General features: G+C 66.9%; 51 protein-coding genes (1 of these 51 only partly in view). 23 read left to right on the top strand and 28 right to left on the bottom strand.

Features of this window, described 5'->3' with window-relative positions; genetic code table 11:
* The 8 genes from ACFTSA_RS01810 to glgX all read right to left on the bottom strand — a co-directional run bounded on the left by ACFTSA_RS01810 (position 1) and on the right by glgX (position 7,707).
* Positions 1 to 360: a hypothetical protein gene (locus ACFTSA_RS01810; RefSeq protein WP_377949099.1), complete on the bottom strand. Its 360-nt coding sequence runs from the start codon at positions 358 to 360 to the stop codon at positions 1 to 3.
* Positions 361 to 1,095: 735 nt separating this feature from the next.
* Entirely contained in the window at positions 1,096 to 1,635 is a 540-nt protein-coding gene (locus tag ACFTSA_RS01815; RefSeq protein ID WP_377949102.1) for a signal peptidase I, read from the bottom strand.
* A 14-nt stretch (positions 1,636 to 1,649) separates the two neighbouring features.
* Positions 1,650 to 2,273: a SipW-dependent-type signal peptide-containing protein gene (locus tag ACFTSA_RS01820; protein WP_377949104.1), complete on the bottom strand. Its 624-nt coding sequence runs from the start codon at positions 2,271 to 2,273 to the stop codon at positions 1,650 to 1,652.
* Position 2,274: 1 nt separating this feature from the next.
* Positions 2,275 to 2,925: a SipW-dependent-type signal peptide-containing protein gene (locus ACFTSA_RS01825; RefSeq protein WP_377949107.1), complete on the bottom strand. Its 651-nt coding sequence runs from the start codon at positions 2,923 to 2,925 to the stop codon at positions 2,275 to 2,277.
* A 274-nt stretch (positions 2,926 to 3,199) separates the two neighbouring features.
* A complete protein-coding gene (locus tag ACFTSA_RS01830; protein ID WP_377949110.1) occupies positions 3,200 to 3,862 on the bottom strand; it encodes a class F sortase in 663 nt (220 codons plus the stop codon).
* 3 nt (positions 3,863 to 3,865) lie between these two features.
* The gene (locus ACFTSA_RS01835; protein ID WP_377949111.1) at positions 3,866 to 4,771 is read right to left on the bottom strand and encodes a hypothetical protein; all 906 of its coding nucleotides are present in this window, start codon (positions 4,769 to 4,771) and stop codon (positions 3,866 to 3,868) included.
* Between the two features lie 231 nt (positions 4,772 to 5,002).
* Entirely contained in the window at positions 5,003 to 5,281 is a 279-nt protein-coding gene (locus ACFTSA_RS01840; RefSeq protein ID WP_377949113.1) for a hypothetical protein, read from the bottom strand.
* A gap of 260 nt (positions 5,282 to 5,541) precedes the next feature.
* A complete protein-coding gene (gene glgX / locus ACFTSA_RS01845; RefSeq protein WP_377949116.1) occupies positions 5,542 to 7,707 on the bottom strand; it encodes a glycogen debranching protein GlgX in 2,166 nt (721 codons plus the stop codon).
* 213 nt (positions 7,708 to 7,920) lie between these two features.
* On the opposite strand from glgX, the gene ACFTSA_RS01850 reads away from it, so the two are divergent.
* Complete coding sequence (locus ACFTSA_RS01850) at positions 7,921 to 9,138, top strand: MFS transporter (RefSeq protein ID WP_377949118.1); 1,218 nt, start codon at positions 7,921 to 7,923, stop codon at positions 9,136 to 9,138.
* A gap of 26 nt (positions 9,139 to 9,164) precedes the next feature.
* On the opposite strand, the gene ACFTSA_RS01855 is transcribed toward ACFTSA_RS01850, so the two are convergent.
* From ACFTSA_RS01855 to ACFTSA_RS01890, 8 genes are all read right to left on the bottom strand, one after another.
* Positions 9,165 to 9,845: a hypothetical protein gene (locus ACFTSA_RS01855; RefSeq protein WP_377949120.1), complete on the bottom strand. Its 681-nt coding sequence runs from the start codon at positions 9,843 to 9,845 to the stop codon at positions 9,165 to 9,167.
* A 366-nt stretch (positions 9,846 to 10,211) separates the two neighbouring features.
* Positions 10,212 to 10,772, bottom strand: a complete 561-nt coding sequence (locus ACFTSA_RS01860) for a hypothetical protein (protein WP_377949121.1) — start codon at positions 10,770 to 10,772, stop codon at positions 10,212 to 10,214.
* Complete coding sequence (locus ACFTSA_RS01865) at positions 10,769 to 11,092, bottom strand: hypothetical protein (protein WP_377949123.1); 324 nt, start codon at positions 11,090 to 11,092, stop codon at positions 10,769 to 10,771. Before ACFTSA_RS01865 ends, ACFTSA_RS01860 begins: the two co-directional genes overlap by 4 nt.
* A 441-nt stretch (positions 11,093 to 11,533) precedes the next feature.
* Positions 11,534 to 12,643, bottom strand: a complete 1,110-nt coding sequence (locus ACFTSA_RS01870; RefSeq protein WP_377949126.1) for a serine hydrolase — start codon at positions 12,641 to 12,643, stop codon at positions 11,534 to 11,536.
* Positions 12,644 to 12,837: 194 nt separating this feature from the next.
* Positions 12,838 to 14,109, bottom strand: a complete 1,272-nt coding sequence (locus ACFTSA_RS01875) for an aminotransferase class I/II-fold pyridoxal phosphate-dependent enzyme (RefSeq protein WP_377949128.1) — start codon at positions 14,107 to 14,109, stop codon at positions 12,838 to 12,840.
* Positions 14,106 to 14,963, bottom strand: coding sequence for a class I SAM-dependent methyltransferase (locus tag ACFTSA_RS01880; protein ID WP_377949130.1), 858 nt, complete (start codon positions 14,961 to 14,963; stop codon positions 14,106 to 14,108). The genes ACFTSA_RS01875 and ACFTSA_RS01880 overlap by 4 nt, the downstream gene beginning before the upstream one ends.
* Positions 14,964 to 15,107: 144 nt before the next feature.
* Positions 15,108 to 16,043 (bottom strand): D-glucuronyl C5-epimerase family protein, encoded by a 936-nt coding sequence (locus ACFTSA_RS01885; RefSeq protein ID WP_377949133.1) that lies wholly within the window; start codon positions 16,041 to 16,043, stop codon positions 15,108 to 15,110.
* A gap of 130 nt (positions 16,044 to 16,173) precedes the next feature.
* On the bottom strand, positions 16,174 to 17,130 hold the full coding sequence (locus ACFTSA_RS01890) for a phosphatase PAP2 family protein (protein ID WP_377949135.1): 957 nt from the start codon (positions 17,128 to 17,130) through the stop codon (positions 16,174 to 16,176).
* A 128-nt stretch (positions 17,131 to 17,258) separates the two neighbouring features.
* On the opposite strand from ACFTSA_RS01890, the gene ACFTSA_RS01895 reads away from it, so the two are divergent.
* Both ACFTSA_RS01895 and ACFTSA_RS01900 read left to right on the top strand, forming a co-directional pair.
* A complete protein-coding gene (locus tag ACFTSA_RS01895; protein ID WP_377949138.1) occupies positions 17,259 to 17,462 on the top strand; it encodes a hypothetical protein in 204 nt (67 codons plus the stop codon).
* 51 nt (positions 17,463 to 17,513) lie between these two features.
* Positions 17,514 to 17,909 (top strand): hypothetical protein, encoded by a 396-nt coding sequence (locus ACFTSA_RS01900; protein ID WP_377949140.1) that lies wholly within the window; start codon positions 17,514 to 17,516, stop codon positions 17,907 to 17,909.
* A 130-nt stretch (positions 17,910 to 18,039) separates the two neighbouring features.
* Here ACFTSA_RS01900 and ACFTSA_RS01905 read toward each other — a convergent pair whose 3' ends face one another.
* The 4 genes from ACFTSA_RS01905 to ACFTSA_RS01920 all read right to left on the bottom strand — a co-directional run bounded on the left by ACFTSA_RS01905 (position 18,040) and on the right by ACFTSA_RS01920 (position 21,405).
* The gene (locus ACFTSA_RS01905; protein WP_377949143.1) at positions 18,040 to 18,357 is read right to left on the bottom strand and encodes a hypothetical protein; all 318 of its coding nucleotides are present in this window, start codon (positions 18,355 to 18,357) and stop codon (positions 18,040 to 18,042) included.
* Between the two features lie 55 nt (positions 18,358 to 18,412).
* Positions 18,413 to 18,826, bottom strand: a complete 414-nt coding sequence (locus ACFTSA_RS01910) for a hypothetical protein (RefSeq protein ID WP_377949146.1) — start codon at positions 18,824 to 18,826, stop codon at positions 18,413 to 18,415.
* 138 nt (positions 18,827 to 18,964) lie between these two features.
* Positions 18,965 to 19,696 carry a response regulator transcription factor gene (locus ACFTSA_RS01915; protein WP_377949149.1) on the bottom strand — a complete coding sequence of 244 codons (732 nt, stop codon included), beginning with the start codon at positions 19,694 to 19,696 and terminating at the stop codon, positions 18,965 to 18,967.
* Positions 19,693 to 21,405 (bottom strand): ATP-binding protein, encoded by a 1,713-nt coding sequence (locus tag ACFTSA_RS01920; RefSeq protein WP_377949152.1) that lies wholly within the window; start codon positions 21,403 to 21,405, stop codon positions 19,693 to 19,695. The genes ACFTSA_RS01915 and ACFTSA_RS01920 overlap by 4 nt, the downstream gene beginning before the upstream one ends.
* Before the next feature lie 560 nt (positions 21,406 to 21,965).
* Between ACFTSA_RS01920 and ACFTSA_RS01925 the strand changes: the two genes are divergently transcribed.
* The 8 genes from ACFTSA_RS01925 (at position 21,966) to ACFTSA_RS01960 (ending at position 33,313) form a co-directional block, all read left to right on the top strand.
* Entirely contained in the window at positions 21,966 to 23,468 is a 1,503-nt protein-coding gene (locus tag ACFTSA_RS01925) for a BTAD domain-containing putative transcriptional regulator (RefSeq protein WP_377949155.1), read from the top strand.
* On the top strand, positions 23,461 to 24,852 hold the full coding sequence (locus ACFTSA_RS01930) for a sensor histidine kinase (protein ID WP_377949157.1): 1,392 nt from the start codon (positions 23,461 to 23,463) through the stop codon (positions 24,850 to 24,852). Before ACFTSA_RS01925 ends, ACFTSA_RS01930 begins: the two co-directional genes overlap by 8 nt.
* 120 nt (positions 24,853 to 24,972) lie before the next feature.
* Positions 24,973 to 25,971, top strand: coding sequence for an o-succinylbenzoate synthase (locus ACFTSA_RS01935; protein ID WP_377949159.1), 999 nt, complete (start codon positions 24,973 to 24,975; stop codon positions 25,969 to 25,971).
* A 257-nt stretch (positions 25,972 to 26,228) separates the two neighbouring features.
* Complete coding sequence (locus ACFTSA_RS01940; RefSeq protein WP_377949161.1) at positions 26,229 to 28,313, top strand: PhoX family protein; 2,085 nt, start codon at positions 26,229 to 26,231, stop codon at positions 28,311 to 28,313.
* Positions 28,314 to 28,586: 273 nt separating this feature from the next.
* Positions 28,587 to 30,008 (top strand): extracellular solute-binding protein, encoded by a 1,422-nt coding sequence (locus ACFTSA_RS01945; RefSeq protein ID WP_377949164.1) that lies wholly within the window; start codon positions 28,587 to 28,589, stop codon positions 30,006 to 30,008.
* Positions 30,005 to 30,976 carry a carbohydrate ABC transporter permease gene (locus tag ACFTSA_RS01950; RefSeq protein ID WP_377949166.1) on the top strand — a complete coding sequence of 324 codons (972 nt, stop codon included), beginning with the start codon at positions 30,005 to 30,007 and terminating at the stop codon, positions 30,974 to 30,976. Before ACFTSA_RS01945 ends, ACFTSA_RS01950 begins: the two co-directional genes overlap by 4 nt.
* Before the next feature lie 8 nt (positions 30,977 to 30,984).
* The gene (locus tag ACFTSA_RS01955; RefSeq protein WP_377949168.1) at positions 30,985 to 31,890 is read left to right on the top strand and encodes a carbohydrate ABC transporter permease; all 906 of its coding nucleotides are present in this window, start codon (positions 30,985 to 30,987) and stop codon (positions 31,888 to 31,890) included.
* A 22-nt stretch (positions 31,891 to 31,912) separates the two neighbouring features.
* A complete protein-coding gene (locus tag ACFTSA_RS01960; RefSeq protein WP_377949171.1) occupies positions 31,913 to 33,313 on the top strand; it encodes a glycoside hydrolase family 32 protein in 1,401 nt (466 codons plus the stop codon).
* Positions 33,314 to 33,434: 121 nt separating this feature from the next.
* Here the strand turns inward: ACFTSA_RS01960 and ACFTSA_RS01965 are convergent, their stop codons facing one another.
* Positions 33,435 to 34,523 carry a LacI family DNA-binding transcriptional regulator gene (locus ACFTSA_RS01965; RefSeq protein ID WP_377949172.1) on the bottom strand — a complete coding sequence of 363 codons (1,089 nt, stop codon included), beginning with the start codon at positions 34,521 to 34,523 and terminating at the stop codon, positions 33,435 to 33,437.
* Positions 34,524 to 34,728: 205 nt separating this feature from the next.
* On the opposite strand from ACFTSA_RS01965, the gene menD reads away from it, so the two are divergent.
* Together menD and ACFTSA_RS01975 are read left to right on the top strand one after the other, a co-directional pair.
* Positions 34,729 to 36,408: a 2-succinyl-5-enolpyruvyl-6-hydroxy-3-cyclohexene-1-carboxylic-acid synthase gene (gene menD / locus ACFTSA_RS01970; protein WP_377949809.1), complete on the top strand. Its 1,680-nt coding sequence runs from the start codon at positions 34,729 to 34,731 to the stop codon at positions 36,406 to 36,408.
* Positions 36,409 to 36,692: 284 nt separating this feature from the next.
* Complete coding sequence (locus tag ACFTSA_RS01975) at positions 36,693 to 37,694, top strand: hypothetical protein (RefSeq protein ID WP_377949175.1); 1,002 nt, start codon at positions 36,693 to 36,695, stop codon at positions 37,692 to 37,694.
* Positions 37,695 to 37,743: 49 nt separating this feature from the next.
* Here ACFTSA_RS01975 and ACFTSA_RS01980 read toward each other — a convergent pair whose 3' ends face one another.
* From ACFTSA_RS01980 to ACFTSA_RS01995, 4 genes are all read right to left on the bottom strand, one after another.
* Positions 37,744 to 38,520: an amino acid ABC transporter ATP-binding protein gene (locus ACFTSA_RS01980; protein ID WP_377949177.1), complete on the bottom strand. Its 777-nt coding sequence runs from the start codon at positions 38,518 to 38,520 to the stop codon at positions 37,744 to 37,746.
* On the bottom strand, positions 38,517 to 39,482 hold the full coding sequence (locus ACFTSA_RS01985) for an amino acid ABC transporter permease (RefSeq protein ID WP_377949179.1): 966 nt from the start codon (positions 39,480 to 39,482) through the stop codon (positions 38,517 to 38,519). The genes ACFTSA_RS01980 and ACFTSA_RS01985 overlap by 4 nt, the downstream gene beginning before the upstream one ends.
* A gap of 35 nt (positions 39,483 to 39,517) precedes the next feature.
* Positions 39,518 to 40,474, bottom strand: a complete 957-nt coding sequence (locus ACFTSA_RS01990; RefSeq protein ID WP_377949182.1) for an ABC transporter substrate-binding protein — start codon at positions 40,472 to 40,474, stop codon at positions 39,518 to 39,520.
* Positions 40,475 to 40,652: 178 nt separating this feature from the next.
* A complete protein-coding gene (locus tag ACFTSA_RS01995; protein WP_377949184.1) occupies positions 40,653 to 42,002 on the bottom strand; it encodes an isochorismate synthase MenF in 1,350 nt (449 codons plus the stop codon).
* Between the two features lie 108 nt (positions 42,003 to 42,110).
* Here ACFTSA_RS01995 and ACFTSA_RS02000 point away from each other — a divergent pair, with 108 nt between their 5' ends.
* From ACFTSA_RS02000 to ACFTSA_RS02010, 3 genes are read left to right on the top strand one after another with little or no spacing between them, the layout of a single operon-like run.
* Positions 42,111 to 42,890, top strand: a complete 780-nt coding sequence (locus ACFTSA_RS02000) for a demethylmenaquinone methyltransferase (RefSeq protein ID WP_377949186.1) — start codon at positions 42,111 to 42,113, stop codon at positions 42,888 to 42,890.
* 4 nt (positions 42,891 to 42,894) lie between these two features.
* Positions 42,895 to 44,229, top strand: coding sequence for a geranylgeranyl reductase family protein (locus tag ACFTSA_RS02005; RefSeq protein WP_377949187.1), 1,335 nt, complete (start codon positions 42,895 to 42,897; stop codon positions 44,227 to 44,229).
* Between the two features lie 9 nt (positions 44,230 to 44,238).
* Positions 44,239 to 45,339, top strand: coding sequence for a polyprenyl synthetase family protein (locus ACFTSA_RS02010; protein WP_377949189.1), 1,101 nt, complete (start codon positions 44,239 to 44,241; stop codon positions 45,337 to 45,339).
* Between the two features lie 100 nt (positions 45,340 to 45,439).
* Here the strand turns inward: ACFTSA_RS02010 and ACFTSA_RS02015 are convergent, their stop codons facing one another.
* The 3 genes from ACFTSA_RS02015 to ACFTSA_RS02025 form a co-directional block, all read right to left on the bottom strand.
* The gene (locus ACFTSA_RS02015; RefSeq protein ID WP_377949810.1) at positions 45,440 to 46,474 is read right to left on the bottom strand and encodes an AAA family ATPase; all 1,035 of its coding nucleotides are present in this window, start codon (positions 46,472 to 46,474) and stop codon (positions 45,440 to 45,442) included.
* 681 nt (positions 46,475 to 47,155) lie between these two features.
* Positions 47,156 to 47,578 carry a hypothetical protein gene (locus ACFTSA_RS02020; RefSeq protein WP_003804161.1) on the bottom strand — a complete coding sequence of 141 codons (423 nt, stop codon included), beginning with the start codon at positions 47,576 to 47,578 and terminating at the stop codon, positions 47,156 to 47,158.
* Positions 47,579 to 47,592: 14 nt separating this feature from the next.
* Positions 47,593 to 48,264, bottom strand: a complete 672-nt coding sequence (locus tag ACFTSA_RS02025; protein ID WP_377949192.1) for a trimeric intracellular cation channel family protein — start codon at positions 48,262 to 48,264, stop codon at positions 47,593 to 47,595.
* Positions 48,265 to 48,324: 60 nt separating this feature from the next.
* On the opposite strand from ACFTSA_RS02025, the gene ACFTSA_RS02030 reads away from it, so the two are divergent.
* The 7 genes from ACFTSA_RS02030 to ACFTSA_RS02060 form a co-directional block, all read left to right on the top strand.
* On the top strand, positions 48,325 to 49,131 hold the full coding sequence (locus tag ACFTSA_RS02030; protein ID WP_377949193.1) for a sirohydrochlorin chelatase: 807 nt from the start codon (positions 48,325 to 48,327) through the stop codon (positions 49,129 to 49,131).
* A gap of 156 nt (positions 49,132 to 49,287) precedes the next feature.
* The gene (locus tag ACFTSA_RS02035; protein ID WP_377949195.1) at positions 49,288 to 51,027 is read left to right on the top strand and encodes a nitrite/sulfite reductase; all 1,740 of its coding nucleotides are present in this window, start codon (positions 49,288 to 49,290) and stop codon (positions 51,025 to 51,027) included.
* Positions 51,024 to 51,737 (top strand): phosphoadenylyl-sulfate reductase, encoded by a 714-nt coding sequence (locus ACFTSA_RS02040; protein ID WP_377949198.1) that lies wholly within the window; start codon positions 51,024 to 51,026, stop codon positions 51,735 to 51,737. Before ACFTSA_RS02035 ends, ACFTSA_RS02040 begins: the two co-directional genes overlap by 4 nt.
* The gene (cysD, locus tag ACFTSA_RS02045) at positions 51,734 to 52,681 is read left to right on the top strand and encodes a sulfate adenylyltransferase subunit CysD (RefSeq protein ID WP_377949199.1); all 948 of its coding nucleotides are present in this window, start codon (positions 51,734 to 51,736) and stop codon (positions 52,679 to 52,681) included. Before ACFTSA_RS02040 ends, cysD begins: the two co-directional genes overlap by 4 nt.
* Entirely contained in the window at positions 52,681 to 54,102 is a 1,422-nt protein-coding gene (locus ACFTSA_RS02050) for a sulfate adenylyltransferase subunit 1 (protein ID WP_377949202.1), read from the top strand. The genes cysD and ACFTSA_RS02050 overlap by 1 nt, the downstream gene beginning before the upstream one ends.
* A gap of 235 nt (positions 54,103 to 54,337) precedes the next feature.
* Complete coding sequence (locus tag ACFTSA_RS02055) at positions 54,338 to 55,504, top strand: RtcB family protein (protein WP_377949203.1); 1,167 nt, start codon at positions 54,338 to 54,340, stop codon at positions 55,502 to 55,504.
* Between the two features lie 147 nt (positions 55,505 to 55,651).
* Positions 55,652 to 56,385, top strand: the 5' portion of a protein-coding gene (locus ACFTSA_RS02060) for an ABC transporter substrate-binding protein (RefSeq protein ID WP_377949812.1). 397 nt of this gene lie beyond the right edge of the window; 734 of the gene's 1,131 nt are visible here — the first part of the coding sequence; the start codon lies at positions 55,652 to 55,654; the stop codon falls past the right edge of the window.

Here is a 56,385-nt window from a genome sequence, read left to right on the forward strand (position 1 = left end):
TTACTGCTCCCGGCCTTCGCCGTCGACGCCCCGCCGTTCGGTAGCCTTCCTGGCCAGCCTCACAGCGGTGGCGCTCATCTCGTCCGAAAGGCGAACGACGTCGTGCATTCCGCCCAGCCTGTGGTCCCTGCTGAAGGCGGTGATGGCTGTTCCCCAATCCGTGGCGCCGAGAAAGAGATGGACCGGCACCCTGCGTTTCATGTGCGGGGCCGCGTCGCGGTGCCACCAGTCCTCGGCGTGCCACTCCTTGCCGAGCTGGACCCAGACAGTCTTGCCGACGACGCGCGCCTCGGTGCCGGGCTGTTGAAATAGCCGGACCAGAGCCTCCTGGCCTGGGTGGGAGACAATCCTGTCTCCCAAGACTCTTCGTTCATGAACCGGGTTACGGCGGTGCTGCGCATGATGCCCAGGGGGAGAGGGGCAGGCTGGTTCAGAACGGCGCCGTTCGTCCAGAGGACCACAAGGAGAGCGCCGCCTCCGTACAGGAAAATGTTGGGAACCAGATGGAGCGGGAGATTCCCCGGCCTGTCGAAGAGGACCTGGAGCAGGAGCCAAACGGCGAAGAATGTGAGACCAGCCCAGAACCTGCGACGGCGCGAGTCCAGAAAGAGCAATGCCTTCTGTTTGACGGTGAGGGGCTCGCCGTCCGGTTCGTTGGTACTCGTCATATGCTGCAGCTCGTTCCGACAAGGAGGATGCTGCTGATGGAGCCGGTCGTGCTGGCTGTCCAACCGCCTAGTTCCACGGCACTTAGCTCAACCGTGCTGTCCCCCAGAGCCAAAAGGTCTGCTACCACGGTCAGTGATGTTGCGTTTGCATCTTCGGAATACGGTCCGCCGACGATTCTTCCCCCTCGGCTCAGCGTCCAGGAGTACTTCTCCCTTTTCAGACCACCGGCTGGTGTCGTCCAAGTGAACTTGAAGCCTAGCCCGTCCCTGGCACAGCCTAACCATGTTGGCCGCATGACCGTCCCGGCCTGGAACGTTCCCTTCGCTTGCTGCGGCACGGTCCATGCCGCCGTCGTCGGTTCCGGGGGAGCCGCCACCAGGGCCGTCGCCAAGGTAAGCAGTCCGACGACGGCGATCCGCTGCCGCTTCACGTTGCCGCTTCCTGGTGCTCGCTTTCCTTCCGACGACGGCCGGGCTCATCCCGTGGCCAGAAAGCCCTCGTCACGACGACGGCCATCACGATAGTAAGGCCGCCCAGCACCAGCGGGTTATTGGCGGCATTGACGGTGTAGGCGAGCTCCGGCGCAGACCACAGTACGATCCGCACCGTCCGGACTTCGTAAGGCAAGGGATCGTCGGTTGGGTTGGCGTCCCCGCGCATCGTGATTTTGGCCGCGCCGCCTTCGGCCGGCGAAATGGATGTGACGCGGTGCGTCACGGGCAGCGCAGACGCCCGGTCTATCGTGACGACGTCACCCACGCGCGCTTCAGACGCCGGGATTCTCTTGACGACGGCGAGTGAACCAGCCGGGATGGTCGGGCTCATGGAGCCGGTCTTGAACATGATCAGCGTGATCTGGAAGAAGAACGCAAGGATCACCAGGATGATGCAGAGGCTGCCCCCGAGCGCTGCGATGTTCAGGAGGGTGTTACCGAACCGGCTCCCTGCGCTGGCCTTTTGGTTCACGATTCCCCTCCTCCCTAATTCGATGTTCCGGTGAACAGCCACGTCACCGTAGCCGACTTGCCTTGGAAGCTGTTGTCCGCGCCTGTCTTGATCCGCATGTCGAAGCAGTAGCGCACTGGGCTGTTGCCGGCAGCTGTGATCGGCGAGCTCACTGGCGGAGCCCCCACGGCGGACGCCGGCAAATAAGCCGACGCCGACCCGGCGATAAACAAAGGCGTGCCGGAAAACGCACTGGCGTCACACGTCGTCGCAGCAGATGTCAGCACGGCCCGGTACTCAAGCTGAGGCGACAGGTCACCGACCGGCGTCGAGCTCGTCAGCACAACTGTTCCACCGACTGTTGATGCCGCGGTCGTGCGGACATTGAGCCATGAGTAGCCGGACGCGCCAGGCGACAACCCCGTTGCGTTCACCGTGAGTGAAGCGTCCGCCGCTGAGGTGCTGTCGCGCCAGTCCGTGGTCTGGGTGCTGGACTCAAGACGGAAAGTGCTGGCGGTGAATGCGCCCGCCGCGTACTCGGAGTCTGTCCATGACGCCAGCGTCACGCTGGCGCCCACGCCAAGGACGAGGGCACCAGCGAGGACGGCGCGCACCCGGGTGAAAGTGCGGCTGCGCATGCGGGCTGCGGCTTGGCTCACGCTAAGAGACTAGGGCTGCTGCGAATTCCCAGGTTGCAACGAGAGTAGTGTCCTGTTTCAAGTTGTTGCTGGCGGTCATTTGAATGCACAGAAATACCGGTGTCCCCGGATCCGTACCGATATTCGTCGACCTATTGAGCGTGAAGGCCGAAGCCTTGCTATCGCCAAACGCGGTATTCGGGCCAACGACGGTCGACTGGCCTGGCGTTGTAGCGTTGCAGGCCGCAGCAGAAGTGACTTTCACAATGCCGTACGAGAACTCATTTGTGCTGGTTCCTGTCAGCGTTGCGGATGATGAAACCGAGACGGTGGCGTCGTAGTCGGTGTCCTTGTCGAGGCGGAGCACGTAAGGCATCGCAACCTTGGCTCCAGGCGTCAAAGACGGGAAATCTCCTTGCGCAACCAATGTCGCAGGGGCCGTCTCAGGGTGGTCATCAAAGGATGAATCCGAACCGTCGACGCTACCTTCAATGTCAAAGTGGCCGCTTCCAAAGATTCCCGTCGCGAATTCGGAGTCATTCCAGGCGGCGAGTGTGACTGCTGCACCGATGCCAAGAACAAGCCCGCCGGCCAGAATTGCTTTTGCCTTCCGTCGCTTCGATTTGTCGGCAGCGGGCTGAGCGGTGGCAGGTGTGATTTCGGTTGTGGACATAGTTCCCCCAGGAAAGTTTTTTGTCGGATTTTTGCAACCGAATTAATAGTGTCATGTGGCTCCTACTTGCATGCCCTATCCGGCCCAGCATTGCCGCAGGATTCGATCAATATTGAATCAAGGCTGCTTTGCCGGTGCGGACGCGTCGGGGACAAGCGACGAAAGCTGAGGAAGGGTACGCCAAAATGCGACGCAAGCTGAGGGAGCGTCGGGCGTTAACGGTACGAAATGAGCGAGTGTCCTGCCAAAGGCGATAGAAGCTGAGAGGGCGCCGCTAAGGGGCAGGGGAGGCCGTCACCACCACGTTCTTGCCCCACGGGTCCTCGGTGTAGCAGCTGATCAGGACCACGCGGTTGGGCACGACGTTCCAGAGGTCACTGTCCTTGAGCGTGTTCTTGTCGTGGGTCGTCACCGAATCCACCACGTACTTCAGCGCCCCCTTCGCCGTGGTGACGGTGACCGCCTTGCCCACGAGCGACTCGTCGCTGAGCCGGTTGAACGGGGCATCCCGGCCGTCCCAGCTGTGCCCCACAATGTACGTCGTATTGCCCGAGCCCGCACCCGGCATGCCGTAGCTCGTCAGCCAGTACGCGTCGAGGGTCAGCGGCGGCACGAGCGATGCCGACGCCAGCTCGTCCGCACTCGGCGTCAGCGGCAGGATCCCCACGTCCAGGCCCGCAGCCGCGATTGACACCGCCGTCGGCGCCGCCGCCAGCGGCCGCACCGCCTTGCGGGCAACGGGGGTGGCACCCTGGGAACGCACGGCTGAAGCGACGGCTGAAGGTACGACGGCGGTGCTGCCGCCGCCGCTCGGGGGAACAGCGTTCGACGGCACCAGGAAAAGCGCGGCCGCCAAACCCGCCGTGGCAACCGCGGGCACGGCGAGCCAGCGCCGGCGGATCGGCCGGCGCTGGCCGGTCGTGGCCTCCGGTTCCACTGCCTACCGCCGGCCACGCTCCAGGCGGCGCATCCTCATGGCAACCGCCGCGGGCACGGCGATACCCGCCGTCAGGAGCCCGGCGAGGAGCGCAAGCCCGGGGTGAACCCCCGGCTCGGCCTTTGCCGCGGTCTGCACGTTGAGCCCCCTGTTCGTGGCGGCCAACGGGGTGCCGCCCACGGCGGGAAGCGCGTCGACCGCATTGGCGATGGCCGGCGTCGTGCTTCCCGGGGCGGCAGTCTCCGGGCCAGCCACAGGTCCGGTCACCGGCGGCGTAACCGGATCAACACCGGGGGAGTCCGGGTTGCAGGCCGCCAGGAAGGCCTCGAAGAGGCCCGCGAGGTCGGCGGCGGAAGCTTCATCGAGGGAGACGGCGGCCAGCGCGTCGTCAAACTCGGCCACCGCGGCGTTGAAGGCGTCGCGGGCAGCGATGATCTCCGGCGTGTTGACGGCTGCCTCGTGCGCCGCGGTCAGGTCCGTCACGGTCTGCCGGGCTTCTTCCTCGGCCGCCTCGGCTGCTTCCGTGGCGTCCTGGGCAGCACTGATGGCGGCCGGATCACCGGAATCCTCGGCTTCTTCCTCGGCCGCTTCGGCTGCGTCGGTCGCCGCGATGGCGTCGTCCAGTGCTGCCTGTGCAGTCGCGAGCTCGGCGGCGGGGACTGCCCCTGCCGCTTCGACCATCGCGAGATACCCCGCCTCGGCGTCCGCCGCGACTGCGGCCTTGGACTCGAGATCGGCAACTGTGGTTTCAGTGATGCCCGCGGCTGAGAGGGCGGCCTCGAACTGGGTTGAAGCCTGCACGCAGGCAGCGTCGCCCGGTGCTGCGGCGGCCATCGGGACTCCAATGAAGAGCCCGCCCGCGAACACGGCTGCTGACGAACCGGCGGCGAGCCATTTGGATGCGGTCATGTGTGTGTCCCCCAAACACGAAGTGGCCGCCGGGACAGCCCCGGCGGTTCAGCGCGCGGCAGAACGGCTCATGGCTGTTGCGCCGAAAAGTCCGGCTGGACCAGTCAGAGGAGAAACGCTCGTACTGCTAATCATCCGGAGTACGACGGCGAGACCCCAGTTTTACCTGAATGCCACCCGGAAGATTGCTGTGAAAGTAAAAATACCCAGCGATGCCGGCCGTGGCAAACGTCACCGGCCCGCGACGGTGGTTGGGCCGCCGGCCGAGCCGTCACCTGTGTCGGCGGCCGGCCGCCGGACCACGTACAGAGCCAGCGGATCAAGGAGTTTCCGGGTCCCGGTACGTGGCTCGAGAATCCAGAACATCCCCAGGGCGGGCACGGTTTCCGTCACCGTTCCCACATAGTAAAGCTGCCCGTTGTAGCTGGCCTCAATCATGTCGCCGGGGGCGAGCGTGCGGCAATCGATGATGCGGCCGGCTGCGCTGCCGGTTGCGGTTGAATCCTGCATGCCGGGCTCCATCCTGGCGCCGTCGGCGCTTTGGTCATGTGGCGCCGTCGGCGCTCTTCTCAGGATGGGGCTGCCACATTGCCGGGTGGTTTCCGCCGGGTGATTTCCGCGTGACCTGGTGACACGCCGGCCTGTTGGGCGGCAGGTGGTGAGAGAGGGTTGGGGGAATGGCGGCAGGTGGTGAGAGAGGGTTGGGGGAAAGGCGGCAGGTGGTGAGAGAGGGTTGGGGGAAAGGTTGCAGGGAGTGAGCGGGCGTTGGGTTAGGCCGGGCCGGGGGACTGCAGGCCTGGGGCGACGGAGAGGTTGGGTTCAGGCTGGCTGAGGTCGCGGGCGCGGAGCACTGCCATTGATTTGGCGGCCACCTTCAGCACCGACCCGGCGTCGATCGGCCCGCGCTCCACGCCGGTCCCGGCCGTGTTGATCACCATGTCCCAGGCCTCGGCGAACTCACCTGCCGGGAGCGTGAACTTGATGTCGTCGTCGTGCGCGTTGAAGTACAGCAGGAAGTTCACGTCCGTGATGCGGCGGCCGCGGTCGTCCCGCCCCTGGATGCCGTCGCCGTTGAGGAACACGCCGATGGTCCGGCCGAAGCCGCGTCCCCAGTCCTCGGGGAGCATTTCCATGCCGTCCTCGTTCAGCCACACGATGTCGGGCAGCTTCTCGCCCTTGCCGCGGCGCACCGGGCGGCCGTCGAAGAACGTGCTGCGGCGGAACGTCGGGTGCTTGGCGCGCAGCCGGTTCACCGCGGCGGTGAAGTCCATCAGCGGCATGTCGATGGCGTCCCAGTTGACCCAGCTGAGCTTGGAATCCTGGCAGTAGACGTTGTTGTTGCCCTGCTGCGTCCGGCCGAGCTCGTCGCCGTGCAGGATCATCGGCACCCCCTGCGAGAGCAGCATCGTGGCGATGAAGTTCCGCTGCTGCCTTGCCCGCAGCGCCAGCACCTTCGGATCCGCCGTCGGACCCTCGACGCCGCAGTTCCACGAGCGGTTATGCGATTCGCCGTCGCGGTTGCCCTCGCCGTTGGCCTCGTTGTGCTTCTCGTTGTAGGAGACCAGGTCCCGCAGCGTGAAGCCGTCGTGCGCCGTGACAAAGTTGATCGAGGCCACCGGCCGCCGCCCCGACCGCTCGTACAGGTCGGCGGAGCCGGTCAGCCGGGACGCGAACTCGCCCAGCGTGGCAGGCTCGCCGCGCCAGAAATCGCGGACCGTGTCGCGGTACTTCCCGTTCCACTCCGTCCACTGCGGCGGGAAGTTGCCCACCTGGTAGCCGCCGGGCCCGACGTCCCACGGCTCCGCGATCAGCTTCACCTGCGACACGATCGGGTCCTGCTGCACCAGTTCAAAGAACGTGGAGAGCCGGTCGACGTCGTAAAACTCCCTGGCCAACGCGGCGGCGAGGTCAAAGCGGAACCCGTCCACGTGCATCTCGGTGACCCAGTAGCGCAGCGAGTCCATGAGCAGTTGCAGGGAGTGCGGCTGGCGGACGTTCAGGGTGTTGCCGGTGCCCGTGTAGTCCATGTAGTACTGCTTGTCGTCCTCCAGCAGGCGGTAGTACGCAGCGTTGTCGATCCCCTTGAAGCTCATGGTGGGTCCGAGGTGGTTGCCTTCTGCGGTGTGGTTATAGACGACGTCGAGGATCACCTCGATCCCCGCACGGTGCAGCGAACGGACCATCGCCTTGAAGTCCTGCACCTGCTGGCCCATCTGGCCGATCGAGCTGTAGGTGTTCTGCGGCGCAAAGAAGCCGATGGTGTTGTAGCCCCAGTAATTGCTCAGGCCCTTCTCCTGCAGCGTCCCGTCGTTGACGAACTGGTGCACCGGCATCAGCTCTATGGCTGTGATCCCCAGCCGCTGCAGGTGCGCGATGACGGCGGGATGGGCGACGCCGGCAAAGGTACCCCGCTGCTCCTTGGGCACCTCCGGGTGCAGTTCGGTGAGCCCCTTGACGTGCGCCTCGTAGATGACCGAACGGTGGTAGGGGACCCGGGGCGGCCGGTCCCCGGCCCAGTCGAAGAACGGGTTGATCACCACGCCCAGCATGGTGTGGGGCGCCGAATCCTGGTTGTTGCGGGAGGAGGGATCGCCGAAGTTGTAGGAGAACATCGCCTGGTGCCAGTGCACCTGCCCGGCGATGGCCTTGGCGTACGGGTCCAGGAGGAGCTTGTTGGGGTTGCAGCGCTGGCCCTTGGCGGGGTCGTACGGCCCGTGGACCCGGTAGCCGTACTTCTGCCCGGGCTGGATCTGGGGCAGGTAGCAGTGCCAGACATACCCGTCGGCCTCGAGGAGCTCCACGCGCGTTTCGGTGCCGTCGTCGGCTATCAAACACAGCTCGACGGCGGTGGCCGCCTCGCTGAACAATGCGAAGTTCGTCCCCATCCCGTCAAAGGTCGCACCCAGTGGATACGCGCTGCCCGGCCAGACTTCCATGATCACTCCTGCGTCTGTTCAATTTTTCCGAACCATACCTGATGTCCGGTTGGGGTCCGCGCGCCTCGCCCTGACTCAAGGCTAAGCATACTTATCAATTTCGCCAAGGTCTGGTTGAAACCGTGACCTTGTAAATCAAATTGTTTGTGATTCTGGCCTCGCGCGGCCAGGGTTTCCGCTGGGCTGATCCTGCCCGCGCCTAGGATGAAGGGGATGACTCCGCCCGACAGCCCGCCGCCCTTCAGCCTCCGCGGTATTGCTGTTCCGGCCTTCGGCCCGGCCCTGCTGTTCAGCATTGGCCAGGGTGCAATATTCCCTGTGGCGGCGCTGTCCGCCGTCCAGCTGGGCGCTTCGGTTGCCGTGGCCGCTTTGATCGTCACCCTGATCGGCCTCGGTTCGTGGTTCTTCAACCTGCCGGCCTCGGTGATCACGCTGAAGTTCGGCGAACGCTGGTCCATTGTGGGCGCGGCCGCCGCCGGGGCGGTGGCCCTGCTGGCCGCGGGCGTGTCGCTGGTGATTGGCAACGGGCTCTGGCTGCTCGCGCTGGCAATGGCCGTCGTCGGGATGGCCGCGGCTGTCTTCAGCCTGGCCCGGCAGAAGTACCTCACCGAGGCGGTGCCGGTGGAGTTCCGCGCCCGCGCCCTGTCTACGCTGGGCGGCGTGAGCCGCATCGGCGTGTTCATTGGGCCGTTCATCGGCGCCGCGGCCATCGCTTTCGTCGGTATCAGCGGCGCTTACTGGGTGGGCGTTGCCGGCATGGCCGCCTCCGCCGTGCTCGCCGTCACCGTTCCCGACCTGGTGTCGGTGGACGGCTCCGATCCCCATGACACGAGGCCCGAGCCCACCCTGCGCGGCGTGGCCGTCTCGCACGCGGGCATTTTTCTGACGGCCGGAATCGGCGTCCTGCTGCTCAGCGCCCTGCGCGCCTCCCGCCAGGTGGTGATCCCGCTGTGGGCCGACCACCTGGGGCTCGACCCCACGCACGCTTCGCTGGTGTACGGGCTCTCCGGCGCGATTGACATGCTGGTCTTCTACCCGGCCGGCAAGGTGATGGACCGGCGCGGGCGGCAGTGGGTGGCCATACCCTCCACGCTGATCATGGGCGTCGCGCTAGTGCTGATCCCGCTCACCGCGGGGTTCACCAGCCTGCTGCTCGTGGCCCTGCTGATCGGCTTCGGCAACGGAATCAGCTCTGGCCTGGTGATGACGCTGGGCGCCGACTTCTCGCCCGGCCGTGGCCGCGGGCAGTTTCTGGGCCTCTGGCGGTTCATGGCCGACGCCGGCTCCACCGGCGGTCCCGTGCTGCTCTCCGCGGTGACGGCGGTGGCCTCCCTCGGTGCCGGCGTGACGGCCACAGGCGTATTGGGGTTCGCGGCGGCAGGTGTGTTCGCCGTCGTGCTTCCCAGGCTCAGGCACCGCCGCAACTACTGATGGGCGGGAGCGCCGTTGGGCCCTGGTTACATCCCGGCCCAGCGGCGGAGGGTGCTGTTCACCAAGCCGATCAGAACGGCCGTCCACCAGCACGCCTGCGAGATGCTCAGCGCGATCAGCAGACGCGTGCGCAGCCGGCGGCCCAGTTCGCTGAAGCTTGTTTCGCGGGGGAGAGCGAACATCTTGTGCATGGCCGGGCCGATGCTCAGGCCGTTCAACATCAGGATGAGCACACAGCTGAGCTTCACGGCGGTCACCGGGTTGGTGATGTCTGGATGAATGAGCGCGCCCGATGCCAGCAGAAGCGCGAGCCCGCCCCAAATCAGCGGCTTTGTTGCGCGTTCAAGCTTGGGAGATGCGTGCATGTGCACTTTGCCCATGAGCCACAGCAGGCCCAGCCAGTCGACAACAAGGATGGTGCCGAAGGCCAGCACGAGGGCGAGGATGTGGCCGGCAAGTCCGATGCAGTGCAGTACCGGACCGAACTCCACGAAGTGCCCCACCAGCAGGGACGCGAGCCAGCCTGCGGTGCAGAGGATGCCCAGCAGGATCAGCCGGACCGTCTGCTTGCGGGGGGTTGCCCTCCTCAGCGCGGCGCGGTTGCGGCGGGCGGGAGCGGCAGGGCGGTGGGGCTGGTACCTGGGTACGGAACTGGTGCCGGTTCGGGTTTCAGGGTGGGTCAAGGTGGTGCGGGTGTCGGCGTACATAATGCCGGCCTTTCATCACTGTTGCGCTCCCCTGAATGGTGCCGGGAGCTGGGCTGACCGGGAGTTCCGGACAGCAGGAATTGCTGGTTTCGGGCGGGGGATTTATTTAGGAGCCGGGAGCGGCTGGCGCGCTGCGGTGCAGGGCGCAGGCTCCTGGAGTTTGCGGCTCCAGGCGGAGTTTCGGTCGACCTAAATGAATACGATACAGGTTGATTTACGCATAAGGCAAAGAAAGAGTTATCTTTTCGTTGCCGTGTCGAGCCATATTCGGCTCGGGAGTCGTGTACTGGGACCAGCGCAGACGGGCCTCCCGCGTGAGTACAGAAGGCCCGCTTGGAGGGTCTTCAGCCCGGCCTCAACAGCGCCCTAATCGTCCGAGCCGTGTCCGCCGCTGTCCCCGCCAGGTTCGGACGCGTTGCGTTGTTTTCCCTTGTCAGTGCCCGGTTCCGATGCTGGGCCAAGGCCGCCTTTGTCGTCGCCAGGCTGGACGGATACGACGGCGGGGCTGGCGTTGGTCTGTGAAGCTGCAGTGCCGTCGGGCTGGGACCCGGCAGGTCCGGCGTCGGGTTGGAAAGCGGTGGTGCCGGCTGGCTGGGACTTGGCGGGTCCGGCGTCGGACTTTTTTGTAACACTGCCGGCTTTGCGTCCGCCCTTGTGGTTCTCGGACTCAGGTTTGCCGACAGTCTTCGCGGGCGGAGGAGGAGTGCTGCCGCCGCCAACGTTGGGCGTGACGTTCGGCACCGCTGTCGCGCTGATGGCGGCGGCCGGGGCCGGAGAATTGCCGGTGTTGCTCGGCAAAAGAATCCTGTTCGCATTGCCGGTGCCCGCCGGTGTGGTGTTCAGAACATGCGTGTTGACGGCGAGGGCGGCGGATCCGGTCACCAGAATCCCGGCCAGCGACAGCGCGAGGGCCGCTCTGGTTTTCATGGACGTCCTCCATCCTGGATTTCGTGCAAATGCGCCAGCATGGCCTGTTCGGGGTGTCCGGGATGTTCGGAGATGTGCCTGAGCAGCGAAAGCCGGGTCGTCGAGTCCAGGTCTTCGTCGCCGAGGATTTCGCCGATGAGCCGCATCAGTTGGCGTTGCAGTATTCCTCCTTGGGGAGGCCGCTGGGCTGGCCGGTGGCCGACCCGGGGCTGGTCAGGAACTGCTGCGGGGCCGCCGGCTGCGTGCCGGGCAGGCAGCCTCTCCGGGGTGGGGGACTGCCAATGGCTGTCACCGCTCGAGTACGGGTCCGGGCTCATCATCGTATTTCCCTTCCACCTGCGCCGCCCCGCGGGCCCTTCCGGCATGCGCTGAGACCGGCGGCGTTGCCGGCAAATCCCGTGTGAAGGGGAATGCCGTCTGCCGGTATTGTTCCGCTCCTGCATGGTGGATTTACTGGTGAACCTTGGAGTCCTGAGGAAACAAGGTCCCCCCAGCCGGAAGGCGCGCCAGCAGCGCGCGGCGGTCCGCGGCCGCTGGCGGGTTGGGGGTCTGCGCTCCCCAAGGTTAAACGGGATTCTCCTAGGAACGGCTGGCACGATCCTTCCATCTGGTTCGACGCCACAGCCGCGAGTGGTCGTTTAGCCAGCTGGCCGGCCCGGCATTGCACCCCCCTGACATGCCGGGCCGGCAACCCCAAACTCCTGGCCGGCAGCCACCCGGCGCCGTACGTCAGAACGGTCTTATGTCAGAACAGCCTGACGTCAGAACAGCCTTGCCACAACCGCCTGGGTGAGTTGCCGGATGATGGTGGTCTGCACCGGAATATCCGCGGCGCTGGCACCCAGCGAGTACACCACGAAGGCGTACGCGCGCTGACCCTGGACAAGGATGCTCGCGTCGTGCAGGTTTCCGTTGAGCAGCCCGTACTTATGGAAAACGGTGATGCCCTGCGGCACCGCAGCGGGGATCAGGGTCTCGTAGTTGGTGTTCTGCATGTAGGACAGCAGCTCGGCGGCGTGCGCCGGGCTGAGCAGCCGGCCCGTGTAGAGCAGCGTCAGAATCAGGGCCGTCTCTGCCGGGGACAGCGTGTTGAAGGTCCTGTCGTACGCAATGCCGAGCGACGCCGCGTAGTCTTGGATCCCCTGGCGGCCGATGGCCCCGAGGATCAGGGCCCAGGACGTGTTGTTGCTCTGCTGGATCATCTGCCGGATCTGGAAGGCGGCGGTCTGGCCGCCCATCGGCGCCGCCAGGGACAGGACGCCCACCTCGGCCAAATGGTAGTACGCGGCCGCGGCAAGGATCTTGCCGGTGCTCGCCGCCACGAACTTCTCCCGGACGCTGTACTGGCGGAGAACGCCGTCGGACATGTCAACGAGGGCCACCCCCAGCTGGTACCGGCTGTTGACCGCAATGATCGCGTTGAGCTGTTCCTCGAGCGTTGCGTCGGCGGGCGCCGCCGGCGGCGCCGGTTGCGGTGCCGGTGCCGCCTTTGGTTTTGGCACGGCCGGTGCCGGGGTGGGGCGGACGACGGCGGTGCGCGGGGAAGGTGCCGCCCGTTTGGTGGCCGTCGACTTGGGTTTCGGAGGTTTCGCGGGGCTGGGGACCGGCGTCGTCGCTCGTTGGACTGGCTTGGTTGCCTGCGGCGCCGGTGTCTTGGAGCGGGAGGGTGCCGCCGCCGGGACGGCCCGTGATGGCACCGGTGACGGCGCCACGGCTGACGCGTAAGCAGTGGTTGCGGTCAGTACCATCGCGGCGCAGATGATCAGGAGCCGGCCGCGCGGGGCTGCAGGCCAGGAAACTGTCCCGATGGTTGCTGCTTTGCCAAGCCGGTGGCGGCTGCGGGCTCGATGCCGGCCGGGGCCCCTGCTCATTGCCGGGACCTCATGAGCCGGTCCTCATAGCCCGGACCGGAAATGTGTAGCGACTGCCACTCGCCTCACCCCACCTCGCCTGCCGCCTTCCTTAGAGGCGGCATACGGCCACGCTGGCACACGCAGGTTGGGAAAAGGTGGGGCTCTGGCCGGGAAACAGTTGACCTAGGCCACCAATATGGCGGGTGGCCGGGTCAGGGCAGTTTTCGGGGGTTCGCGGGAACGATGGGGATCAGGCCCGTGGGGAGCCTGATTTCGGCGTCCTCCGGGCGGTCCTGTCCGGCACGTTCGATGGCCGCCCGGAAGTGGGGCAGGCTGCGCTCCACCATGTCCTCGCTGGCCGTGAGGGAAATCCGGAAGAACCCGGGTGTCTCGAACAGGACGCCCGGAAGCACAAATACGTCCTCCTGGCCGAGCGCCTCGGTGAACGCCTCGTCGTCATGGATGGGGGAGTCGACGAACAGGTAAAAGGTGCCTTCGGACGGCCGGAGCCGGTACCCCATGCCGCCCAGCTCCTGAACCAGGCGGTCCCGCTTTTGCTGCAGCTGGCCGACGTCGATGGTGAACGTCTCGAGCCGCGGCAGCGCGTACTGCAGCACGGCGTTGGGGTAAATCCAGCCCATGGCCAGCTGCATGGCCTCCACCGCGGCGCCGAGCTCCTTGCGGTCCGGCATGCTCGGCGGCAGCGCCAGGTACCCGATGCGCTCGCCCGGCGACAGGTGCGTCTTGCCGTAGGAGTAGGCCAGAAGCGTGTACGGATAGAACTCTGCGGGGCTGTGGAATCGGGCGCCGTCGAAGACGATCCTGTTGTACGGCTCATCGGACACCAGATAGATCCGCCGGCCTATCCGTGCCGACGCGTCGTCGAGGAGTGCGGTCAGCTGGCGGAGGAGCTCGGGCGGGTAGATCCTGCCGGTTGGGTTGTTGGGCGAATTGATGATCAGCACGCGGGTCCGCTCCGTGATGGCCGCTTCGATGGCCGCCAGATCGAGGTCGAAGGTCTCAATGTCGATCCGGACTTTGACCGGGACCAGTCCGGCCTCGACGGCAAGCGGCTCATAGAGGAACCAGGGCGGCAGGCTGTAGATGACCTCGTCGCCGGGATCCGTAACTGTCTTCAGCGCCAGGGCGATCGCGGTGAAGCCTCCGGTGGTGAGGTACAGGTCGCCGGCTTCGAACGGAACATCGAGCAGCCGGGCCAGGGAATCCGCCGCCGCCTCCCGGGCATCCACCTCGTTGGTCTTGTACGCGAACCACTGGTCGTCGTGCGGATGGAGCGCATCGCGCAGGGCGTCAACATAGGCGTCCTGAGGCATCTGGTGCGGATTGCCCAGAGTGAAGTCGCAGATGCCGGGAAGGTGCCTGCGGCGGGCATAGGTGGAATGGTTCAGGTGCTCGGAGATCCTCCGGAACGACGGGATGGACGCCACCTCAAGGGCGCGGCGCGAGGCGGGGGAGTCCGTCACAGCCCGGTTTCCTGGGGCTTGGCATTGGCCTTCGCCGTGAGCAGCAGGTACTCCCATTCCATCTGCGCGGGCGTATCGCCGTGGGCCTCGATGTACGTGCTGGCAAGTTCAGTGAGGGCTTCGTCCAGGGCCTTGGCCTTCTCGTCGTCACCTGACAGCGACTTGTACACCGAGATGGTGGGGCCGTAGTGCGACTTGAAATAGTGCAGGAAGTCTTCGGGCTGGCGGAAGCTGGTGATGGCAACTGTCCGCTTCTGCGCCCGGATCTCACTCAGCCGGCCGCCGAACAACTCACGGACATGGTCTTCGTTACCCCACAGCGGCGCCGGCTGCGCGCCGGGCGGTGGCGGGGGAGCGAAAGGGGCCATGGCGGTGAACATTTGCCCGATGAAGCCCTCCGGGGTCCAGTGCAGCAGGCCAATGGTCCCGCCCGGCCTGCAGACACGCACCATTTCGTCGGCGCTCGCCTGGTGGTGCGGGGCGAACATGGCACCGAGGCAGGACATGACGACGTCGAACTCGCCGTCCGCAAAGGGGAGATGCTCGACGTCGGCCTCCACCCACTCAAGCTCAACGCCGCGGTCGGCGGCCTGCCGCCGCCCGGCGTCGAACAACTCCGGGGTGAGGTCGCTGGCTATCACCTTGGCACCCATCATGGCCGCGGGGATGGCTGCATTGCCGGCACCCGTGCCCACGTCAAGTACGCGCTGGCGCGGTTTGATGTTGCAGGCCTCCACGAGGATGGCGCCCAGGTCCAGGAGGAGTTCGCTGGCGAGGGCAGGGTAATCGCCTTGCGCCCACATGGCCCGGTGCTTCTCCTTCAGGGCCTTGTCCGCCCCGGCTTGGTCGTTCATGTCCGCGCACCTCTGCTTTCGCAGGTCCAGTAACAGCGCACTGCTGAGTCAGTGGAGGCTGTGGTGCGACTTATTGTGGGCTTCCCGGCGGGGCTTGTAAAGGTTGCGAACCCGTGAGGTGCTGCGCGCTTGCGCGCGCCTGCGTCAGGAGTAGTCGGCCTTCAGCAGCGCCGACTGAGTAGCGAATGCCGGGTCCCCGGTCTGCCGGCCAAGGATTGCGAGCTGATTGGTGACGCCCTTGTGATAGCTCGCCGGGGCGCCCCACACGTACTGGCCGTAGGCACTCGCCGCGTACCAGGAGATGGTCCCCGGGCGGCGGTAGCTGGTGAAGTAGTCGCGGATGGTGGTGGCCGCGGTGTTGAACATCCACTGCGCCGTGGGGTTCTTGGTGAGCCGGTAGTAGTCGTAGGCGCCCCATGCGGCATAGATGTGCCCGTTGACCACGTGGGCGGGGGGAATGTTCGTGCCGACGTATTCCTCGAACCACATATAGATTTTGCTGCCCTTCAGCACCTGGTCCTGGAACCAAGGCGTGCCGTTTTTCTTGGGCACCTGATAAGAACGGAAAACGCGGTCGGCCTGTGTCTTCCAGTAGGTGTTGCCGGTGGTTTCATACAGGTTCACCAAGGTGGAGAGCATCATGCCCTGCGCCATGCCGGAGTACCAGGGGATGCCCATGTCGATCTTGTTGCCCGGCGTATGCCTGAACCTGTAGGGAAACCAGGCGGCCCCGCTGGCGTCCGAGAACGAGCCGGACAGGATGTAGCGTGTGGTGGCGTCCGCACGGCGCAGATACTCGGGGTTCTTGGTGACGCGGTACGAGGAGAGCATCTGGTTCACGAACCATGCACTGTTCACGGGGTGGTAGACCACCACGTTGTTGATCTTGATCTGCACCACGCCCTTGCTGTTCACCGTGCCCCAGGTCGTCGCAGTCAGGGGAACCACGGCTGTGCCGATGTAGGGCGAGCCTCCGGCGGTGTTGATGGCGTAGTTCGCGTTGGCGTAGGTGAGCTGCACAGGCGGCGCTGCCTGCAAAGTGACGGCAGCGGCCAGGAGCATCGCGGCAGCCGCGATCAAGGCCGTAAGAGAGCGTGAAATATCGCGGTAGCGCAAAGAAATTCCCCCAAGAGACCAGACAAGGTCCGCCAATGGTAACAAGCCGCCAGCTGGGTGGGGGAAACGACGGCGGGGAGGGAGGGAACGGGAGTCAGTCTCGGCGTCGGACGGCGTACGCGAACAGGGACGTCGTGGCCACGGTGGCCAGGTACCCGGAGATCACGATCAGCGAGATGCCCGCCCAGAAGTAGTTGGTTGTGCTGGCCTCCTGGCCGATGCCCGGGACGATCATGACCAGCGAATACACCGACACCGCAGCCGAGGCGAGCCCCAGCACCACAGGCAGCCCGATCCACAGCCGTGCCGAACCCCAGTGCCCGCCGAAGCCGTCCCAGACGTTCCACTCATGGCCGTCGTTCCGGAGAATCAGCCAGCCCGCGGGAATCATGAAGCAGCCCACCACCAAGAACGCCGCCACCACATCCGCCGGCCTGTGCCACTGGTTCACCAGCGTGGACATGCCCGAGGCGATCGCAAAGGTGCCGCCGACAAATCCGGCCAGCGGACGCCACCGCGGGGACGACATCAGGAACACGGCCGCCGCCGCGCTCGCCGCCAGAGTGGTGTGTCCGGACGGCAGCGAGTTCAGCTCGAGCGTCTCGACGCCCCGGTACGGCCGCAGCGGCAGCAGGTCCTTGAGCACCTGCGTGGCGATGTTCGCCGCGACGCATGCCGCGACGGCAATGCCCGCGGCGCGCCACCGGCGGTGAACCACCGTCACCAGAAGAACCACGACGGCGGCCATCACCAGGGAGATGGTGGGCAGCCAGTCCAGGAACCGGGTGGTCACCTTGCCGGCGGGCCCGTGAATTTGCACGGCCTCCACCAGGGCGGACTCGTCGATGAACTGCCCGGTGGTGGTGCGGACGAAGTAGTAGTAGGTGGCGGCGAGGCCCGTGGCGCAGGCGAGGGTGGCCACGGCGAAGAGGAAGCCGGTGCCCGCCGCGAGGCGCATCTTTCCGGCCGACGGCTGGCGGCGCGGCTTCTGACGGCCCTGCTGCTGGCGGCCTTGCTTCTTACGGCGGGGGTCCCTGAGCTGGAAAGTCATCGTAACAAGGGTGTCACAGTTTGCTGGGAGCCGCCTGTCCGCCCGGTGGGTGGGTCTTGTGGCCCGGCAGCCCTGGCGGCCTCGCTGGATGCTCGACTCTGCACCCCCGCGGGCACTACGTTGGGGGCATGACCGAAAACCCAGACGAGACCCGCACTGGTTCCGGCGAACCGGTCCGCGACGAATCCGCATCCCACCAAACAGCACCTGGCGAAACTGCCCGCGAGGAAACCGACCTCAGCACCAAGCTGGACCCGGATTTCATCCCGCAACAGGGCGAAACCGCGGACGCGAAGCGGGCCCGCGAGCACCCGGAGGAAACCGGCAGCTGACGCCCTGCAGCGGGGGCCAGAAGCAGGCCGGCTGGCGGCTAAAGTTGGTGCATGGGCGGTATCGCGGATGTACTTGGCCCCATCCTGGAAATGATGACGTGGGTGGGCTTCCTCCCCGGCGTGCCGTTGCTCGTGTGGGGCCTGATTATCGAACGGCGCCGCTGCGCCTGGACCAAAACCACCGGCGAGGTCTACACCGCCGGCGGCTTCACCGGCTTCCGCTGGACTGACCAGGAGAACGTCCCGCGCCAGACCCTGGTGGACTCCGACGTCGGGCGGGGCCTGGTGGCCGGGACCAAGGTGGAGCTCCACTACGACCTCTGCCACCCTTCGCGCTGGGGCCTGAAACCTCCGAAGCACGACAACATCATCCTGATCCTCGGCTGGATCCTGACCGGTGTGGGCATCGTGAGCACCGTCGGTGGCTTCGTGCTGCTGCTCTTCTGACAGGGCCGCCCGTAAGACAGGGCCGCCCGTAAGACAGGGCCGCCGGTAAAACGGGACCGGACATACGTCGGGTACCCGTGCCGCGGCGGGTACCCGGTCTGTGGGGCAGCGTGAGCTGCGTTGTTATCTTCTAGATGTGCGGATCGACGGTGGAAGCCCGGCTGTCCCGCGCCGAGCGGCCGCCGCGGCGGTTCCTGTCGCGCAGGTGGTCCAGCAGCGCCTGTTCGGGATGCCCGGGGTTCTCTGCGAGGTGGCGCAGGAGCCGGCGCCGGACGTCGGAGCGCGGATCGGCTGTGGCGAGCACGTTGTGGATGATGTCGAGGACCTGCTGGTGGAGTTCCGAGTCATCCACCATCACCGTGGTCGGCTGGCCATAGGAGGAGTCAACCGTGGAGCCCCATTGCTCCGGCGGGATGGGTTCATACAGGTCGCGGAATTCCGTGTGCATCACTGACTCCTTGTTGCGGGGGGAAACTGCTTCTTCGGATTGCCGCCGCGTGCGTTTAGTAGTCACTGGTACCGCCAGTCCAAATGATCTGGCCTGGCTCCACCAGTTCGACGCCGGAATCATCGGAGGACACGTCGGGGTCCTCGCCGGAATTGGCCGGGTCGTCGGGTGCCGGTCCGGTCTGGGCCGGTTCAGCTGGGTTCGTGGAATGGGGCGAGGAGGTGGCAGGGTTCAGCGGCGCCGATTTGAGCGCCGGTAATGAGGGTCCGGGCGTGGCTGTCGGGTTGGTGCGCGGCGACAGTCGGGTTTCAGGGAAGCCGTCGAAGTTGAGGACCGAGTCGCGGGGGTCCGGTTCACGAACAATGACGCCGGGTTCCTGACCTGTCGGCGCCCCGATAACAGCCTGCGCCCAGACGGTGATGCTGGCGAGACCCACCAGCGGAATGCTCAGCAATGACCACCTCTTCATCGGCCTGCCACACCTCCTTCGTGAAACAACTTTGCGGCGTGAAGGTGAGGCAGGGATGAGATGCAGATGAGAGTCTTCTCATGCGCCCGGCGGACGGGTTTTGGGCGTTGTTAAGAGCCGCTGCGTGGACGTGAAGGCCTAAATTGAGTGGCCTTCGGCGTCATCGGCGGCGCCTGCATCGCCGGGAGCCGGTGCGGCCGGCCCGGGCAGGCAAACGAGGCGGTAACCCACGCCGCGGACAGTCTGGATGCGGTCCTGGCCGAGCTTGTGCCGCAGGTACCGTACGTACACGTCCACCACGTTGGAGGAGCCCTCGAAGTGGTAGCCCCACACCCGGCTCAGCAGCTGCTCGCGGCTGAGGACTTTGCCGGCGTTCTCCATGAACGTGCGAGCCATGACGAACTCCCGCGCGGACAGGTCGATCACGCGGCCGCCTATCTCGGCCGTGCGCAGGTTCACGTCGAGCGACAGATCGCCGCAGACGAAGGTCGGGGCGGAGGTCACCGCCTGCGCGCCCCGCAGCCGGAGCTTGATGCGGGAGAGCAGTTCCTCGAACCGGAAGGGCTTGGTCATGTAGTCGTCCGCGCCGCCGTCGAGCGCCGCCACGGTGCTTTCGAGGCTGTCCGCTGCCGTCAGGATGATCACCGGAATCGTGGAGTGCATGTCACGGAGGTTCTTCAGCACGGTAAGGCCGTCCATGCGCGGCATGCCGATGTCCAGGATGAGGAGGTCGAACTCCCCGGACGTGGCGTAGTCCAGCGCCTTCACCCCGTCGGAGACCTGGGTGGTGGTGTAGCCGGCCGCCGTGAGGCCCTTGGCGAGGAACGCCGCGATGCGCGGCTCATCGTCGGCGATGAGGATCCGGGTCATGGCGCACCTCCCGCCCGGGTGGCCAGTTCAATGCCCGACGCCGGTGCCGCCGGCTTCGGTTTGCCGCCTGCGGCGCCCGTTCCCTTATGTCGCGGTCCCTTGGCGGCCGGGCTCTTAGCGGCCGCGCCATTGTCCGCGGGATCCCCCGTGCCGCTGCCGCTTCGGCCGGGTGTGTCCGCGGCGGCGGAATCATCCGTTTCAGCGCCCGCCTCCTTGCCGCCGGACGGGATCCGGAGCACGAAGCGGCTGCCCTTGCCCTCCTCCGACTCGAGCAGCACGGTGCCGCCATGCGCCTCGGCGATGGCCTTCACGATGGACAGCCCAAGGCCCGAACCCTCCGAGGCTGCCGAATTGCTGCCCTTGCCGAAGCGCTCGAAGATGCGCTCATGGTCGCCGGCCGGGATGCCGGTGCCGGTGTCCGACACCCAGATCTGCAGCTCCCGGGATGCCGGGCCTGCCAGCTCCCGCACGACCGCCGCCCGGCCGCCCTGGGGGGCGCCGTCGTCGTTCTCCACCCAGGCGCCGCCAACGGAGATCCGGTCCGACTCGGAAGTGTGCTTGACCGCGTTCGCGGCGAGCTGCTCCAGCGCCTGGGTGAGCCGGCGGCGGTCGGCGTGGATCAGGCCACCGGGCTTGGCTTCCAGGCGCCACTGGCGCTCACCGAGGACCCGGACGCGGTTCAGGACGTCCTCCAGGAGGTCGTCCGCCTCCACCCAGGCGGGAGTCACGAAGTCCGGCCGGCCGCTGCGGGCAAGGATCAGCAGGTCATCCACCAGCACCTGCATCCGGTCCAGCTCGTCCAGGAGCAGCATGCGGGTCTGGTCGACGTCCTCGGGATCGCCGGCGCGCAGCAGCTCCAGGTAGCCGCGGATGATCGTCATGGGGGTGCGCAGCTCGTGGCTGGCGTCGTGGACGAAGCGGCGCTGGTTGTCGAAGCCGGACTCCAGCCGCTCCAGCATGCGGTTAAAGTTCATGGCCAGCTGGGCGATGTCGTCAGTGCTGTCCGGCACCTCAACCCGCTTGGTCAGGTCCTCAAAAGTGGTGGCCTCCGTCGCCTCGCGGAGCCGCCGGACCGGCCGCAGCAGCCGCCCGGTAACCAGCCAGCCCACCAGGCCGGTAAGGACGAGCGTCGCCAGGGACGCCAGGGCGAAGGTCCACATCGAACCGAAAACCTCGGCACGCTGGGCACCGATCTCGCTCGAGGCAATCAGCAGTCCCTGCTCCTTGCTGCCGCCCGCCAGGGACACGGACGTAATGGCCAGGCGCACCTGCCGGCCGTCAATGTCAACGTCCCGCATCACGGTGCGGCCGGGGGAGCTCCAGTCCCAGACGTGGTCGATGACGGCGGCGGTCCTCAGATTGGTCGCCTGTGGTGCCTTGGGCAGGATGACATTGCCGCCGCGGACCATGGTCATCACGGACTCGTAGCCTCCGGGTGCACCATTGCGCAGATATGTCGTAAAGAGGTCGTGCAGCGAGGTGTAGGCGGCGCCTCCGTTGTTCGGCGAGCCACGGCTTGCCAGGTCCTCCAGGTTCGTACGCGGCACCTGCAGCTCCGCGTTGACGCGGTCGTTGAGGCTCTTGAACTGGGCCGCATGGGTGGCCGCACCGGCCACAAAGAGGCCCACGGCCATGAAGACGAGCAGCGTGGCCAGCAGCCGGAAGCGGACGGAGTGGACCTCCGTGCGCACTGCGCCGGCCGCGTTCATGGGATTACCCGGACTCTTTTGGTGTGTGACGTGCGTAACACGAGACACGCACGGGCCCGCGGCGCAGATTTTTTTTGAAATCCGGAGCGGCCGGCAAAGACGCTCATCGCCGAGTACTCGGAGTACTTGGTTGTACCCGGCCCGGCCATGGTCCGCCTCATTGGATCACCCATTTCATGCTGATTCGGCGGTCCTCCGGGGACGAGGATCGCAGTAGTACCGCGCTAACTGCGGTAATACGAATGTAGCCCCGGGTTCTTGGGAAAAACTTGGTGTTTCTGGACCCCGCTGCCGTCCTCCCGGCCGGTTTCAGGGGAGCCGCGGGCCGCCTCAACCGAGTGGTGGCGGGTCGATGCAAAAGCAACCAAGTAGTGCCGCCGTCGAAATTCGAGTACTCGCTACTCGTGCCCCTACTTGCCTGAATGACAAGTATGAATCCAAGCCATTCATGGGGAATGCAGTTCATGGGGATAGTAGGTGCAGACAAGATGGTACAGACGGTTGCAGAAGATACTCGTTGGTCCCGCAGAGGCAACGACGACGAGTACCTTCCAAACTCAATGGAAGACGCCGGTGGCACAACAACGAAGTTGTCCATCAACATCCTGGGTCCGCTCCGTGTCCGCCGCGGCGGCGCAGTGATCGGATCCCACGAGCTTGGCGGGCCCAAGCCCCGCCAGGTCCTTGAAATCCTGTTGCTCAAGCTGGGGACCCCGGTCTCCAAGAACCACCTGATCGATGTCTTGTGGAACGGCCAGCCGCCGGCTGAGGCCCTGTCCACCCTGGAAAGCTACGTCAGCGTGCTGCGCCGGCACCTCCAGCCCGGTAGCGGCAAGGGCGGCGCCCTCCGCACGGTCACAGGCGGCTACATGATCGACCGCAGCATGGTTGACCTTGACCTCGACCGCTTCGATGACCTGCTCAAGCAGGCCGGGCATGCCTCTCCCGAGGAATCCTTCCGGCTGCTCGAGAAGGCCCTCGACATCGCGTCGGTGCCGCTGCTCGGCGATGAGCTGCTGGCCGGCTGGGCCGAGGAGGAGCGTGGTCTTCACTCGGCACGCGTCGCCAGCATCAAGGCGCGTGCAGCCGAAGCCGCCGTCGCCGTCGGACACCCGGAGCGCGCGGTGGCCCTGGCCAGCGAACTGCTGGTGGATGATCCCATCAACGAGCGCGCCTGGACCGCCCTGGTCCTGGGCCTCGAGGAATCCGGGCAGTACATGGAAGCGCTGCGGGCCTACGGGCGCTGCCGCCGGGTCATGGACCAGGAGATCGGCTGCCTGCCCGGCCGTCCGCTGCGTGAAGCACACGCCCGGCTGTTGCAGGCAACGGCCGCCAGCGAGGATGAAATGGACCTTTCGGATTCTGACGATCCCATCCCGGCAACCTCACAGATCACCCGGGAAATCAGCATTCTGACCATCGACGACCACAGCACGTTCACCGAACTGCTGTCGGCAGCCCTGGACCGCGAGCCCGACCTGCGGAGCGTCGCCTCGGCCACCACCGCCAAGAGCGGCGTGGAGCAGAGCATCGCCCTCAAGCCCGACGTTGTGATCATGGACTTCCACCTGCCCGACGGCGACGGCCTCACCGCCGCTGCCCGGATTCTGGCCGACGCGCCGAACACCCGGATCGTCATGCTCACCGGTGACCCGACGCCGGAAGCGCTGCGGACCGCCGCCTCGATGGGCATCTGCGCCTTCCTGCCGAAGGGCGGATCGCTCTCCACCCTTTTGGACACCCTCCGCTACGCACGGGCCGGCAACATGGTGGTCCACCCTTCACTGGTGGCCCAGCTGGGCATGTCCACCCCCGCTCCGGCCCCCGCGGTCCGCGAAGTGGAACCGGGCGGCCCCGTCCTGACACCGCGCGAACTGGATGTGCTCCGGCTGATGGCCGGCGGCCACGGCTCGAAGGAAGTGGCCAGCAAGCTGGACATCTCCCTGAACACCTGCCGCGGCTACGTAAAGGCGATCTTCGCCAAGCTGGGAACCCACTCGCAGCTCGAATCGGTCATGGAAGCGTCACGGCGCGGCATGCTCGAGCAGCCGAGCCATGGCTAGGCCTCCGCTCCGCAAACCTGCCCTGTTCCGCCCGTTCGAATCGCCGGCCAACCACAATTCCGAGGTTTTCAAGGCCGTCCGGCGGTTCCTGCTGATGGGGCTGGTTGCCCTGGTGGTGGTCACCACCCCGGTGGCCTTCTGGATCTGGTCCGAGGCTGAACGCCACGCACTGGAGAACTCCAAGGAGGCCACGGACCATTTGGCCAACAACGTGGTGGGGCCGCTGCTGGACGAGGAAGTCCTGTCCGGCAACCCCACCGCCATTGACCGGCTCGATGACCGCCTCCGTCCCTGGATGGACGACACCTCAGTCTTTGAGATCCGGCTCTGGGACAAGAACGGCCGCATCGTCTACTCGGAAGACTCCAAGCTCATCGGCCACACCTTCCCGTTGCCGCACGAGGCACAGGAAGTCCTGGACGGCGGGGACGTCCCGGCCAACTTGGAAACGCAGAAGGACGAGGTCAACACGCCCAACGTCGAAAACGGCGAACTCGTGGAGGTCTACGTGCCCGTCACGGCCCCCGACGGGCAGAAGCTGGTTTTCGAGACCTATTACGACGACGACGGCGTCCGCCAGGAGCAGGCTGCTGTTCTGTTCGGCATGGCCCCGCCGTTCCTGCTCTCACTCGCCGTCCTGCAGCTGGCGCAGCTGTTCCCGGCCGTCCAGCTGGCCCGCCGGATCCAGGCCTACGAAGCAGGCCGGAGCCGGCTGCTCCGCCGGGCCATCGAGGCCTCCGAGCTGGAGCGGCAGCGTATCGCCCGGGATCTGCACGACGAAGTGATCCAGGAACTCTCGGGCCTGTCCTATGTCATGGAGTCTGAGGAACTGCACAGCCCCGTGGGCCAGCGGGCGCTGTTCTCCGACGCCCGGCGGATCCTGCAGGACAACGTCCGCAGCCTGCGGGCCATGACCAGCGAACTGTACCCGCCGGACCTTAACCGGCTTGGCCTCTCCGGGGCACTGACCAGGCTCGGCGACCCGCTCGAGGAGCGCGGGATCAGCCTGGAGCTCGACCTGCCGGAGCAGTGTGAGCTGGACCGGGACCGCGCTGCGCTGTTCTACAGGGTGGCCCGTGAGGCCCTCGCCAACACCGCCAAGCATTCCAGAGCAACCAAAGCTGAACTCCATCTCCAGCAGGACCGGGACCGTTCGGAGATCCGCATCCAGGATGACGGCTGCGGCTTCGACCAGAGCCAGGGGTCACCGGAAGGGCACTTCGGCCTGCGGATCATGCAGGACACCATCGGCGAGGCCGGCGGCACGCTCCAGGTGATGTCCGCTCCCGGTCGCGGGACCACCGTGATTGCACGCTTCGGGGTCGGCAGCGCCAAGGCTTCGGCGTCCATCGACCACCAGCCCGAACCGGTGGCCTCAGGCTAACGCCCGCCTGAGCCGCCCCACAGGCCGCCGGTCCCTCCAATGGCGTGGGGGCCGGCGCAGTTCTGTCCGCAGGTTTTCGGCTTGGCGGGTTGGCGGGCGCCGCGCCGGTACAGTGAATTCATGCCTTTCCCGTACCCGCCCCTCGAGGAGCTGCTCTCTTCCGCCCGGGTGGTGGTTCTGCCCATGCGGGTGAAGTTCCGCGGGATCCTGGAACGCGAAACGCTGCTCCTCCGCGGCCCGCTGGGATGGGGCGAGTTCGGCGCCTTCCCCGAGTACGGCGACGCCGAGGCGTCCCGCTGGCTCGTCGCGGCGATCGAAGCCGGCTGGCACGGTTTCCCGGAACCGCTGCGGACCAGCATCCCCGTCAACGCGACCGTGCCCGCCATCACGGCTGACCGGGTGCCGGAAATACTGGACCGGTTCGGCCGGGTGGACGCCGTCAAGGTAAAGGTGGCCGAACGCGGGCAGACGCTCGACGACGACGCCGCCCGGGTCGCCGCTGTCCGTGCCGCGCTTCCGGGTGCTGCCATCCGGGTGGACGCCAACGGCGGCTGGGACGTGCCGACCGCGGTGGTGGCGCTGACCCGGCTGGACGGCGTCGGGCTCGAATACGCTGAGCAGCCCGTGCCGGACATAGAGGGCCTGGCGGAGGTTCGCCGCCGGCTGCGTGCGGCGGGGGTGCCGGTGCTGATCGCGGCCGACGAAAGCGTCCGCAAGGAAGGGGATCCCCTCAAGGTGGCGCGGGCCGGCGCCGCCGATCTCCTCGTGGTGAAGGTGGCGCCGCTCGGGGGAGTCCGGCGGGCCCTGGAGCTGGTGGCGGAGTCGGGGATGCCCGCCGTCGTGAGTTCGGCCCTCGATACTTCGGTGGGGATCCGGGCCGGGCTTGCGCTCGCCGCCGCGCTGCCGGAACTGCCGTATGCCTGCGGGCTGGGAACGGTGTCGCTCCTCTCCGCGGACGTGATTGGGACGCCCCTGGTGGCCGACGACGGCGCCATCACCTTGCGCGATGCCGTCGCCGACGAGGGGCTGCTTGAGCAGTATGCCGCCCCGGCCGAGCGCCGGGATTGGTGGCTCGCCCGGCTCGGCCGCGCCTACGCTCACCTCCCCGCCCGCGTCTAGACCCGTCCCAAAAACGCTCTTTCACCTCCTGCGGGTTTTCCCCCGACGCTCTCCCACCTCCTGCGGGTTTTCCCCCGACGCTCTCTCACCTCCTGCGGGTTTTCCCCCGACGCTCTCTCACCTCCTGCGGGTTTTCCCTCGACGCTGTCTCACCAGGACCCGAGTTCACCGGATTTTCATCTGAGTGTCGGCTTCCGGTTGGCTTTCACTGGAAGGGTGGCGGTGTCGCATCTAAACCCTTGGAAGGTCTCTCTCCCATGTCTGAAATCTCCGGACGCAAGTTCGCCCTGCTACCCATGCTCGGGCACACCAAAGGCAAGCGCAGCCCCATCACCTGTGCCCTCAAGTGCGACAACGCCTGCGCGGGCGACGTCTGCAACACGAGCTCGAACAGCTACTTCCGCGACATCGCCTCCACCACCCTGTCCCGCCGCGCCGCTCTGGGCTTCGGCGCCGCCGGTGCCCTCGCCGTCGTACTTGGCGGTACCGTAACGTCCGGCGAGAAGGCCGTCGCCGACGGCGGAACGGGACTGGCCCCCGCCGCGAAGAACGGCTTTGCCCCGGGTGCGTCCAAGCTGCAGTTCACCGCCATCCCCGCTGTTGCGTCCGACGTCGACGCCCTGACCGTGCCGGCAGGCTTCACCTGGCAGCCCGTGATCCGCTGGGGCGACCCGATCTTCAACGATGCCCCGGCGTTTGAGCTGGGCAACCAGACCGCCGCTGCCCAGGAGCGGCAGTTCGGCTACAACAATGACTACTCGGACATCCTTGAGATCCCCGGCAGCAAGGGCCGCCGCGCGCTGCTGTTCGCGAACCACGAATACACGAACGAGAACATCATGTTCCCGGCCAGCATGCCCGCCGAACAGATGCGCGCGGTGGGCGCGGCTGCCCACGGCCTGACCGTCGTCGAGCTGGAGCGCAAGAACAAGAACAAGCCGTGGAGCTACGTCAAGGGCGCGCAGCTAAACCGCCGCTACCTGAACAGCACCCGCTACGAGCTGACCGGCCCCGTTGCAGGCTCGGGCCTGGTCAAGACCGTGGCCGACCCCGAGGGCCGCTGGATCAACGGCACGCTGGGCAACTGCTCCGGCGGAACCACCCCGTGGGGCACCGTCCTCTCGGGCGAGGAAAACTTCAACGGCTACTTTGTTGCTCCGGGCACGTCCGCCTCGGACAAGCGCTACGGCCTGACCAACAAAGCCACGGCGCGCCAGTGGGAGCTGGATGACCCCCGCTTCAACGCCAACAACGCCGGCTACGAAAACGAAACCAACCGCTTCGGCTGGATTGTGGAGGTGGACCCCTTCGACCCGACGTCCACACCGAAGAAGCACTCTTCCCTGGGCCGCTTCAAGCACGAGGGCGCCAACGTGATCTTGGCCAAGTCCGGCCATGTGGTTGCCTACATGGGCGACGACGAGCGCTTCGACTACCTCTATAAGTTCGTTTCCAAGGCCAAGTACCGCGAGGGCGACCGCAAGCACAACATGACGCTCCTGTCCGAGGGCGACCTGTACGTTGCCAAGTTCACCGGCAACGCCCCAGCAGCGGAGATCGACGGCAAGGGCTCCGTTCCGTCCGACGGCTCCTTCGACGGCACCGGCGAATGGCTGCCGCTGGTGGTCGGCGGCAAGTCCATGGTTGTCGGAATGTCCCTCGAGGAAGTTCTCGTGTACACACGACTGGCTGCGGACAAGGTGGGCCCCACCAAGATGGACCGCTGCGAGGATGTTCAGCCGAGCCTGCACACGGGCAAGGTCTACGTCGCGTGCACCAACAACTCGGACCGCGGCAAGCCGGGCAAGGAAGGCGCCACCGAGGTCAACCCGCGCACCGAGAACCGCGACGGGCACATCGTGGAAATCACGGAGACCGGCGACCAGACCTCCACCAGGTTCACCTGGAACCTGCTGATGGTCTGCGGCGATCCTTCCACCGGCGACGTGACCTACTTCTCCGGCTTCCCGGCAGACCAGGTTTCGCCGATTTCCTGCCCGGACAACCTGGCCTTCGACTCCGTGGGCAACCTCTGGATCTCCACGGACGGCGCCCCGTCCGGGATCGGCAAGGCCGACGGTCTGTTCAAGGTCACCCTGGCTGGCCCCGAGCGCGGCCGCGTGGAGCAGTTCCTCGCCGTGCCCCGCGACGCCGAAACCTGCGGACCGATCGTTCACGACACCGAGCGCAGCGTTTTCGTCTCTGTGCAGCACCCGGGCGAGGAGGGCACCTTCGAGGCGCCGCACTCCTACTTCCCGGACTATGTTGCCGCCGGCGCGACACCCCGTCCCGGCCAGGTCCGGGCTCCCCGCCCGGCCGTGGTCCAGGTGTTCCCTTCGTAGGACCTAGCAGCAGTACGCTCCAGCAGATCCTGCACGTTCTGGGCCAACGCTCGCTCACTTTCTTTGGGAGAGTGAGCGAGCGTTTGGCGTTTGGCGGCAGGATCTGACGGAGCGTTTGGCGTTAAGCGACGGGATCTGATGACGCGTTGGGCGGAAGCGGCAGAAGGACGTGAGGGAGCGCGTGGGCTTGGCGGGGGAGAGGGTTCTGTGACGCTTGACACGTGTTAGGTCGATCACCTACAGTTCCTAACACGTGTTAGGAAGGGAATGATCATGACCGGAGCCACAAACGGGCACCTGCGGGAAATCACTCGCCGAACAGCCCTCGGTGCCCTCGGCGCGGGAATCATCGGAGCGACAGCGGCATCGTGGCCGCGGCTCACGGGGACCGATATTCCGGGCCGCGGGGACAACAGCCTCAGCATCGCTATTATGGGCACCGCCGCGGACGCCGCCGCCCGGCAGCGCGCCATCGACGCCTTTACCCGGCTTCACCCCGAGATCAGGGTCAAGGTCCAGGCAATCCAGGCCGTGGACTGGAAGGACTTCTTCACCAAAATCCTCACCATGGTGGCCGCAGGGACGCCGCCGGACGTGGTCTACGTGGCCACCGAGGGAGCCCAGCTGTTCGCCGATAAGCTCGCCCATCCGCTGGACGAGTTCGTGCGCCGCGACGCCGCGGACATGCGGGAGTTCTTCGACGACGTCCACCCCAGCCTGGTCGAGGCCTTCATGTATAAGGGCAGCCTGTACCAACTCCCCATGGACTGGAACGCGGCCAACATGTACTACAACACCACCGCCTTCGCCCAGGCCGGGCTGGAGCGGCCGGCGGACGACTGGACCCACGTGGACTTCCGCAACAGCCTGGCGGCCATGCGGAAGGCGCGCACCTCGGACTTCACCCCCTATTACTGGACCAACCGGCTCTTCGGCGGAGTGGTGCCGTGGCTCTACGCCAATGACACCAGCTTCCTGAAGGAGACCCGGTCCGCCGGCGGGGAATGGCTCTGGGACGGCTTCTACGCCAAGGATCCTTCCCGCAGCCTCCGCTCGGGCGGGTACCAGTGGCTGGAGCCCAATGCCGACGACGACCGCGTCTTTGAGTCTTTCGACTACCTTCGCGGGCTGGTCAAGGACGGGCTCGGGGTCCGGCCGGAGGAAGGCGGCGGCAGTTCCCTCGTCGGCCTGTTCGCCTCCAACCGGATCGGCACCACCCCGGCCGGCGGCTACTGGGTGCAGGGCCTGCACGAGGCCGGGATGGGCGCCAACGATTTCGACGTCCAGTTCTTCCCGCGCTGGAAGACCCAGCGCCACCAGTTCGGCACCGCCGGCTACGCCATCATGAAGACCGCCAGGGACAAGGACGCGGCCTGGGAATGGATCAAGTTCAGTGCCAGCCGCGAGGCGATGGAGCTGATCTTCCCCAACCCCATTACGACGCCGGCCCGGCGATCCATGGTCAACGAACGGCTTTACGCCGGCAAGGGACCGGCCCACTGGAAGGTCTTCTACGACACCCTGGACAGGTTCCCCACCACCGGCCCGATCCCCGCACCGCCGCAGCAGGCCGCCGTCGAAACGGCCCTGATGAAGAACGTCTCGCTTGCTGTCAGCGGCGACGAGCAGCAGCTTAAGCAGGCCCTCGGCTCCATGCAACGCGACCTTGAACTGGCCCTGAGGAGGCAGTCATGAGCACCACCACACCGCCGCGGCAGCGGCCGAACCAGGCCACCCGGCGGGGCAGGCCAGGCGCCGCGCCCGCTGCGCCGGCAAGCGCGGCCACCGGCAGAAACAGCCAGCGCTGGCTGCCGTGGATCTTCCTGGCGCCCACCATCCTCGGCATGGGACTGTTCACTCTGGTCCCGATCGTGGCTTCCGTGGTTCTGGCGTTCTTCCGGTGGGACATTATTTCGGCGCCGACGTTCGTGGGCTTCGACAACTTCTCGGAGGTGGCCCAGGATCCCACCGTCCGGGTGTCCTTCCTGAACACCATCGTTTTCGTTGTGGTGGCCGTGGCCCTCCAGCTGGGCCTCGCCCTGGCACTGGCAGTCATGGTGCAGGAGAAGATGCCGGCCTGGCTCCGGGTGTTTTTCCGCTCGGCCTTCTTCTTCCCGCTGATCCTGTCAGCGGCCTCCGTCTCCATCTTCATGCGGTACCTCTTCAACGAACAGTTCGGTGTGGTCAACTGGTTCCTGGGGCTTGTGGGCATTCCCGCGGTGCCGTGGCTGACCACACCGGGAGGGTCGGCCGCCGTCGTCGTCCTGGTGTACGTGTGGCAGAACTTCGGGTTCTCCTTCCTGCTGTTCATCGGCGGCCTGGCCTCCATTCCGGTGGAGACCTACGAGGCGGCGTCCATCGACGGCGCCACCGGCTGGCGCAAGCACCTGCACGTCACGCTGCCCCTGCTGAGCCCCACCACGCTGGTGGCTTCGGTGATGGCCATCATCAACGCCCTGCAGGTGTTCGACCAGCCGTACGTGCTGACCCGCGGCGGCCCCGGCGATTCCACCCGCACCGCCGTCATGGTGATCTTCGAATCGGCATTCCAGCGTCTCGAATTTGGCCAGGCGTCGGCCATCGGCGTGCTGCTCACCCTGATCATCATGGCCATCACGGCCGCGCAGTTCCGGCTCAGCAAACGATTCGTCTTCTACCAGTAAGGCCAGCCATGACAACCTCAACAGACCACGTCCTGGCCGCCGGGCACTCCCCGAAGCTGTCGCAGGGCCTCCCCGAAACATCGCCCGGCCGGCGCAGGTTCAGCTGGAACTTCGCGCTGCGCATCGTCCTGCTATTGATTGCCGCCGCACTGACGCTGGGCCCGGTGCTGTGGACCCTGTCCACGTCGCTGCGGTCGCCGTCGGAATCCTTCAAGCTGCCGCCGTCGTTCATTCCGTGGGACCCCGACTTCACGTCCTACGGTGAAGTGTTCCAGAAACTGAATATCTTCCTGCTGGTGCTCAACAGCGCCCTGGTGACCGGGCTGATAGCGGTGGGCCAGATGATCTCCGCAGCGCTGGCGGGCTACGCGTTCGCGCACCTCAAATTCCGCGGCCGCGGAGCGCTGTTCTCGATTGTGCTGGCCACCATGATGGTGCCGGTGCAGGTCACGATCGTCCCGGTCTTCATGCTGATCCGCGGCATGGGCCTCTCGGACACGCTGCTGGCGCTGATCCTGCCGGCCATTCCGACAGCGTTCGGCACCTTCCTGATGCGCCAGTACTTCATGGGGCTGCCGGCCGAGCTGGCGGAAGCCGCCTCGATCGACGGCGCCTCCCCGTGGCGGACGTTCCGTTCCATTTATGCTCCGCTGGCGATGCCGGGCATGGCGATCGTCGGAATCCTCGCGTTCAACTACCACTGGAACGAATTCTTCCGCCCGCTGATCCTCACGATTTCCGAACAGAACTTCACTCTCCCGCTGGGGCTTGTGTCGCTCCAGGGCAACCTGGGCACCGGCAGCATCTCCGTGGTGCTGGCGGGCGTGGTCCTGTCCATGATTCCGGCGTTGGTGGTCTTCATGTTCGGCCAGCGCGCGCTCCAGGACGGCCTCACCGCCGGCACCGGAAAATAACCTACTCACCGAAAGGCCCACCATGCCCTCCCCGGACCTCGCCGCCGTCCGCTTCGAAGACGTCGCCGCCGCCCACACCGACCCCGCCTTCCCGCGCTTCCATCCCCGCCCGGCGCAGGGCTGGATCAACGATCCCAACGGCATCAGCTTCATCAACGGCCGGTACCACGTGTTCTTCCAGTACAACCCGGACTCGGCCCGGCACCACAGCATCGCCTGGGGCCACGTGAGCTCAGCCGACCTGGTGCGCTGGGAGGAACACCCCGTGGCGCTGCGGCCCCAGCCGGGCGGTCCGGACGAGTACGGTTGCTGGACCGGTGTTGTAACGGAAGACGGCGGTGTTCCCACCGCGGCGTACTCCGGCGTCCGCGGGGACGGTGGGCACTCACAGGTGGTCATCGCCCGTGGGTCGGAGGACCTGGTCAGCTGGGAGCAGACCGGCCACGTGGCGGCTTCCATGCCAGGGGGGCAGGTCACCGCGGTGCGCGACCCGTTCATCTTCCGGTTCAACGGCAAGCGGTACGCGATGCAGGGCGCAGGCCTCGCCAACGGCCACGCCGCATTGCTGCTGTACACGGTGGAGGACATGTCCGATTGGAAGTACCAGGGCATCTGGCTCACTTCGGAAAACCCGGTGGCCGCCGAATTCACGGCAGCCGAGATCTGGGAGTGCCCGCAGCTGGTGCGGGTGCCGGATGATGCCTCCGCCGGGACTGATTCCGGGACTTGGCTGATGATGTTCTCGCTCTGGCTCTCCGGTGACGCGCACGAGCACGCCAACGGCGTGGGCCACCTGATCGGGTCGCTGGCCGAGGACGCGGCCACCGGCCTGCCGGTTTTCACTCCGCGCAGCGGTGGGAAGTCCGATCTTGGCCGCGACTTCTATGCGCCGCAGATTGTTGCCCTGGAGGACCGGGCGCTGCTCTGGGGCTGGGCCAACGAAGGCCCGGGCCGCGACGGTCGCCGGGGGCGCAGCCAGGACGAAACCGACGCCGCTGGCTGGGCCGGGGTCCTGACCTTCCCGCGCGAAGTCTCAGTAGTGGACGGGGTGCTCGCTGTCAGCCCCGCCCCCGAGATCGCAGCGTACCGCGGTGCGCCGGTCGCCCGCGCGGCCCGGGGCGCCGTTGTAGTACCTCCCTTCGCCGAAGCCTTGGTGACGGGAGGTTCGTCCGGCGGGGACACCGCCGTCGAACTCCTGCTCGTCGGGAACGGCAGCAGCCAGACGGTGTTCCGCGGGACCGTTGAGCCGGGGGAGAAGCTGCGGATCTTCGTGGATGCCTCGCTGGTGGAGGTTTACCGGCCAGGTTCGGTGTGCACGACCCTCCGCGCCTACCCGGCGGCGGGGGAGGAATGGGAGCTGCACCTTCCAGCCGGCGCGGTGGCGGATGTCTGGACGCTGGAGCAGCCGCCGGTCCAGGGCTGACGGCGCCGGGCCTGACCTGGCTGTCCGGGCCAGCCCCGCGTGTCGGGGTAGGCACCCCGGCCTCCCGCAGCCCGGCCTCCCGCAGCCCGGAGGTATGCCGGGAGGTATGCCCGGCCGGGAATTAGCGCCCGGCCGGGACGGGCCCGGTGGAGTCACGGATCACCAGCCGGCAGGGAACGGTGGCCTCGGCGCTGGTACCGGCAGGCTCAGCGTCTGCGGCGTTGCCGCCGTCGTCCGTCTTGCCCGGGGCCGCTTCCACCTCGGCGAGCAGTGCTGTCATGGCGGCGGCGCCCATCTCCCGGAGCGGGAGGGCCATAGTGGTGAGGGCCGGGACCATGGTCTGGGCCACACGGAATTCGTCGTCATAGCCCATGACGGATACATCCTGCGGGACGTTCATGCCGAGCCGGTAGCAGGCGAGGACGACGCCGATGGCGAGGCGGTCGTTGGCGCACAGGATCGCCGTGGGCCGCATGGTCGGCTCGACGCCGTCGAGGAATTTCATGGCGCCGTGGAATCCGGCGTCGATGTCCCAGCCCACCTGGAGGATCCGGTCCTCATTAACCGACATGCCTGCCGCGCCAAAGGCCTCACGGTAGCCCTCGATGCGGCGCGGAGCCGCGGGCGTCAGGGAGTCGCCGGCGAGGAACGCAATGTCCCGATGGCCGAGTGCCATGACGTGCTCGGCAGCTTCCCGGCCGCCCCTGACCTCGTCCGGGATGACGGCGGGGAGGCGCGAGTCGGGGCGGTCATCGAAGCAGTTGGCCAGGATCGACGGAACGCGGGCCATGTTGGGCGGCACGTGCAGGGGACGCAGACCGACGGTGACGTACATCAGACCGTCCACCTGCCGGTCGAGCAGGGTTTCGACGGCGCTCGCGTCCCGGGATTCGTCCAGTTCCGTGTCCATCACCACGGTGACAAACCCGTGCGACCGGGCAACGGCGTCCGCCCCCGCGATGATGTTGCCGTCGAACGGGCTGGTGACCACCTGGTCCGATACGATCCCGATGATCCGCGACTGCTGGTTCCGAAGGCTGAGGGCAATCTTGTTGGGTGAGTAGTTGAGCGCCGCGGCGGCTTCCCGGATGCGCTGCTGGCTTTCGACGGCGACGTTGCCGTCACCCCGCCCGTTGAGCACCAGCGACACGGCGCTGCGGGAGACACCCGCCAGCTTGGCGACGTCCAATGCGGTGGCCTTGCGGTTCATGGGATGATCCTCGCGGTGGAAAATGCTTTGTTGTGCTGTAGTCTACCTAACTCGTGTGAGACGGCTGCGGTGCTGGCCAGGGCGCCTCGACATGAGCCCGCGTATAGGTTGGTGGCAGACTGGTTCGGTGACTTCCTCTGAACCGGCCGAGCCTTCCGCCTCCTTGATCGGAGCCCCTGCCAACCCTGAACCCGCGCTGACGTCCATGGCGTCGGCACGGATTGCCGTCGCTTCGCTGCTCGACGGCGGCGTCCGGTACGTCGTGGTGGCCCCGGGCTCGCGGTCAGCGCCCATGGCTTACGCCCTGGCCGAGGCCTCGGCGGCGGGGAAGGTCGAGCTGCTGGTCCGGATCGATGAGCGTTCGGCCGGTTTCACCGCACTAGGCCTGGCCCTGGCCACGGGCGCGCCGGTAGCCGTGCTGACGACCTCGGGGACCGCCGTCGGGAATCTCCTGCCCGCTGTGATGGAGGCCAACCACGCCGCCGTCCCGCTGGTGGTCCTCTCGGCCGACCGGCCCGAGGAACTGCGCGGAACCGGCGCGAACCAGACCACCATCCAGCTAGACCTCTTCGGTGAGCACGTCCGCTTCGCCGTCGACGTTCCCGCAGGCGGGAGCCCGCAGCGCGCGGTGGAAACCTCGCTCGCCGCCGCCACCGGGGCCTTCGAGGACACGCCGCCGGGCCCGGTCCAGCTCAACCTCGCCTTCCGCGACCCGCTCGTGCCCGAACAAGGGGAGCGGCTGCCCGAGGAGCGCGGCCACGGGACCTTCCGGATTGGCACCGAACCGCTAACCATGACCCTCGACCCCGCCCCGGCCGGCCTTCCCGAACGGCGCACCGTGGTGCTCGCCGGGCACGACGCCGGTCCGGTGGCCGAAGCCTTCGCCCGCGCCCATGGACTGCCGCTGTTGGCCGAGCCGTCGTCCAACTCACGCTTCGGGCCCAACGCAGTGGGGCCGTACCGCCTGCTGCTGGAGCATTTCGGCCCGGACTCGGCGCTGCCCATCGAGCGTGCCGTGGTGTTCGGCCGGCCCACGCTGTCCCGCCCGGTGTCCGCGCTGCTGGCCCGGACGGACATCCCCGCAGTCCTCTATGAACCGGTGCCGGTGGCCTGGTACGAGCCGGGCCGGCGCCGGGAAACGCCCGTCGCCAGCCTGGCCGAGCTCGCGAATTTCGCCGGCCGGGGCCCCTCCGCCTGGCTCGACGCGTGGCTGCTCGCGGGCGCCGCGGCCCAGCATGCCGTCGACGGCATACTCGCCACTGAAGAGGCCACAACCGGTCCGGCCGTCGGCGCCTTGGTCTGGCAGTACGCACGCGGCCAGTTGGTCCTCGGCTCGTCCAACGGCATCCGCGACGTCGACCTCGCCGGCCAGCCCGCACCGGAGCCGGCCGCCACGGTCTTTGCCAGCCGGGGCCTTGCCGGCATCGACGGCACCATTTCCACCGCCACCGGCATCGCCCTCGGCGGCCACCAGCAGACCACCCTCCTGCTCGGCGACGTCACCTTCCTGCACGACGCCGGGGGCCTCTTCCTCGGCGCCGGGGAGGAACAGCCGCGGCTGCGCATGGTCGTGCTCAACGACGCCGGCGGCGCCATTTTCAGCCTGCTGGAACACGGCGCGGTGGCGGAAGCGGGCGGCTACGGGGACGCCGTCGAACGCCTCTTCGGCACCCCGCACTCAGTGGACATTGCGGCACTCGCCGCGGCGTACGGCGTCGGACACTGCTCGGTGAGTACGACGGCGGGACTCGCCGAGGCGCTTGCCGCACCGTTCACCGGGCGCACCATCATTGAGGTGCGCACCGACCGGCATGAACTCCGCGCCCTGCACGGCAGGATCAAGGCCGCGGTGAGGTCGGCCGTAGCGGGAGTGCTCGAGGGCTAGACCCCCGCGACGCGCATCCGGTTATGGGACGCGGAACCTGCCCCGGGACGCGCGTCCGGTTGTGGGACGCGGACATTTGGCTGTCCCACGGCCTGATCGCAGTCCCCAGGCCGACTCCGTGTCCTCAGCCGCCTGTTGGACGGACCATGCAGCATTCCGGAACCGTGTCGCGACACTGAATCCGAGTCCTCATGCACTTTGGACCTTTGCCCACTTAGCAGCAATTATGCACATAGGCGCGTACAGCGCTTCAGCGAGCCTGGCCGCTATGGAATTGTCGCAGCATGACGACGCTTCCCCGGCTGATTCTGGCGAAGAACATGACTCGGATCGGAGCCAACCCTCGCCCGCTGTCTGCTGACGCGAGGTCGGGGAAACTTGTGCGCATCCGTCAGGGCGTCTATGTTGATGCGGCGGCGTGGAACGGGTTGCGAGGGCCGGAGCGATACCGGCTGCGGATTGAGGCAGCCGCTGAAACCTGTGTGGCTCCGACAATTTTCTCCCATCACTCGGCTGCCTCGGCCTGGGGTGTGCCCACCATTCAGCGGGGCCAGCCGGTTCACGCGCTGACCACCTTCCGTGGAGGCGGCAGATCCCGGGCCGGCGTGCGGCGCCATCTGGCTGATCCCGAAAAGATCGATGCTGAGGAACTGGACGGGCTCCTCGTAACCTCCCGCATCACCACTGTGCTGGACCTCGCTGCCTTCGTCCCGTTCGCCGAGGCGCTGGTGCCGTTGGACCACGTGCTCAGGCCGGACGCCACGCGTGGCCTTCCAGCCCTCAGCAAGGAGCAGTTGCTCGCGGCGCTGCCGGACAGATACGTCCCAGCGGTGGAACGGCGCGTCCGGATCGCAATCGAATTCGCCGACGCACAGGCAGAATCGGCAGGTGAGTCTTACAGCCGTGGCCTCATTCACGCGGCCGGGTTTGCTCAGCCGGTACTGCAGTATGAAGTGCGGAACTCGACAGGGCGTGTGGGCTACTCGGACTTTTATTGGGAGGGTAGCCGAACGGTCGGCGAATTCGACGGCATCGCTAAGTACCAGAAGCCCGAATATCTCAAGGGGCGCACGCCTGGACAGGTTGTTGTCGATGAGAAGCTGCGGGAGGATCGAATCCGTGCCACCGGCCGAAGTGTTGTCCGATGGGTGTGGGCTGACCTTTGGGCGCCCGGTGAACTCGAAGGGAAACTCTCGGCAGCGGGGGTGCCGCGCCGTCGTCGTTCCGCGCCGGGACACGCAAATGGTGCCGGGGTACAGAAAAGGCCCGGGGACACTCGGAAATGAGCGTCCCCGGACCGATTGCGCATCGCAGCAGCGATAGCGCGTCGAACCGTTAGAGAACCCGGCTCAGGAACTCCTTGGTGCGGGCATGCTGCGGGTTGGCGATGATCTCGCGGGGATCACCTGTCTCCACCACCACGCCGCCGTCCATGAACGTCAGGCTGTCGCCCACTTCCCGGGCAAAACCGATTTCGTGGGTCACCACAATCATGGTCATGCCGGACTTCGCGAGGTCTTTCATGACGTTCAGGACATCGCCCACGAGCTCCGGGTCCAGGGCTGACGTGGGCTCGTCGAAGAGCATCAACTCGGGCTCCATGGCGAGGGCCCGGGCGATGGCGACGCGCTGCTGCTGTCCGCCGGAAAGCTGCGACGGATAATGGTCCGCTCGGTCCGCAAGACCCACGCGGTCCAGCAGTTCCAGGGCCTTCTTCCTGGCGGCCTCGCGCGGCTGGCGCTTCACCTGGACCGGAGCCTCCATGACATTCATGAGGGCGGTCTTGTGCGGGAACAGGTTGAACCGCTGGAAGACCATGCCGATTTCACGGCGCTGCGCGGCGATCTCCTTGGTCTTGAGGTCGTGCAGCCGGCCGTTCACCTCGCGGTAGCCGATCAGCTGGTCGCCTACCGAGATCCGTCCGGCGCTGATGCTTTCCAGCAGGTTCACGCACCGCAGCATGGTGGACTTGCCCGACCCGGACGGACCGATGACAACTGCCACCTCGCCCTGGTTGACGGTCAGGTCGATCCCGCGCAGAACATGGTGATGCCCGTAGTACTTGTGCAGGCCCTCGATTCGGACCAGCGTCTTTTGGGCGGTGATCGTCATTTTGCGCTCTCCTCGGGGAAGTCCATCTTCAGGGCCGGTTCCGCCTCGGCGCTCGGAGCACCGGCAGCGGCGGCCCTCGCTGCCGCAGGATTCACGACAGCCGGTACCCGGTTGTCCACGCCCTTGCCGTAGTAGGCCTCGATGTAGTGCTGGCCCACCATCAGCAGGCTGGTGATGACGAGGTACCAGATGGCTGCAACGATCAGCAGCGGCACCGGGAGGTAGGTCCGGTTGGCCAGGTTGTTCGTCGCGAAGGTCAAATCCAGCGTGAACGGAACCGCCAGAACCAGCGAGGTGGTCTTGAGCATGCCGATGGTTTCATTGCCTGTCGGGGGGACAATGACACGCATCGCCTGGGGGAGGATGATCCGCCACATGATCTTGGTCTTGGCCATGCCCAGCGCCTCAGCCGCTTCCATCTGGCCGCGGTCCACGGACTTCAGCCCGGCACGGAAGATCTCGGCAAGGTACGCCGATTCGTTCAGGCCAAGCCCCAGGATTGCAGCGATCAGCGGGTTGATGACCGTGCTGGTGTCCACGCTGAACAGCTCCGGCCCGAACGGAACCCCTGCCGCAATCTTCGGGTAAAGGACCGATACCAGGCCCCAGAAGATCAACTGCGTGTACACAGGAGTGCCGCGGAAGAACCACACCCAAGCCCAGCTGGACCAGCGGAACACCGGATTATCGGATTGACGCATGAACGCCAGCAGGATCGCCAGGACGATGGCGAGGACCATCGAGGCCACCGTCAGCAGCAGCGTCCACCCCACGCCCTGGACCACCTTGACGTCCAGGATGTAGGTAGCCACGATGTCCCACCGGAAGTTCGGGTTGGTCACCAGGCTCTGCGCGAATACCGCCAGCACACCGAGGATGACGACCGCGCTGATCCAGCGGCCCGGGTGCCGAACCGGTACTGAATCATTCAGAACCGGTGCGGTTTTGTGATGGTCGTCCATCTGTACACCTGATTTGTGGTCGGTGACGGCACGGCTCAAGAGCTGACCGCCGGGTTGACTTCGGACTTGGTGATGGCGCCTTCGCCATTCCCCCAGCCATCAAGGATCTTCTTGTACGAGCCGTCAGCTATGAGCTTGGTGAGGGTCTTCTGGATCACCTCGGCCAGGGCCTTGTCCGACTTGGCAACCGCGATTCCCTGCGGGGCTGAGTCGTAGACGGCGCCGAGCTTCTCCAGCTGGCCGTTGGTCTGCGTCAGGGCATAGCCGATGATGGGGGAGTCCGCTGCCATGGCGTCGATGCTGCCGTTGACCAAGCGGGTGGTGACATCGGTCTGGTTCTTCAGCGTGACGATGTTAATGGGCTGCTTGCCGTCAGCCGTGCACTTCTTGTTGCGGCCAGAAAGGTCGGGATCCTCCTGGACGGTGCCGGTCTGGACGCCGACGGACTTGCCGCAGACGTCGTCAAGGGAGAAGCCCTTCGGGTTGCCCTTCTTCACGGCCCAAGCGGTACCGGCGTTGAAGTAGCTGACCATGTTGACCGCGCCGAGGCGTTCCTTGTTGATGGTGAACGAGGAGATGCCGAGGTCGTACTTCGGGCCCAGCGCGGGCAGGATGCCGGTGAATTCGGACGTCTGCACCTGTACCTTCAGGCCCAGGGTGGCTCCGATGGCCTTGGCGATGTCGACGTCGTAGCCCACAGGGGTCTGGCCGTCCGTCCCGATGAATTCGGCCGGCGCATAGCTGGTGTCCGACCCAACAGTAAGAGTGCCCTTGGACTTGATCGCGGCGGGCACCGAGGCAGCCAGTGCGTCATCCTTCTGGATGGTCGACGGGTCGAAGCTCGCGGCGGCGCTGCCAGACGGCGACGCTGCACCGCCCGGGGCGGCGGATTCCGAGGCGTTGGTGCAGGCTGAAAGCGCCAGCGCGCCAATGGCGAGAACCGTAGCTGCCTTGAGCCTTGAATTGCCCACGAGCGAACGGGAGATCTGCATATTCTTACCTTTTGTTGCGGGGGAGGGATGCGGAACTAGCGGGTTATAGTGTAGCGCTCATCGAGAGATGTACGTCACAGGTAACTTAGTTTCACTATTGGATAACTGATTGGCGCCCGAAAGCAAGGGCTTTTGTTGAGGGGTGTCCGGTATATGAGACAAGCCTACCCGGTGCGGATCAGCTGCTGATCCCCAGCGACTCCAGCATCGGCCGGAACTTGGCCCACGTCTCCGCGAGCTCCGCTTCGGGCTGCGAGCCCTCGACAATTCCGCAGCCGGCATATAGCCGGACGGTGGTGGGCGACTCGATGACGGCGCCGCGCAGGGCAATTCCCCACTCGCCGTTGCCGGCGGCGTCGAGCCAGCCGACCGGCCCGGCGTACGGCCCCCGGTCGAGATGCTCGAGCTTCCGGATCAGCGCCCCCGCCACCTGCGTGGGCGTCCCGCACACGGCGGCGGTGGGGTGCAGCGCGTTGATCAGCGCCAGGCAGGTGGGGACGTGGCCCTCCACCTCGGTGAGCTCGGCCTTGACGTCGGATGCGAGGTGCCACACGTTGGGCAGTTCCAGGATGAACGGCTCGTCGTGGGCATTCATCGCCTCGGAGAAAGGCGCAAGCTGGGTGGTCAGTGACTGGATGGCGATCTCGTGCTCGTGCCGCTGCTTCTCCGATCCGGCCAGGACCCGCTCGGCGTAGTCCAGCGGCAGCCCCGCCTCGCCCACGGCGTCCCGCCGGTCCAGTGTTCCGGCGAGCACCCGCGCCTGGGCGGTCCGGCCCTCAACCTGGATGAGCATTTCCGGTGTCGCCCCCACGAGGCCGTCCACGCCATAGGTCCAGCATTCCCGGTACCGAACGGCCAGCTGCCGCAGCACCTCTGCAGCGTTCACGCCCCCCGGAACCGTGGCCACGATATCCCGGGCCAGGACCAGTTTCTCCAGTTTCCCGGTGCGGATCTCGGCGACGCCGGCAGTGACAGCATTCATCCAGTCCTCTTCGCCAAGGGAACCGGTTTTGAGCGTGGCGGCGTCCGGGTTTACGACGGCGGCAGCGAGATCCGTCGTCGGCCTACCGTCAGGGGAGCCGACGGCGGCAGCCGGGTCAGACTCCAGCCACCCCTTCAGGGCGGCCAACGCGCCCGCCTCGGTGAGTTCGCCGTCGTCGGCCGTTATCTGGGTGAGCCAGGCCCGGCCGTCCCTGACGCCGACCACGATCTCCGGCACGATCAGGCGGGATTCATGCTCCGAAGCCTTGGAGAAGGCGAAGGACCCGAACGCCACCGGGCCGGTGCCGGGGCACTCCACATGGTCGGTGATGTCCGCCTCGATGACCAGGTGCCGCCACCAGATGTCCGCCTCGAGGAACCGCTCGGGCCCCGTGGCCGTGAAGCGCGCAGCCTCACCGAAGCCCACCAGTCCGGCCTCGCGCCGGGTCCAGCACAGAACGTCATCGCGGACCAGATACGACGGCAGTCCCTCGGGAGCCGAATCTCCATCCAAAGGGACTGTCAGGGTGCGGAGCGTGCTGGTCATGATGGGTCAACAGTACTCTGTCGGTACTTAAAGGTACTTAGCTGCAGCCCACCACGCCCGGCGGCGGCCGTGTCACGAAGCCTGCTGAACTTTTGAGACAATGTCAGGGTGAACCGAGCATCCTTGGATAAGCGTCCGGACGAAGTAGCCACGATGTTTGACGACGTCGCACCCAAATACGACGTCGTCAACGATGTCCTCTCGATGGGACAGACCCGCCGGTGGCGCAAGGTTGTGGTTGATGCCATGGATGTCCGGGCCGGCCAGCGGGTGCTGGACCTGGCCGCCGGAACGGGAACTTCCAGTGAGCCATATGCCGATGCGGGCATAAACGTGGTGGCCTGCGACTTCTCCCTCGGCATGCTCAAGGTGGGCAAGCGCCGCCGCCCCGACATCGACTTCATCGCCGGGGACGCCACCAACCTGCCCTTCGCCGACAACACCTTCGACGCCAGCACCATCTCCTTTGGCCTGCGCAATGTCAACGAGCCCAAGAAGGCCCTGGCCGAGATGCTCCGGGTGACCAAGCCGGGCGGCAAGCTGGTCATCGCCGAGTTCTCCCAGCCGGTCGTTCCGCTGTGGCGCACCATGTACACCGAGTACCTCATGCGCGCGCTGCCGGCCATCGCCACCAAGGTGTCCTCCAACCCTGACGCGTACGTCTACTTGGCCGAGTCCATCCGCGCCTGGCCGGACCAGGACCACCTCGCCGCATGGCTGCAGGACTCCGGCTGGCAGGACGTCACTTACCGCAACCTGAGCGGCGGCATCGTGGCCGTCCACCGCGCCCACAAGCCGATGACCGGCAGCGGCTCGGCGGAAGCCATCGCCGCCCACACAGGCCCGGTGGCCAAGCTGCGCCGCAATCTCCCGCGGACCGCCCGCTGACATTGTGAAAGTACTGATTGTTGGCGCGGGTCCCGCCGGATCCACCGCCGCGTATTACCTCGCCAAGGCCGGCATTGACGTCACGGTCCTGGAAAAGACCAGCTTCCCGCGCGAAAAAGTGTGCGGCGACGGACTCACCCCGCGTGCTGTCCGCGAGATCCAGAAGCTCGGTCTGCCGCACCCCGAACGGGACGGCTGGCGCCGGAACAAGGGCCTGCGCCTGCTCGCCGGCGGCCGCAGCCTCGAACTGCCCTGGCCCGAGGTGTCCGACTTCCCGCAGTACGGCCTGATCCGCACCCGCCTGGGCTTCGATGAGGAACTCGCCCGCCATGCCCAGGCCGCAGGCGCCACGGTGCTGGAACGCCACAGCGTCACCGAGGCGCTGCGCAGCGGGGACGGACGGGTAACCGGCGTGCGTGCGGCGATCCTGGACGAGTCCGGACGGAAGACGGGGGAGACGCTCGACTTCAGTGCCGACGTCGTTCTCGCCGCCGACGGCAACTCCACCCGCACCGCCGTCTCCCTCGGCATCCAGAAGCGCGACGACCGGCCCCTGGGCGTCGCCGTGCGCACCTATTTCCAGAGCCCCCGGCACGACGACGACTGGATGGAAGGCTGGCTGGAACTTCCTGGCCGCGACGGCAAGCTGCTGCCCGGCTACGGCTGGGTGTTCGGCGTCGGCGACGGCACGTCCAACGTCGGCCTCGGCATCCTGAACTCCTCCAGGGAATTCGGCAAGCTGGACTACAAGCAGGTCCTCCGCGAGTGGACCGCCGGCATGCCCGCCGAGTGGGGTTTCGTCCCTGAGAACCAGGCGGGGGAGATCCGCGGCGCTGCCCTGCCCATGGGCTTCAACCGAACCCCGCATTACTCACCCGGCCTGCTCCTCCTCGGCGACGCCGGCGGCATGGTCTCCCCGTTCAACGGGGAGGGCATCTCCTACGCCATGGAGTCCGCCCGCTTCGCGGCCGAGTTCATCATCGATGCCAGTTCCCGTGCCGCGTCATCCGGCTGGTACGCGTCCGACGCCGACGCCCGGCTCGCCGGGTACGCGGACTATGTGCGTGAACAGTGGGGATCCCACTTCACGCTGGGGCGTGCCTTCGCTGCCCTGATCGGCAAGCCCGCCGTCATGAAGCTTGCGCTCCGGACCGGGATGCCCATTCCGGTGCTGATGCGCTTCGTGGTCCGGCTGCTGGCCAACCTGACCGACCCGTCGGCCAAGGGCTTCGAAGACCGCGTGATCCGCGTGCTCGAACTGCTGGTTCCGGCCACGTCCAACACCTCCGCCCTGGCCCCCTCCGGCTCCAAATCAGCGGTTTCCGCAACAAAAAGTTAGGGTTAACCCGTGACCAACTCCGCGAACCACAGCTGGACGCACGCCGGGCACGGCCTGCCGGACTCTGAACCCAGCCTCAACACCACAGCCATCGCCACCGGACTGCAGCTGCCGGCAGGCTTCGCGGCCATCGCGGAAGACCCCGACCTGGGCCCTGCCATCACCACCAACCTGGCCCGGGTGGAGAAGAAACTCCGCGAAGCGATCGCCAACTCCGACCCCCTGGCCGACGCAACGTCGCGTCACCTTGTGGAGGCCGGCGGCAAGCGTATCCGCCCGCTGCTGACCCTGCTCTGCGCCCACCTCGGCGACGCGTCGCTGCCCGCCGTGGTTCAGGCCGCCGTCGTGGTTGAACTGACGCACCTGGCCACCCTGTACCACGACGACGTCATGGACTCCGCGCCCTTCCGCCGTGGCGCCCCCACGGCCCACGAGGTGTGGGGCAACTCCGTGGCCGTCCTCACCGGCGACCTCATCTTCGCCCGCGCCTCCATCCTGGTGTCCGAGCTCGGTTCCCGCGCGCTCGGCATCCAGGCCCGGACCTTCGAGCGGCTGTGCCTCGGCCAGCTGCACGAAACCGTCGGCCCGCGCCCGGACGAGGACCCGGTGGAGCACTACCTGTCCGTGATCGCGGACAAGACCGGTTCCCTGGTGGCAGCCTCCGGCCAGTTCGGCGCCATCTTCTCCGGCGCCGACGCGGCCTACGAGAACGTTCTGGTGGAGTACGGCGAAAAGGTTGGCGTCGCGTTCCAGCTGGCCGACGACGTCATCGACGTCACGGGCGTGAAGGTCAAGTCCGGCAAGTCCCCGGGGACCGACCTGCGCGAAGGCGTGCCCACTCTCCCCGTGCTGCTGCTCCGCAACGCTGCGGCGGACGGTGACCGGTCCGCCGTCGAACTTCTCAAGCTGATCGACGGCGACCTGTCCTCGGACGAAGCCCTCGCCGAAGCCGTCTCCGGGCTGCGCGAGCACCCCGTCACCGCGGAGTCCTGGGTGGTGGCCCGCGCCTGGGCGGCCGACGCGATCGCCGCGCTGGACCCGCTGCCCGAGGGCGTCGTGAAGGCCTCGCTGTCCAGCTTCGCACACGCCGTGGTGGACCGCGCCAGCTAGCGTTTCTGCCAGCGAAGGGGCGCCCGCCTCCAGGCGAGCTGCGCCCTGAAAGCCGGCCGTGGCGAGCAAGCTTGGGGTGGGTAGGAAAGCTGTGCTCCGCTCAGACCAGCCAGCGCCACCAGCGTGGCTGCTCCGGCTCCGGCGTTGGTTCCGGCTCCGGCTCCTCGCCCAAGGCCAGCGCGGCCCCGACGATGTCGTCCGCGGTGAGCGTCATGACGGCCTCACGATCGAGCGCGTCGAGACTTTGTTCCCCGTCGAGCGACAGCCGCAGCGCCTGGCGGTTGAGCGCCTGCTCGAACAGCGTGCGGGCGAACCGTGCGTTGCCGGAGTCCTCGCCTGCGTGGAGCCCGGTGAAGATGCGGCGCAGCATGTGGTCCGCACCCGGCTCCAGCGTGTACTCGTGCTGCGCCAGCATCTGGTGGAAGATCGTCTGGAGTGCGTCGACGGAGTAGTCGGGGAACGTGATCTCGCGGGCGAACCGGGAGCGCAGTCCGGGGTTCGAGAGCAAGAACGATTCCATCAGCCGCGGGTACCCGGCCACGATCACGACCAGGCGGTGGCGGTGGTCCTCCATCCGCTTGAGCAGGACCTCGATCGCCTCGGGGCCGAAGTCCGTCCGGCCGTCCTCCGGGGCCAGCGCGTACGCCTCGTCGATGAACAGGACGCCGTCCAGCGCACGCCGGATCACCCGGTCCGTCTTGATGGCGGTCGAGCCGACGTACTGTCCAACCAGGCCTGAACGGTCGACCTCGACCAGGTGGCCTTTCTGTAGCAGGCCGACCGCGCGGTACATCTCGGCCAGGAGCCGCGCCACGGTGGTCTTGCCGGTGCCCGGGTTTCCGAGGAACACCAGATGCTGTGAAGTAGCCACCTCCGGCAGGCCGTGCGCCTTACGGCGGGCCTGGACCTGAAGCAGTGCGACGAGAGCCCGCACCTGTTCCTTCACGGTCTCCAGACCGACCAACGCGTCGAGCTCGGCCTGCACCTCGGACAGCGGCCGGGCCGGCCCGGGCCTCGCACCGATGAGATCGCCGACCAGGTCGTCGACGCGCTCAGAACCGGGCAGCTTGAGCTGATCGGCCAGATGGCCGAGGGTTTCGCGCAGGTCGTCGAGCGGATGGCGGCTGGAAGCCATGCATCCACTGTAGTACTTGATTCCCGACCGGGCACTGGCCGTGCTTTCGGTGCTGACCGCGGCACCAAGGATAGTCAAAAAGCTGCAGGCCGGGACGCTGCCCAGGCCGACAAGGTGAAACAGGAAGGCCCGCCCCCCAAGGTACCGGGCCTTCCTTGTTTAACCGGCGCTGCATGAGCCGGGCGACCTGCTTAAACGGAACGGCCCCGGTTCTGAGCAGCGTCACGAGTCAAACGCTGCGCGGAACCGGGGCCGCCTCTCCGTTCGCATCAAATCCACCGGAGGCATTCAGTGGATCCGAGAAACACTCTATGACAGCTTTGTCACATCTGCAAACTCTTCTGTTAACTGGCGTGTCACACACCTCCTGCGGTCCTCCTGCGGGCGCCGCGCCGTCATGGGGCACTTTGCGGCCGCTGAGGGCCGGTTTCGCCTCAAATCCGTCGTGTCCCGTGTCGACGGCCACTTTGGGCTGCGATTCGGTTACGACGACGTCGTCAACCACCCTGCGCGGATGGCCGCCGACGTGCTTGGGTACTTGAGCTGCGCCGGCGGGGAGCCTTCGGCGCGTGGTGAGTCCCGCCGTCGTACTTCCAAGTCCCGGCTAGGGCCCAATCCCCGGCGTGTCTCCGGCCTAAGTGCCCCGGTTTGGTCGCGGAACCACCAAGCAGCAGCCGAAACTTAGTCCTCGTCGTTGAAGGCCCAGTCGAACATGTCGAAGACGAACTCCGAGAAGGTGCCTTCCTCGCTCTTCCACTGGCCGCGGGCGTTGTTCCGGCGGTACACGATGGGGTCCGGGACGCTCAGGTCGCCGATGCGGAAGCCCCAGGTGAAGTTTTCTTCCTCGTCCTCGAGGAACATGAGGAAGCCTTCGTCATCCACCTCGAGTTCCTCAGGGTCCCAGAAGTAGTGGTAGGCCTCCATGAGGTCCTCGCACCCGCCCAGCGCCAGGTAGAACTCGCGCAGCACCAGGGGGATCGTGAACTGGTGATCGGAGAGCTCCGCGTCCAGTTCCTCGGCGGACAGCCCGTCCTCTTCCTGCCATTCGTCTTCGAGATACTTCGGAACAAGCGCACGGAACTTCTCGAGGAACATGTCAGTCATGGCTCTTATCCTAACTAATCCCGGCCCCTCGAATTCCCGGGTTCCAGACCCAGCCGGTGCCACCCCCGGACGGCCAGCGGAATGCGCCACGACCAGCGCCAGGCGACCACCCGGAACGCGAAGACCAGGGCCGCCACAGCGCATGCCGAGAAGGGATTGAACGCCCGAAGTTCCCACAAAATCGCGGTCAGGACGGCGCCGAGCAAGGCAGGCAGGGCGTAGAGGTCCCGGGCGTCGAACAGGCGGGGCACCTCGTTGGCCGTGATATCGCGCAGCAGGCCGCCGCCCACCGCAGTCGTGACCCCGAGCAGCGCCGCCGAGATGGGGTTCATTCCATATGACAGCGCCTTCAGTGTGCCCGTAATGCAGAACAGGGCCAGGCCGGCGGCGTCGAACAGGGTGAGGAGGGACGTGTAGCGCTGCACGCTGGAGAACAGGAAGTACACCAGCCCGGTGGCCAGCAGGGGCGGCACCAGGTAGGCGGGGTTGCTGAACGCCGCGGGCGGCCCCGCGTTGAGGATGATGTCGCGGATCACACCGCCGCCCAGCGAGACCATGCAGGCGAGCAGCAGGGATCCCATGACGTCGAACTGCTTCCGGGCGGCGAGCAGCGAGCCAGACACTGCGAAAAAGAAGATGCCGGCCAGTTCCAGCCATGCCAGGGCGGTGTCAAAAGAAAATGTCATGGAGCGTCCCGGCATATTTCAAGGGGCGGACAGTGCAGCTCCAACGTTACGCTAGCCCCTATGAATAGCCCGATCCTGATCGCCTGCGCCCACGGAACATCCAACGCGCAGGGTGCCGCCGAGGTCAACGCACTCCGTGACGCCATCGCCGCGCTGCGTCCGGGGCTCGATGTCCGCGAAGCGTACGTGGACGTCCAGCAGCCCGATCTGGTCGACGTGGTGGCCGGGCTCCCCGCAGACCCCGCCGCTTCCGCAGTGGCGGCCGACGGCGGTGCTGCCGCCGGCGGCCCAGGCGCCGCCGGTGCTTCCGCCGTCGTCGTTCCCTTGCTGCTCAGCGTTGGCTACCACGTGAAAGTGGACATCGCGAAGGCTGTTAAGAGCCGGCCGGGCACGGCGGCCGCGGCGCCGCTGGGGCCCGACCCCCGCCTCGCCGCCCTGCTGGACCGGCGGCTGCGGGAGGCCGGTGTTACGGACAACGATTCGATCGTCCTCGCCGCCGCGGGTTCCTCCAACCCGAACGCCGCGGTCAGCGTCGAGGAACTGGCCGGGCAGCTGCGGGCCCTGCGCTCCAACCGGATCATGCCCGCATACGGGGCATCGGCCAAGCCGTCGGTGCCGGAAGCCGTGGCCATGCTCCGCGAGGAAGCAGCGGGCGGTGCCGGGGCAGGGGAGTCTGCCGGGGGAGTGAGCGTCGGCGGCCGCGTGGTGGTGGCCTCGTACCTCTTGGCGCCGGGCTTCTTCCACGACCAGCTCGCCAAGGCCGGCGCGGACCTCGTGACCGAGCCGCTGCTGCCCTCGCCGGTGCTCGCGGAGATCGCGCTGGAACGGTACGACGCCGCGCTGGCGGCCCACGCTGTCAACTCCTGAAGAGGGTCCTGACAGGCGCCCCGGAGCCAGGGGCCGGAAGCACAGCAGGCGGCGCCGTTCAAGGCCTCCCGGCGAGTCATGACGAAATGTTTCCTTAGGTGACTTAGCATTTCCGGGCCTTTGTGACGTTTTTCGGGACGGCTCTACAGTCGATGCATGACTGATACAGCTCTAGCCGGAGCGTCCACGGACAAGCCCGCGCGCCCCGCCCGTGCCTCCCGCCCCGCCGCCAAGCCCCACGGCCAGTGGAAGGTGGACGGAACAACGCCGCTGAACGCCAACGAAACCTGGAAGCAGGAAGACGACGGCCTCAACGTCCGGGAGCGTATCGAGTCCATCTACGCCAAGGAAGGCTTCGACGCCATCCCCGGCCAGGACCTGCACGGCCGCTTCCGGTGGTGGGGCCTCTACACGCAGCGCAAGCCCGGGATCGACGGCGGCAAGACCGCAACGCTCGAGCCGCATGAGCTCGAGGACAAGTACTTCATGCTGCGCGTCCGGATCGACGGCGGTGCGCTCACCACCGAGCAGCTGCGCGTCATCGGCCAGATCTCCGTGGACTTCGCCCGGGACTCCGCCGACCTCACGGACCGCCAGAACATCCAGCTGCACTGGATCCGCGTGGAGGACATCCCCGAGATCTGGCGGCGCCTCGAGAGCAACGGACTGTCCACCACCGAGGCCTGCGGCGATGTTCCGCGTGTCATCCTCGGCTCCCCGGTGGCCGGCATCGCCAAGGACGAGATCATCGACCCCACCCCGCTCATCGAAGAGCTGGGCGAGCGGTTCATCGGCAACCCGCTGCTGTCCAACCTGCCGCGCAAGTACAAGACCGCCATCACCGGCCATCCGAGCCAGGACGTGGTGCACGAGATCAACGACTTCGCGCTGGTCGGAGTCAGGCACCCCGAGCTCGGCATCGGCTACGACCTCTGGGCCGGCGGCGCCCTCTCCACCAACCCGATGCTCGGCAAGCGCCTCGGCGCCTTCGTGAAGCCGGAGCAGGCCGCGGACGTGTGGCTCGGCGTCACCAGCATCTTCCGTGACTACGGCTACCGCCGCATGCGCACCAAGGCGCGCCTGAAGTTCCTCATGGCCGACTGGGGTCCGGAGAAGTTCCGCCAGATCCTCGAGGACGAATACCTCGGCTACAAGCTGGCTGACGGCCCCGCCGCGCCCAAGCCGTCCACCCCGGGTGACCACGTGGGCGTGCACGAGCAGAAGGACGGCAAGTTCTTCATCGGCGCCACCCCCATCGCCGGCCGCCTCTCCGGCGCGCAGCTGGTAAAGCTCGCCGACACCCTCGAGGCCCGCGGCTCGTACCGCCTGCGCACCACCCCGCACCAGAAGATCGTGGTGCTGGACGTGGAGAAGAACGAGGTGGAGCCGCTCGTCGCCGAACTGGACGCCCTGGGCCTGTCCGCCCGCCCGTCCGTGTTCCGCCGCGGCACCATCGCCTGCACCGGCATCGAGTTCTGCAAGCTGGCCATCGTGGAAACCAAGGTCACCGCGGCCACGGCCGTCGCCGAGCTGGAACGCCGCCTCGCCGACCTGACCGAGAGCGGCCAGCTCCCGCAGGCCCTGTCGCTGCACATCAACGGCTGCCCCAACTCCTGCGCCCGCATCCAGACCGCTGACATCGGGCTCAAGGGCATGATGCTCCCCACGCCCGACGGCGACCCCACGCCGGGTTTCCAGGTCCACCTGGGCGGCGGGCTGGCTTCCGCCGACCGTGAAGAGGCAGGCCTCGGCCGCACCGTCCGCGGCCTGAAGGTCTACGTCGCCGACCTGCCCGACTACGTCGAACGGGTTGTCCGCAAGTTCGTCGCAGACCGCGCCGAGGGCCAGACCTTCGCCGAGTGGGCACACGCCGCTGACGAGGAGGCACTCCAGTGACGGTAACCTCCCTTCGCTCCAAGGAAGAACTGAAGGCCCTGGCCGAGGCCGGCGCCGCCGAACTCGGCTGGGACGCCCCGGCCCGCGACGTCATCGCCTGGGTGGTGCGCAACTTCGACATGCCCGCCGTCGCCGTCGCCTGCTCCATGGCCGACGCCGTCCTGCCGGCACTGGTCGCGGACCAGCTGCCCGGCGTCGACGTCCTGTTCCTGGAGACCGGCTACCACTTCCCGGAAACCTACGCCACGCGTGACGAGGTGGCCGCGAACCTCCGCGTCAACGTGGTGGACGTCCTCCCCGAGAACACCGTCGAGCAGCAGGACCGGCTCCTGGGCAAGGACCTGTTCGCGCGCGACGCCGCCCAGTGCTGTGCCCTCCGCAAGGTGGCCCCGCTGCGCCGCACGCTGTCCGGCTACGAACTGTGGTTCACCGGCGTCCGCCGCGACGAGGCCCCCACCCGCACCAACAGTCCGCTGGTGACGTGGGACGAGGCCAACGGCCTGGTCAAGGTCAACCCGATGGCCGCGTGGACGTTCGACCAGCTGGTCCAGTACTCCGACGACAACCTCCTGCCCGTCAACCCGCTCCTGGCCCAGGGCTACCCCTCCATCGGTTGCCAGCCCTGCACCCGCAAGGTGGCTCCCGGGGAGGACCCCCGCGCCGGCCGCTGGGCAGGAACCAACAAGACAGAATGCGGACTACACGTATGAGCACTTTCCTAACTGAGGAGCCCACCCTGGTGACCGACGCAGCCGCCTCAACGCGCCTCTCCAGCCTGGACACCCTCGAATCCGAAGCGATCCATATCATCCGCGAGGTGGTGGCAGAGTTCGAGAAGCCGGCCCTGCTGTTCTCCGGCGGCAAGGACTCCGTGGTCATGCTGCACCTGGCCACCAAGGCCTTCTGGCCGGGCAAGGTCCCGTTCCCGGTGCTGCACGTGGACACCGGGCATAACTTCCCGGAGGTCATCGACTTCCGCGACCGGACCGTTGAGCGGCTGGGACTGAAGCTCGTCGTCGGCTCCGTCCAGGAGTTCATTGACCGCGGCGAACTGGCCGAGCGTGCCGACGGCACCCGCAACCCGCTGCAGACCGTCCCGCTGCTGGACGCCATCCAGTCCAACAAGTTCGACGCCGTCTTCGGCGGCGGCCGCCGCGACGAGGACAAGGCCCGCGCCAAGGAGCGCATCCTGAGCCTGCGCGACGAGTTCGGCCAGTGGGACCCGCGCAACCAGCGCCCCGAGCTGTGGAACCTGTACAACGGCCGGCACACCGTGGGCCAGCACGTCCGCGCGTTCCCCATCAGCAACTGGACCGAGCTGGACGTGTGGCGCTATATCGAGCGCGAAAACATCGAACTCCCGGGCCTGTACTACGCCCACCAGCGCGAGGTCTTCGCCCGCGACGGCATGTGGCGCGCGGTGGGCGAGGTGTCCCAGCCGCTGCCGCACGAGGAAGTCATCACCAAGACCGTCCGCTACCGGACCGTCGGTGACATGTCCTGCACAGGCGCCGTCGAATCGGCTGCCGCCACCGTGCGCGACGTCGTGATCGAAGTTGCCGCCTCCACCATCACCGAACGTGGCGCCACCCGTGCGGATGACCGCATCTCCGAGGCCGCCATGGAAGACCGCAAGAAGGACGGCTACTTCTAATGACTACCGACATTGACACCGCCCGCGCCGCGGCGCTCCTGGACGAGGCCCCCCTCGCCTCTGCCTCGCTGTTCCGCTTCGCGACCGCCGGATCGGTCGACGACGGGAAGTCCACTCTGGTGGGCCGCCTCCTGCACGACTCCAAGGCGATCCTCGCCGACCAGCTCGAGGCTGTTGCCCGGACCTCCTCGGACCGCGGCTTCGGCGGCGACAAGGGCGGCATCGACCTCGCCCTGCTGACCGACGGACTGCGTGCCGAGCGCGAACAGGGCATCACCATCGACGTCGCCTACCGCTACTTCGCCACGGACCGCCGCAGCTTCATCCTGGCCGACTGCCCCGGACACGTGCAGTACACCAAGAACACGGTGACCGGCGCGTCCACCGCGGATGCCGTCGTCGTACTCATTGACGCCCGCAAGGGTGTCCTGGAGCAGACCCGCCGGCACCTGTCCGTGCTGCAGCTGCTGCGCGTGGCGCACGTGATCGTGGCCGTGAACAAGATCGACCTCGTGGACTTCAGCGAGACCGTGTTCCGCGAGATCGAGGCGGACGTTCAAAAGGTTGGCCGTGAGCTGGGCCTCGGCTCGGACGGCATCACCGACCTGCTGGTAGTCCCGGTGTCCGCGCTCGACGGCGACAACGTGGTGGAGCGCTCGGAGCGCACCCCCTGGTACACCGGCCCGGCGCTGCTCGAGGTGCTTGAGACGCTGCCCGCCGCCGATGAGCTCGAAAGCCACCTGGAGAGCTTCCGCTTCCCGGTACAGCTGGTCATCCGGCCGCAGGGCGCCCTGGCGCCCGACGCCGTGGCCGCCGGACTGGACGTGGAGGCCTACCGTGACTACCGCGCCTACGCCGGACAGATCACCGAGGGCTCGGTCAAGGTTGGCGACAAGGTTTCCGTCCTGACCCCCGGCCAGGATCCCCGCACCACCACGGTAGTGGGCATCGACTTCGCCGGAGCCTCCCTGGAGGAAGCCGCCGCGCCGCAGTCCGTGGCCATCCGCCTGGCCGAGGAATTCGACGTCGCCCGCGGTGACACCATCGCCGCCGCCGGCACGGTCCGCGAAAGCACCGCCGACCTGTACGCCCAGCTGTGCTGGCTGTCCCCGAAGCCGCTCCGCGAGGGCGCCAAGGTCCTGGTCAAGCACGGCACCCGCACCGTGCAGGCCCTGGTCCGCAGCGTCAACGGCAAGCTGGACCTTGCCACCTTCAACCTCGAGGGTGCCTCAAGCCTGGAGCTCAACGACATCGGCCACGCGCAGCTCCGGCTCGCCGCCGCGCTGCCGCTCGAGAACTACCTGCACCACCGCCGCACGGGCGCGTTCCTGGTGATCGACCCGCTGGACGGCAACACCCTCGCCGCCGGCCTGGTCAAGGACCACCCGGGCGACCACGAGGACGAGCGCTACAGCATCTGACCGCTTTTGCCGCGCAAGGGCCCCGGTTCGGAGTTATTCCGAACCGGGGCCCTTCCTTGTCCACACGGACGGCCCTGTCCCGCAGGACCGTCCGTGCCCCGCTCGACCGGCCACGGCCCCGGCCGGTCCTGCGGGGGAGGGCCGGTCATGCACCCGCGTTGGCGATCTCGGCGCTCCGGCTGCCCGCCCTTGCCACCCGTCTCCCGCCCCACCATGATCGTCAGTGGGAGGCAGCATGGAATCCATCACCAGCCGGCTCATCAACTGGGCGTCGATCCTGGACGACAGGACCCGGCAGCAGGCCCTGACCACCTCCCGCCTGCCCTTCATCTACCCGCACCTGGCACTGATGCCGGACGCGCACCTCGGCAAGGGTGCAACGGTGGGGTCCGTCATCCCGACGCTCGGCGCGATCATTCCGGCCGCCGTCGGGGTGGACATCGGCTGCGGCATGATCGCCGTGCGGACCCAGTACACCCTCAAGGAGTTGCCGCGGGACCGGAAGCCGCTGCGTGAGAGCATCGAGCGCGCCGTTCCGCTGTCCGCGGGCCACAACAACCGCAAGGTGACGGCCACCGCCGAGCCGCGCATCGCGGAGCTGCACCGGCGGGCCGAAAAGGCCGGGTTCAACCCCGCGCAGTACGTGGCGAAATGGGACCTTCAGCTGGGCTCGCTTGGTTCCGGCAACCACTTCATCGAGGTCTGCACCGACGAGACCGACGCCGTCTGGCTGTTCCTGCATTCCGGCTCACGCGGCGTCGGCAACAAGATCGCCCAGCACCACATCGAGGTGGCGCAGGGCGTGGCGCGCGACAAGCGGATCACCCTGGAGGACCGGGACCTCGCGTACCTGGAGGAGGGCACGCCGCAGTTCACGCGATACATCAAGGAACTGCGCTGGGCCCAGCACTTCGCCCTGCTGAACCGCGAGGAAATGATGGACCGCGTGATCCGGCAGTTCAGCGACTGGGTGGGCGGACCGGTCACGGAGACGGAGCGGATCAACTGCCACCACAACTTCACCCAGCAGGAGACGCATTACGGAAAGTCGGTCTGGGTGTCGCGCAAGGGCGCCATCAAGGCTGAGGCCGGCGACCCCGGCCTGATTCCGGGATCCATGGGGACGGCGTCGTACGTCGTGGAGGGACTCGGCAACACCGCCTCCCTGAACTCCTCGCCGCACGGTGCCGGCCGGGAGTATTCGCGTAACGCAGCGCGCAAGACGTTCTCGCTGGCCCAGTTGAAGGAGGCCATGCACGGCATCGAGTTCCGGGCCAGCGAGGCGTTCATCGACGAGATCCCGGCAGCCTACAAGCCCATCGACCAGGTCATGCGCGACGCAGCCGATCTGGTGAAGGTACGGCACCGGCTGCGCCAGCTGGTCAATGTCAAGGGGGATTAGCCCCGAAATTCCACGGGCCCGGGCGCATGCGGATTTTTGTGGCTGAATGTGACGTTGCATGAACCTGCGTGACCCCGGGTTTCCGCTCCGTTGAACCCCGTTTACGCCAGTCCCTATGGTGAATCCATGAGTACTTCCAGGCCGGGCATGACCCGCATTGTGGCCGGCGAAAGCCAGGTGCCCAAGCGCCGCCGCGCCCTGGAAGTGGCGCTGGCTCTCGGGCTCGTCCTGCTGATCAGTGTGGGCGCGATCGTTGCGTCGGCAGTGGCGCGGAATTCCAATGCCTCGGCCGCCCCTGCGACAGGCGCGCCGGCAGCCCAGCTGAAGCTGGGTTACTTCGGGAACATCACCCACGCCGCCGCGCTGGTCGGCGTCCAGAAGGGCTTCATCGCCAAGGAGCTCGGCGACACCAAGCTCAGCACGCAGGTCTTCAACGCCGGCCCGGCCGCGATCGAGGCGCTGAACGCCGGCGCGATCGACGCCACTTACATCGGCCCGAACCCCGCCATCAATTCGTTCGTCAAGAGCAAGGGCGAATCCATCAGCATCATCGCGGGGGCAGCCTCGGGGGGTGCGCAGTTGGTGGTCAAGCCGGAGATCAAGACCGCGGCCGACCTCAAGGGCAAGACCCTCGCTTCGCCCCAGCTCGGCGGCACCCAGGACGTGGCGCTCCGCGCCTGGCTCGGCAAGCAGGGCTACAAGACCAACACCGACGGCGGCGGGGACGTTGCCATCAACCCCACCGAAAACGCGCAGACCCTGAAGCTGTTCCAGAACGGCAAGCTAGACGGCGCGTGGTTGCCTGAGCCGTGGGCGTCGCGTCTGGTGCTCCAGGCCGGCGCCAAGGTCCTGGTGGATGAGAAGGACCTGTGGGACGGTTC

Source organism: Arthrobacter sp. NPDC057013 (genome assembly GCF_042674585.1).
GTDB lineage: Bacteria > Actinomycetota > Actinomycetes > Actinomycetales > Micrococcaceae > Arthrobacter.

Excerpts from the sequence above, each read along its gene's own strand:
- glgX (WP_377949116.1), bottom strand. The coding sequence starts at position 7,707 with ATGGAAGTCTGGCCGGGCAGCGCGTATCCACTGGGTGCGACCTTTGAC.
- ACFTSA_RS01950 (WP_377949166.1), top strand. The coding sequence starts at position 30,005 with ATGAGCACCACCACACCGCCGCGGCAGCGGCCGAACCAGGCCACCCGG.
- ACFTSA_RS01955 (WP_377949168.1), top strand. The coding sequence starts at position 30,985 with ATGACAACCTCAACAGACCACGTCCTGGCCGCCGGGCACTCCCCGAAG.
- ACFTSA_RS01930 (WP_377949157.1), top strand. The coding sequence starts at position 23,461 with ATGGCTAGGCCTCCGCTCCGCAAACCTGCCCTGTTCCGCCCGTTCGAA.
- ACFTSA_RS02050 (WP_377949202.1), top strand. The coding sequence starts at position 52,681 with ATGACTACCGACATTGACACCGCCCGCGCCGCGGCGCTCCTGGACGAG.
- ACFTSA_RS01985 (WP_377949179.1), bottom strand. The coding sequence starts at position 39,482 with ATGGACGACCATCACAAAACCGCACCGGTTCTGAATGATTCAGTACCG.
- ACFTSA_RS01840 (WP_377949113.1), bottom strand. The coding sequence starts at position 5,281 with ATGCAGGATTCAACCGCAACCGGCAGCGCAGCCGGCCGCATCATCGAT.
- ACFTSA_RS01880 (WP_377949130.1), bottom strand. The coding sequence starts at position 14,963 with ATGAACGACCAAGCCGGGGCGGACAAGGCCCTGAAGGAGAAGCACCGG.
- ACFTSA_RS01860 (WP_377949121.1), bottom strand. The coding sequence starts at position 10,772 with ATGAAAACCAGAGCGGCCCTCGCGCTGTCGCTGGCCGGGATTCTGGTG.
- ACFTSA_RS01900 (WP_377949140.1), top strand. The coding sequence starts at position 17,514 with ATGGGCGGTATCGCGGATGTACTTGGCCCCATCCTGGAAATGATGACG.
- menD (WP_377949809.1), top strand. The coding sequence starts at position 34,729 with ATGGCGTCGGCACGGATTGCCGTCGCTTCGCTGCTCGACGGCGGCGTC.
- ACFTSA_RS01825 (WP_377949107.1), bottom strand. The coding sequence starts at position 2,925 with ATGTCCACAACCGAAATCACACCTGCCACCGCTCAGCCCGCTGCCGAC.
- ACFTSA_RS01925 (WP_377949155.1), top strand. The coding sequence starts at position 21,966 with ATGGAAGACGCCGGTGGCACAACAACGAAGTTGTCCATCAACATCCTG.
- cysD (WP_377949199.1), top strand. The coding sequence starts at position 51,734 with ATGAGCACTTTCCTAACTGAGGAGCCCACCCTGGTGACCGACGCAGCC.
- ACFTSA_RS02025 (WP_377949192.1), bottom strand. The coding sequence starts at position 48,264 with ATGACATTTTCTTTTGACACCGCCCTGGCATGGCTGGAACTGGCCGGC.
- ACFTSA_RS02055 (WP_377949203.1), top strand. The coding sequence starts at position 54,338 with ATGGAATCCATCACCAGCCGGCTCATCAACTGGGCGTCGATCCTGGAC.
- ACFTSA_RS01850 (WP_377949118.1), top strand. The coding sequence starts at position 7,921 with ATGACTCCGCCCGACAGCCCGCCGCCCTTCAGCCTCCGCGGTATTGCT.
- ACFTSA_RS01980 (WP_377949177.1), bottom strand. The coding sequence starts at position 38,520 with ATGACGATCACCGCCCAAAAGACGCTGGTCCGAATCGAGGGCCTGCAC.
- ACFTSA_RS01940 (WP_377949161.1), top strand. The coding sequence starts at position 26,229 with ATGTCTGAAATCTCCGGACGCAAGTTCGCCCTGCTACCCATGCTCGGG.
- ACFTSA_RS01905 (WP_377949143.1), bottom strand. The coding sequence starts at position 18,357 with ATGCACACGGAATTCCGCGACCTGTATGAACCCATCCCGCCGGAGCAA.
- ACFTSA_RS01945 (WP_377949164.1), top strand. The coding sequence starts at position 28,587 with ATGACCGGAGCCACAAACGGGCACCTGCGGGAAATCACTCGCCGAACA.
- ACFTSA_RS01835 (WP_377949111.1), bottom strand. The coding sequence starts at position 4,771 with ATGACCGCATCCAAATGGCTCGCCGCCGGTTCGTCAGCAGCCGTGTTC.
- ACFTSA_RS02030 (WP_377949193.1), top strand. The coding sequence starts at position 48,325 with ATGAATAGCCCGATCCTGATCGCCTGCGCCCACGGAACATCCAACGCG.
- ACFTSA_RS01975 (WP_377949175.1), top strand. The coding sequence starts at position 36,693 with ATGACGACGCTTCCCCGGCTGATTCTGGCGAAGAACATGACTCGGATC.
- ACFTSA_RS01935 (WP_377949159.1), top strand. The coding sequence starts at position 24,973 with ATGCCTTTCCCGTACCCGCCCCTCGAGGAGCTGCTCTCTTCCGCCCGG.
- ACFTSA_RS02020 (WP_003804161.1), bottom strand. The coding sequence starts at position 47,578 with ATGACTGACATGTTCCTCGAGAAGTTCCGTGCGCTTGTTCCGAAGTAT.
- ACFTSA_RS01855 (WP_377949120.1), bottom strand. The coding sequence starts at position 9,845 with ATGTACGCCGACACCCGCACCACCTTGACCCACCCTGAAACCCGAACC.
- ACFTSA_RS01865 (WP_377949123.1), bottom strand. The coding sequence starts at position 11,092 with ATGATGAGCCCGGACCCGTACTCGAGCGGTGACAGCCATTGGCAGTCC.
- ACFTSA_RS02035 (WP_377949195.1), top strand. The coding sequence starts at position 49,288 with ATGACTGATACAGCTCTAGCCGGAGCGTCCACGGACAAGCCCGCGCGC.
- ACFTSA_RS01890 (WP_377949135.1), bottom strand. The coding sequence starts at position 17,130 with ATGACTTTCCAGCTCAGGGACCCCCGCCGTAAGAAGCAAGGCCGCCAG.
- ACFTSA_RS01915 (WP_377949149.1), bottom strand. The coding sequence starts at position 19,696 with ATGACCCGGATCCTCATCGCCGACGATGAGCCGCGCATCGCGGCGTTC.
- ACFTSA_RS01910 (WP_377949146.1), bottom strand. The coding sequence starts at position 18,826 with ATGAAGAGGTGGTCATTGCTGAGCATTCCGCTGGTGGGTCTCGCCAGC.
- ACFTSA_RS01895 (WP_377949138.1), top strand. The coding sequence starts at position 17,259 with ATGACCGAAAACCCAGACGAGACCCGCACTGGTTCCGGCGAACCGGTC.
- ACFTSA_RS01995 (WP_377949184.1), bottom strand. The coding sequence starts at position 42,002 with ATGACCAGCACGCTCCGCACCCTGACAGTCCCTTTGGATGGAGATTCG.
- ACFTSA_RS01965 (WP_377949172.1), bottom strand. The coding sequence starts at position 34,523 with ATGAACCGCAAGGCCACCGCATTGGACGTCGCCAAGCTGGCGGGTGTC.
- ACFTSA_RS01920 (WP_377949152.1), bottom strand. The coding sequence starts at position 21,405 with ATGAACGCGGCCGGCGCAGTGCGCACGGAGGTCCACTCCGTCCGCTTC.
- ACFTSA_RS01990 (WP_377949182.1), bottom strand. The coding sequence starts at position 40,474 with ATGCAGATCTCCCGTTCGCTCGTGGGCAATTCAAGGCTCAAGGCAGCT.
- ACFTSA_RS02015 (WP_377949810.1), bottom strand. The coding sequence starts at position 46,474 with ATGGCTTCCAGCCGCCATCCGCTCGACGACCTGCGCGAAACCCTCGGC.
- ACFTSA_RS01960 (WP_377949171.1), top strand. The coding sequence starts at position 31,913 with ATGCCCTCCCCGGACCTCGCCGCCGTCCGCTTCGAAGACGTCGCCGCC.
- ACFTSA_RS01870 (WP_377949126.1), bottom strand. The coding sequence starts at position 12,643 with ATGAGCAGGGGCCCCGGCCGGCATCGAGCCCGCAGCCGCCACCGGCTT.